Genomic DNA, 46,143 nt, shown 5'->3' with positions numbered 1-46,143 from the left:
TTATGCTGAACAATTTGTCCAAAAATTCGGATTAAATTTGCAATCTACCTTATCAATGTTTACATTTGTTTACGGCATAAATAAAAATAACTAACAAACCGAATAAAACCAAGCATATCAGCGTCTTGTTCACTTTTTTTCTTTCACAAAGTTCAGTTAGTTATGCCCCTTAACATTAAGCATGCCAAAAAGGTTTTAGGGAAGTAAACGAACCACGAGATATGATTTAACTTAACGGACAGTGCGCGTAAAATGGCCGTGATTTCAGAATCAGAAAGGTGGTACTGCCATGGGTGAAAAAAATGCACCAACCCGGAAGCATAAATTGATTGAATATGCCAACGGACCTTCGTTAGAAGAGATTAATGGTAAAATCGAAGTTCCCAAAGACATTGGTTTTTGGAAAACACTATTTGCATATTCTGGTCCGGGTGCGTTAGTCGCCGTCGGTTATATGGATCCTGGGAATTGGTCCACTTCAATTACCGGTGGGCAAAATTTCCAATATTTGTTAATGTCTGTCATCTTGATTTCAAGTTTGATTGCGATGTTGTTACAGTACATGGCGGCTAAACTTGGTATCGTGAGTCAGATGGACTTGGCGCAAGCCATCCGGGCGCGGACTAGTCGGGCGTTAGGCATCGTTTTATGGATTTTAACGGAATTTGCGATTATGGCGACCGATATTGCCGAAGTTATTGGCGCCGCGATTGCCTTATTTTTACTCTTCCACATTCCACTAATTATTGCGGTCTTTATTACCGTTTTTGACGTTTTGCTACTATTATTACTGACCAAGATTGGTTTTCGCAAAATTGAAGGTTTAGTCGTTTGTTTGATTTTAGTCATCCTGTTCGTATTTGCATATCAGGTCGCCTTGTCAGACCCTAACTGGGGCGCCGTCATCGCCGGCTTAGTTCCTAATGCCGAAACTTTTTCGAGCAGTAAGACCGTCGCTGGCATGACCCCCTTGACCGGGTCTTTAGGCATTATTGGTGCGACCGTCATGCCACATAACTTGTACTTACACTCGGCTATTTCACAAACGCGGAAAATTGATCATCACAACGCGGATGACGTGGCGCGGACCGTTAAGTTTGCTAGCTTGGACTCTAATATCCAATTGACCGCCGCCTTTTTTGTCAACGCGCTACTCTTAATTATGGGTGTGGCCGTTTTCAAAACTGGGGCCGTCAAAGATCCCTCATTTTTTGGGTTATTCCAAGCCTTATCAGATACTTCCACATTAAGTAACGGCGTTTTGATTGGCGTTGCTAAATCCGGCATCTTATCCGTCCTCTTCGCCGTGGCGTTGCTCGCTTCGGGGCAAAACTCGACTATTACCGGGACCTTGACTGGGCAAGTGATTATGGAAGGTTTCGTCCACATGCGCATGCCATTATGGCTACGGCGGTTAGTCACCCGGCTATTATCCGTCATTCCCGTTTTAATTTGTGTCATGTTAACGCGCGGTAAATCCGCTATTGCCGAACACGAAGCCCTCAACGACTTAATGAACAATTCGCAAGTCTTCTTAGCGTTCGCCTTACCATTTTCAATGTTGCCGTTACTCATGATGACCGACAGCGCCGCTGAAATGGGCCACCGCTTCAAAAATAGTTGGTGGGTCAAGGGTCTGGGCTGGTTATCCGTCATTGGTTTGACTGGTTTAAATCTCCTCGGACTTCCCGCCCAAGTGGAAGGCTTCTTCGGTGACAATCCGACCAAAGGCCAATTAAGCATCGCCGACAACATCGCCTGGGTCTTAATCGTCGCCATCTTAGCCTTGCTACTCTGGACGCTAGTCGAACTGTACCGCGGCAATAAACGCTATGCTGCCAAATTAAGTGCAGCTAAGTAACCTTCAAACGTTGTCCCCCAGCCAGTTAGCCAGTGTTCTCGTGCAGGGACCGGCTGGCGCCAAAGTATGGTCACCAGCCTCGCTTTTGTGCTTAGCCCAACCCGCTAATCTCAAAAGACGTCCTTGTTCTAAGCACGTTCACACTGGCTAACTGACTTCCGGGATGACATATTTAATTAGATGTTTTATCTGAATATCATGAAAAAATTGCCGCCACTTGCACAATTAGTGACGGCAATTTTATTCACGTTCAGTTGAGTAGTCTATTTTAACAATATTCCAATACCAATGAGGATCACGGTGTACGTAAGCACAATTTTGTAATTGCATCAATGCGACCAACATACACGAGTCGACATTCCCCCATAAACATTGCAATTATCATTACCAAATCAGCACGGATAGCCCAAATAACGCCACTACAATTATCGTAGTGACGTTATTTGGTATGATTAATCTATTTAGCTGCCAGCCGACCGTAATGGAAGCCGCCATGCGGGTGGCGTTAACGGGATTGATTTTTATCCCGTTTACACCACGGACGTCTTTTGAGACTTGATTTGTAGGCTCAAAAGCGAGGGCCAAGACCGCTTCTCAGGCTTGGACCGTCCCCATAGCGGCTGGAGTTACGGTCGGCTGACAGCGACAATCACATACAAGTTCGTTCAGAAATGTGAACTAACCAACATTGCCGCCGAGTAAGGTCCCCATGACGTAGGTGACGAGCGCCGTGACTAGGCCGACGAGGATGTTGCGGAGAATGACTTTGGCTAACGGTACTTCAGCATTGTGGGCGCTGACCGTCGCGTTAATGGTTAAGGCCGCCGCCATCGCTAATAGTGTGTTGGTTAACCGCCAAGCTGGAGCGGATAAACTAATCGCTAATAGCGGGATGACTGCCCCTAATAAAAAGGACAGAAACGACATGGTCGCCGCATGTAAGGGATTCAATAAATCAATTTCATGAATCCGGGTTTGATAAAAATCAGTCACGCGTTGATTGGGCGTCGTTTGCGCATTGAGCTTGGCCAGTTGAACATCTTTTTGAGCACTCACCGACACAAATTCTCCACCGGCCATCGAACAAGCGCCGGCCACCATGCCGGAAATCCCACTGATGAACAATGTTGTATTGCTCATATCGGCCCCGACTGCGCCTAGCACAATCCCTGATACTGAGATGATGCCATCGTTGGCGCCGAGAATACCGGCCCGTAAGACATTTAACCGGTCCCAAAAGTGAAAATATCGATCTTGCCACTGTTTCAATGTTGTTAACATTTCATACATCCCTTCAAAAAATGGGTAAAAAAATCGAGTCATGGCCAAACGCGCCAGACTCGATTTTTACTCGTGGTTGTTACTAGCGAACTAACTTATCCCAAATGACAACTTCGCCACTGGCTAACGACTTTGGGACGTCAATAATTCGTTGGTTAGAACTGCCGCGGAATTGTAACGTCAAGTCCATCTTATCTTCTAAGAAGCGCCCATCGACTAAAATGTCAATCAAGGATAACATTTTTAACTTATCATCGGAATCCTTTAATAATTCATCCCAAGTATAGCCAGACCATGACCAGATATCTTTCGTATGGCCAAATTCTTGGCGAATCCGTTCACAAATCCGAATACCCACTTGGGTGTTTAAAAAGGGTTCCCCACCAAGTAACGTCAACCCTTGGACGTAATCTTGGCTTAAATCTTCAATTATTTGATCTTCCAAATCTTGAGTATAAGGTTGCCCATAATGGAAGTTTTGCGCGGCCACATTATAGCAGCCGGGACAATGGAACGGGCAGCCGCTCAGATATAAACTGCAACGGACCCCTTCCCCATCAACAAAGTTGAACGCCTTATAATCAGCGACGTATTGTTCACTTAACTCCTCTGCCAGCCATTCTTTGGGCATCGGATTGTTTGGTCCTTTCATAGCGCGCGGCATTCTTAATCATCTCCGGAGACATATTTTTACGACGAGACGCGATTTCAACGTGGCGGCCATGCACCATCGGCCGTTGTTGCGGATTACCTAAGTAACCACACGTCCGCTTAACGACATCACAGAACTTCGGATCGTGGTTGCCACATTGTGGGCAAACGAAGCCGCGAGCAGTCGCTTTGAATTCACCTTTAAAGCCACACTTGAAACATTGGTCGATGGACGTGTTCGTCCCTAAATAACCAACGTGGTCGTATGCCCAATCCCAAACGGCTTCTAAAGCTTTCGGATTTTGCGTCAAATTAGGATATTCGCAATAGTGGATAAAACCACCCGAAGCATACTTTGGAAAACGTTCTTCCATCGATAATTTATCGAAGGGCGTCGGATGCTTGCGAACATCATAATGGAAGCTGTTCGTGTAATATTCTTTATCCGTCACATCGTCAATCTTGCCAAACTTTTCAATATCGTCACGGCAGAACGTATCCGTCAACGATTCGGCGGGGGTTGAATACAAGCTATAGTGGTAGCCCGATTCGGCCGCCCAAACCGCACATTGGTCCCGTAACGTTTTAACGACTTTTTCCGCAAAATCTAACGCTGTTTGGTCGTGTTCCCAGTTCGGACCGAAAAACGTCGTGCAGACTTCGTAAATCCCAATATAACCGAGTGAAATCGTAGCCCGTTGATTCTTGAATAATTCGTCCACGTTCCCACCGGCCGGCAACCGCTTGCCGAACGCCCCGTACATGTATAGTAATGGGGCATTTTCCGGCTTAGCTTGTTTGGTCCGTTCAATCCGGTAAGCTAACGCTTGATGACACGTTGCCATCCGTTCGTTGAAGATTTCCCAGAACAAATCCATGTCACCATGCGCGGATAAGGCAATCCGTGGTAAGTTGACGGTGACTACCCCTAAGTTCATCCGGCCAGAGTTAACTTCTTTACCATCTTCATCGCGCCAGCCTTGTAAGAAGGACCGACAGCCCATCGGTGTTTTAAAACTCCCCGTCAATTCTTTGATTTTATCGTACATTAAAAGATCGGGGTACATCCGCTTCGTAGAACACTCAATAGCGAGTTCTTTAATGTCATAGTTGGGATCAGTGGGTGCTAAATTCAAGCCCCGCTTAACCGTGAAAATTAATTTAGGGAAAATGGCCGTCCGGCGTTCTTTACCGAGACCCTTGATCCGAATTTGTAAAATTGCCCGTTGAATCTCTCGTTCAATCCAGCTCGTCCCCAGCCCAAAGTTAACCGTCGTAAATGGCGTTTGGCCTTGTGATGAATACAACGTGTTGATTTCGTATTCGAGGGCTTGCATGGCATCGTAAATGTCTTTTTTAGTTTTAGTTTTTGCGTAAGCTTCCTGCTTATCAGCCGCAACCCACTTCTTCGCATCCGTCAAATGTTTTTGATAGTTGATTTCAGCATAAGGGGCTAACAATTGGTCAACCCGGTTGGCAGAACAACCACCATATTGTAACGAAGCGACGTTGGCAATAATTTGCGCCATTTGGGCCGTCGCCGTTTGAATGGAACGTGGTGACGCCACTTCAGCATTCCCAATCTTGTAACCATTTTTAAACATGCCATCAAAATCAATTAAACAACAGTTGGTTTCTGGCGTTACCGGTGAATAGTCCAAGTCGTGCCAGTGAATATCACCACGTAAATGCGCTTTAGCCACAATATCTGGTAGCATCTTCAACCCTAACGCCCGACTAGCGGCCCCAGCTTCCAAATCCCGTTGAGTGTTAAAAACCGTACTATCTTTATTGGCATTTTCGTGCACAACATCGGCATCGCGGTTAAATAACTTTTCAATCCGGGCCTTAACGTTAGTGGCAGCTGAGAAGCGTTCTTGTTCGGCAATAAAGTAATCTTGGTACTGCTTAGCGGCTTCAGTTAACCCTAAGTCATTAAAGATTTGAATCAAAGCAGGCCGCAATTCGCGCGTTTCAATGGTCGTCGCGCCTTGATAATGGTCCACAATAGCTTGACGCACAGCGGCTTGTTGCGTAGCGTCGCTAACTAATTGGGACAACACAAAATCAATTTTATATGGATGGAATTTAGTTTGCGTTCCACCGCGCTTAACTACAGGTAAGTCCCGTAATTGGTCTAAAATATTCGTTGTCGTCGTTGTTAACATACGTATCCCCACTTTTCAAAATTATGTACAAATCACAATAGTACAGTGGTACAATCAATTGTGCTCTTATCTGTAACGAACACTATATATAGTAGCTCATTTTCGGTTAGTTGCCTATGCTGTTTTAGTCGTTGACCCCCACAATATTCGATGCAAAAGCGCCCATAACAACGTTTATCCGTAAAAAAGAATATTTGAAATTTTGTTTTATATATCTTGAATTATATATTTGGAATATTTAATCAAGCGTGTTAATGACCATGACAAAATGCGTCTTATCAAGCTTTATCACCGTCATTTTCAGACGAGTTGTTACGCATTAAATCGCACAAAATTTACCAATCAGCAACTTATCGGACCCCCAAGATATCGGGGTCGTTTTGATTTATCAAAAATAATTTAAATTTAACGATAAACTTAATCGTATCAGTTTAACTCTCTGAGTTATTCCTTTATAATGAGAAGTCGAGAGAAAGAAGTGTTGCTATGGTGGGAATTAGTAACGCTGGAGGAGATTGACATGCAAAGAATAAGGGGAATGATTGGATTAGTGGTAATCCTGTCATTAGCTTTGGCCGGCTGCGCGCTATTTCAAGACCACAGTGACCAAACATCAGAAAAAACCGTACAGACAGCCAAGACGGCTGTAACCGCTGTCAGTACCGTGCATACGACGGACTACTATGGCCGATGGGTCAGTGATTCACCACAAGTAGCACTTTATTTAAGCGCTAATCAAAAGATGGCGTACTTTCAGTCTGGTCAAAAAACGATTACCGGTAAATATTCACTAAAGACGAGTAAAAACGAAACAGCGACCCTCACCCAGATCAAATTCGGCAATGCCGAGCTGAGTCTCGCTAACGCCACGAGCATGACGCTAACGCACAACGATACCACCATTAAGCTGACAAAAGATACCAGTTGGAGCCCGCACAATGGTGAGATTTCAACGGATGCGAAGGTCGCACTCAAGTCATCGAGCCTAGCTCCCGCCTTTCGTGAAACGAACAACTAAACTTAATTATAATGAAGCGGACGCCCATCTAATTGGACGTCCGCTTGTTTGTTAAGTTAGCTTTTTGTTATTCTTGTCACCGATTAAAAACATCACGGTACAAAAATGGACCGTCAATTACGACAACCCATTGATTCACTTAGAACGATTGGGACACTACTTCAAATATTCAACAAACAACTTTTGATATAAATCGATGAAATCTAAGTACATCTGCTTATCAACATTTTCATTCACTTGATGGGGCGTTTCATTACCGGGGCCAAACATAATGAATGGAAAATCATGCGGCTTGTCCTTCAGTAAATTAGAAGCATCCGTCACCGCTGGAATGGCTAATTTAGGAATTACTTGGCCAGCATACGGTTCCCCGATTTTGGCAGCTAAATCACTGAGCTTAGTGTCTTTAGGTGATTCCACGGATGGTTGTGACATGAAGACGCTCATTTTAAGTTGAGCGCCCTTAGCATTCTGGTCATCGACTAGTTTTTGTAACGTCGCAATGGCTTCATCATTATCGAATTCAGGAATGGAGCGAATATTCATATCCGTTTCGGCATTCCCCGGAATCGAGTTGACTTGGTCGCCCCCGTTAACAATCGTCGCATTAAAGACTAACGGTCCCATCAAGGCATTGGTACGGTCAGTGTCGCGGAAAGCATGGTTGGCTTGGTATAAGACTTCGATTAACGGATCCAACGCATTGTAGCCTTGTTCGGGCATTGAACTGTGCGCCGTTTTCCCGGTCGACGTAATCTTAATATCAATCGAACCCTTATGGGCAAACGCAATATTGTAGCCGGATGGTTCACCAATCAATAAGGCATCGACGTCATCCATAGTATGGGCTTCGTAAAACTTCTGCGAGCCCGTCTCGCCCACTTCTTCAGCAATCGTCGCCATCAACCGGACCCGACCATGCGTTAACGTTTTGGCAGCGTGCAATTCAATCATTGCGATGACCATGGCCGCTAAGCCGGACTTCATATCCGTGGCGCCACGCCCATATAACTTGCCATCCCGTTCCGTTAACGTGAAGGGGTCACTATCCCAAGCGTTCAAGTCCCCGGGCGCTACCACGTCCATATGCCCAGAAATCCCGAGTACGGGGCCATCCGTCCCAATCTCCGCGACTAAGTTACTCCGCGTGGCACTCACTGGCATCAAGTCAGCTTTAATCCCATGATCCGCGAACAACCGTTGTAAGTATTGCGCCACTTCAACTTCATCGTCATTCACCGATTTTATTTTAACCAAATCACTTAAAATCTTAACTTTATCTGCTTCAGTAAATACTGCCATTACAATTCCTCCTTGTTATTATTATCTTAACTCACGTCATCAGTTTAGGGGCTGAAAATGCTTTATGTTAATTGTTCACATTAGTACTATCCAAAGAAACATGTAACAGAAACCCTTGGATGTGGACCACTCACTAATTAAGCCAGCATTTTTGAGCCAAGACTGACTGGTAAAGAAATATCTACATGACTTATTTGGCTGCTGTAATGACATAGTGGGCGCTAGCGGTAATGATTCTTAATCATTATTGAGCTAAGTTAACTTAATTACGGGCGCAATAAAACTCAATACCGTCGAACTGGAGGACCCACATTCGAAACGTCCATTACCACCCGGTTTCGAACAAACAGCGCAAAAAATACCACCACCCACTAGCGAGTGCTAATGGCTGATGATATTTTTACGCGTTATTCAGCGGCCGGTTTAAGTGCCGTTTTCTTGGTCAACATCTTATCTGAGAACCCGAATAGGTAAACTAAGACCGTCGAAATGAGTAACGTCCCATAATGTGAGATCAAGTAACCGTAGAAGTTGCTACCAATCCCGACGCCGGGGGTGATAAATGCTGGGAATCCTATTAAGGAACCAGATAAGGCATAATTATTAACACGCAGGAGGCCGGTGATTAACCCACCAAAAGCACTCCCGATGCTGGCGACTACGAAGACCCGTTTATATTTCAAATTGACCCCATACAGGGCGGGTTCGGTGACGCCGCAAAAAGCTGAAATTGCAGCAGCTAATGAAATTTCTTTCAACTTTTTGTCTTTCGATTTGAGGAAGACGGCTAACACTGCGCCGCCTTGCGCAACCATCGTAATGGACAAAATCGCATTCAAGTAACTGTGTCCATTGGTCGCAATGTCGTTAATGACAATGGGAATAATTCCCCAATGTAACCCGAAAATAACCATCGTTTGATACAAGCCACCAATCACAAACCCGGATAAGGCCGGACTGAAGTTATAAATTGTGACAATCGCATTGGCTAACCCTTTACTAATCATAGTGATTAGTGGGCCGACACCAACTAGAATAATCAAACTCAAAATCAAGGCTTCTAAAATCGGAATAAAGACACTCCGTAAATATAATGGAATAACTTTTTTCAACCACTTTTCAACATACTTACCGAGCCAGGCAGCCACGATAATTGGGAACACGGACGCCGAATAAGAAACCAAGTGCGTCGGTAATCCCATGAAGCTAATTTGTGCAGTCGTCGCCTTCCCCGCGGCAGTAATAATCGCCGGATAAATGAGAACGGCCCCGACAATCGCCAGCACAATCGGGTCAGAGCCCATCTTATTAGCTGCGGTGAAACCTAAAATAACCGGTAAGAAGTAGAACGTCGCATCGCCCACGGCATTGAGCACCATGTATGTGCCGCTCGTCGTCGTTAAGACGTTAAAGCCCGTTAACGCCGCGAGAATTCCTTTCAAAATCCCGGAACCCGCTAAAATCCCAATCACCGGAATCATTGAGGCGGTCATGACCCCAATAATATTGCCAAATCCATGTTGGACTTTTTCCCACCAACTCTCATTAGCAGCTGCGGTCGTTTCAGCCACCGCTTCTTGCGTCCCGGCATCGTCAGCATACTGCGGACCGAGCTGCGCAATTGTCGCGTCATACACATCATTAACCGCCGGACCAATGACGACTTGGTATTGACCGCCCGCTTGCGTCACATCAATGACACCATCTAACCCCGCAATCTTTTCGGTTTGTGCTTGATTAGTGTCCTTCAAATAAAAGCGCAGTCGCGTAATGCAATGAATCAAGCTCGTCACATTGCTAGCACCACCAACATTTTCGATAATGTCATGGGCTAATTGGTCATATTGGCCATCCCCAACTGGCACAGCGGGAGCCGGCGCGACCGCGGTATTTCCGGTAATTAAAGCCACTGTCGTTCCCGCTTTCACGGACCCGGTCACGGTATTTAAAAACAACTCCGCGTTTTGGGCCGCGGCGTTAGTCACTAAAGTCATGATGGTCGTCGCTTTACCAGCCTTTTTGACGGCGGCTAAATCCATCGTCGCCACGATTTGTCCGGCGGTGACCGAATCACCAACCGCCACGTTGATTTGATACGGCGCTCCTTTGAGTTCAACTGTATCAATCCCTAAATGTAACAATACTTCTAATCCCGTCGCCGTTTTAAAGCCTAGTGCATGCTTAGTCGCGGCGACCATCGTCACGGTCCCGGCAATGGGTGCTTGAATCGTCCCATCTGTCGGTTCAATCCCAAAACCAGGCCCCATCATCCCTTGTGCAAAGACTGGATCATCAATGGCGCTTAACGGTAATAATTCCCCGCTGACTGGTGCCTGTAACATGGTGGCGTCATTTTCTACTGTCATTCATGTAACCTCCCCATTGGTAAAATGATTTAATTCGTAATTATTTTCTATATTTATTCGAATAAATATCTTTAGCTGTATTTTACTAGATAGCGCTTTCAAGTTAAAGATAAAACCATTAATATTTTTCAACTGTCCCGCTCAAGCTTGTTCAATAAAACACGAACAGGCTACTTTAACTGCATTTTAGCGACTTTCCACAGTTGGTTTAACTAAAGTGACTTTAACCGAAAGAAACCTTACTAACCATTGACTTGCGCCCGGACTAAAAATGAATCTATAATTGAATTAAATTATTTGACGAGGAGTTTTGACATGATTAAACCCGTAGTTCACGATCCCGCTGCCTTGACGACCCCGGCCGCACCGGCGACCAAAACCGACACGACCATTATGACCGACTTACTAGATACCTTGGCGGCCCATCAAGATAGTTGCGTCGGCATGGCCGCTAATATGATTGGCGTCAATAAACATATTATTGTGGTCCAAATGGGCCCGTTTGCCATTCCGATGATGAATGCTAAAATCACTAAAAAAAGTGGCCGCTACGAAACTAAGGAAGGCTGCTTATCGTTAAGCGGTGAACGCCCTACCACCCGTTACCAACAAATTACCGTGCAATATTTAGGCCGTAATTTCAAGTCCCAACAACAAACATTTACTGACTTTACCGCGCAAATTATTCAACACGAACTCGACCACTGTGCCGGAATTTTAATCTAAGGAGGCGTTTTAATGCGTGACTTTAAGCAACAACCGGCTGTCGCTGACTTAGCGCAGCAACGCCGGCATACTAGCCATTATGCGTTAGGCACCGACATTGACCTAACCCTTTTTGGTAGCGATGCCGATACTTATCTCACCACGGCCAATCAACTCATTGACCGCTACGAAGACCGCCTGACAGTAAACCGTCAAAATTCAGAAGTGATGGCGATTAACCACGCGGCCGGTCAAGCCGCGGTTCAAGTTAGCGCCGCCACTTATACGCTCGTCAAACGAGCCATCCTGTTAAGTCAGCAGCAATTCGGCTTTAACGCCTTAATCGGTCCGTTAGTTAAACTTTGGCACATTGGTTTTCAGGATGCACAATTACCAAGCCAAACTGATATTAATGAACGGTTACAGCTTATTAATCCGGCCGATGTGGTTTGTGACGATGCTAACTTTAGTGTCTATTTAACTAAACCAGGCATGGAACTCGACTTGGGGGGAATTGCTAAAGGCTATATTGCTGACCGCATCCAAGACTACTTTGAAGCTTGGGGGCAACGGGCAGCGATGATTAATCTCGGCGGTAACTTACTCATGATGGGCTCGTCGCCGTTGCATGACGACGGCTTATGGCGCGTCGGGATTCAAGACCCCTTTACCAAACGCGGTAACGCCATCGCCAGCGTCACAATTGGGGCTTGCTCCGCGGTAACGAGTGGGATTTATGAACGCCATTTTGAACTTAATGGCCATTCATACCATCACATTTTAGATTCCAAAACTGGTTATCCACGCGAAAACGACTTATCGAGCGTCACGATTTTTTCCAAGGCCTCGATTGATGGCGAAATTGAAACCACGCGGCTCTTCTTTGCCGGACAACCAGTCGATAATTGGGCCCAGGACCGCCCCGACATTTATGGGGCCATCTTCGTGACCAAAGACCGCCATATTCAAATCGTCGGGCTTGACCGCTCCCAAGTCGCCTTGATTGATGATTCCTTTATCTTAGATTAGTGAAGTTTAAAAATCTCAAAATTAACTATCATGATAAAAACGGGCTTCCTTCTATATTCTTGGGATAAAATGGTGTACCTTATGAATAAGCATTTCGGCTGCGAACTTAATCACTTGAAAAATTGGGATAGTACTGACCGATTTTTAATACATTAAAGCACAGCATGCTAAATTCTAAGTTAACTCGTCAGCAACACGAGGAGGTATTTTTATGAACGAACCGCTAAGTTTATCAGATTTGAAAGCACTACGAGAAAAAGCCCTGCAAGTCATGGCCAAATATGATAACGATTTTGGTGAACTTCATACTGTCGGCACCAAAGAAGATGTTCATACGGTGATGATTTACCTTGTCAACGACGCGAACCATCAGCAACGGGTTGTGGCCGGTTTAGATAAGGAATGACGTCCTACCCAAGTCTTTACCTAGAATAGCCAACATTTTAAGCGTAAAAAGGGAAGTTCCAAAAAATCACTTACGATTTCTCGGAACTTCCCTTTTTTAATCATAAAGCTAACGTATGGGTTCAGACCCAACGATACCGATTTGAATAAAATAACCAGCGATAATAACTGTCGCCGTTTAAATAACCTGACAACCAGTCGTCGCACCATTATTATAAAAAAATCAAGCTAGCGGCTGGAATTACGGTCAGCCAGCCGCGGCAACTAGCTACTGCTATTTATTCAAACACCATCTGATTGCGATAAAGTTCAGCATAAAAGCCGTTTTCTTGTAATAACGCATCATGATTACCTTGTTCGATAATCGCACCATCTTTGAGCACAACAATCTTGTCGGCATTCAAAATCGTCTTTAAGCGATGGGCAATCACAAAGCTTGTCCGGCCTTGGATGACATTATCCATCGCCGCTTGAATCTTCGCTTCGGTGACCGTATCGACGTTGGACGTTGCTTCATCCAAAATCAGCAAGCGCGGATTGGTCAAAATCGTCCGGGCTATCGACATCAGCTGCTTTTGTCCCGCGGAAAAGACACTTTGTTCATCGGAAACCACCGTGTCATATTTGTCCGGTAAACTTTCAATAAAGTCGTGAATATTGGCTTGTTTAGCTGCATCGATGACCCGTTCCATGCTAGCACTCGGGTCCCCATAACGAATATTATCAGCAATCGTCCCGGTAAAGAGTTGCGGTTCTTGTAAAACAATCCCCACATTTTGCCGCAACGCCGTTAAGTCAAACGTGCGAATATCGGTGCCATCAAAGGTAATTTGACCACTATCAACATCGTAGAAGCGATTCAATAAGTTCATGACCGTCGTTTTTCCAGAACCCGTCGGCCCCACTAACGCGACCATCTCACCACGGTGGACGTCAATCGTCACACCATGCAAGATTTCTTTGCCTGGTACATAGCTGAAACGCACATCGTCAATTTTCAATTCATCATGAATCCCGTCTGGCAGGCCACCATCAGTTGGATTAACTTCATCCGGTTGGTTACGGACTTCATCGACCCGGCGCGCCCCGGTAATCGCTAATTGAATCATACTGTACAGACTCGTTAACGACATAATCGGTTGGTAATACTGTTGCGCATAGTTGACGAAAACCACGACGAGCGCCAAGGCCGCCCCTTTAGACATACTCCCATTTAAGGCGAACCAGGACCCAAAGAAGATGACAATGGCCGTATTTAGTAACGACATTCCTTGCATCAATGGGTTTAAAATCCCCGACCAGATTTGCCCCGTTAAAGCGGATTTCCGTACCTTGGCGTTATAGCCGGTAAAGCCGCGTAATGAATCTTGTTGCAGGCCGTTAGTGATTAATACCTTTTGACCAGTAATCTGTTCATTAATGTAGCCATTCAAGCGGCCAATATCATCTTGTTGCTGATTGACCGCGGCCCCCGCCTTGTGCATGACGAAGCCGGCAATAATTAACGCGACCGGCGTTGACGCCATTGTTACCCACGCCATAGTGGCATTTTGGTTGAACATCACGATCAACAAGCCGACAAACTGCGCGACGGCTAATAGAATTTCGAGCAACGCTTGATTCATCGCATTAAAAATATTATCTAAATCTGACGTGAACCGCGCTAAAATATCACCATCACTATGGGTGTCAAAATACTGAACTTTCATCCGTTGCATTTTCCGGAATAAGCCGACCCGCATCGTCCCAGTCGAATAGGCCGTGACCCGGGCTAAAATCAAGCTGGCGATAAAAATCGTCGACGCATCGCCAATATATAACAAAATATAAATCACTAACGTATGGTTAAACGCGCCCAGACTAGCTTGTGAGCGCGTGGCCGTATTCGTCCACTGCGCCAAGTAAGTCGTCAATTCTTCAACGGCCCGGCCTAAATAAGTCGGCGCCACCACGATACACCACGTCGAAAAGGCAATCAGGAGGGCGCTTAAAATAAAGCCGCGCCAATATTTTTTCAAATAGTGCCAGTAATACTTACCAGCATTGCGTAAGTCGCTCACGATAACCCCTCCTCACGTGCTTTTTGCGTTTGATAAATCGTTTGATAAATTGCATTGTTTTGTAACAATTCCTTATGCGTTCCACTGCCACTAATCTGACCATCATCTAAGACGAGAATCTGGTCCGCTCGAATAATCGAAGCAATTTTTTCCGCGATGACCACCGTCGTCGTAGACTTCAAATCCCGGTCCAACGCTTCTTGAACTAACTTTTCGGACCGCGCATCGAGTGCCGAAGTCGCATCGTCTAAAATCAGGATTTCGGGATTGGCAATGACGCCACGGGTAATCGCTAAGCGTTGCTTTTGCCCACCGGAGAAGTTTTGCGAGCGTTCTTCTACTGGCGCATCGTACGTCTGTGGCAACCGTTCAATAAATTCCGATGCTTGCGCGACATTTGCGGCCCAGCGCATATGACTGACTTCAGCATCCGGTCGGACCTGCTTTAAGTTGCCCGAAATCGTCCCGGAAAATAACGTCGAGCGTTGTAACACATACGCCACCGTTGCCCGCAATGCTTTTTCGGGAATCTGGCGGACATCGACGCCACCAATTTTAATCTGCCCCTGATCTGGGTCATAGAGCCGGGCAATCAATTGCGCCAGCGTCGTTTTCCCAGAACCAGTCGCACCGACGATGCCTAACATCGCCCCCGCTTTAATCGTGAAGCTGACCTCTTTTAACGTCGGCTGGTCGTCGCCGGGATACGTGAACGTGACGTGATCAAATTCAATATCGCCGGATAATGGTGCCGTCGCATCGTCATCAACGTACGTCATACTTGGCTCAGTTTCCATGACTTCGTTAATTCGGCCAATCGAAATGAACGCCCGGGAAGCAAAGGTCATTAAAAAGCCCCCGTTGATGACCGCATATAAAATTTGCATCAAATAAGAAATAAAACTCGTAATCGCGGCTAAATAACTTGGATGAGTGGTAATATTTTGCCCGACTAAATAAACCGCCACCCCGACAGCTAAGTTCGCCGTTAAAAAGAAGATGGGCATTAAGATTGAGAACCAATAGCCGATTTTAGCCGTGACCGCGGTTAACTCGTCAGACGCATTAGCAAACTTTTTGATTTCGTTTGGTTCTTGAACAAACGATTTAACCACGCGAATCCCCATCAAGTTTTCCCGCGCAACGGTATTCACATTTTCAATATCTTGTTGCGTTTGGGCAAAGTATTTAGTCATCCGTTTGACGGCGACCCATGATGCTAACAAGATGACCGCCATCATCACGATAATGACCCACCACTGTTCTGGCATCGTCACGACCGCCAAAATCAGGGCACCGATAAAGAGCAACGGAATCCTGGTAATCTGCTGGAACCCGGCCATCACGATTTGTTGGACTTGGTTAATGTCGTTAGTCATCCGCACCACTAAATTCGACGCGGAGAATTTCTCGACATCGGCATACGCAAACGACTGAATTTTCGCATACAAGTCCGCTCGCAAATCCGTGGCGACTCCGAGTGCGACACGCGCGGAATAAATCGTATTGACAATCCCGCCAACAATGCCCAGCGCCGCCAATCCGAGTAACATCATCCCCGTCGTTAACACGGTCTGCTGGTCATCTTTAATAATTGCTTCCATGACGACTTGCAATAGTCGTGGTTGCCATAAGGTTGCAAACACCAAGACAATCACCGATAACATCGCAATCCAAACGTCACGCTGATACCGTTTAAAATATGGCATCAATACTTTCATTCGCGCTTCCCCCTTAAAAACTCGTTTGTCCCCAGCGTACCTGAATTTAAGCCTTTTCACAATCAATATATATTCGTTTTAATTAATTAATATCGTCAAACTAATTAAAGACAATAAAAAATGGCCTGCGACTAGTGACACCTAGTCCACAAACCAGTTTTATTTGGTAGCTCGTTGTAAGTTCATGACAAAATAATTGACGTCGCCACGATACTTGGCGATTGAATATTCCACTGGCCGACTTTGCGGCGTGAACCCTTGCGTGTGAAAATAAAACAACGGGGCGCCTTGGTTGACGTTTAATAAATCGGCCGTCGTTTCATCCGCCACTAAGACGTCTAAGCGCCGCCGCACATGATCGACCGTTAGCCCCGCCGTCGCAAGCGTTTCATATAAGGCCGCCTGCGTAAAATCGACCGTCAATAAATCGACGGCGTCCAACACCGGTAAATAACTCGTAATCAACACGACTGGTTGCCCATTTGCATACCGCAACCGTACCAGCTTAATGACCGGCGCCCCCACGGCTAACTGTAAGTTTTGGGCGACGGTCGCCGTGGCAGTTTCGGCTTGTAACAATAAGACTTTCGTTTGTGGCACTAACCCGTTAGCGTGCATCTCATCATTATAGCCTTTGACCACTTGCGTAAAGGCTTGTTCAATCTTGGTCTGTTTCACCAAGGTACCACGGCGTTTCCGCTTTTCAAGTAACCCTTGATCAACCAAACTTTGAATGGCTTGGCGGACAGTCGGCCGGCTGACCCCATAAGTGGCCATCAAGTCGACTTCGCGTGGAATCAACGTCTGGGGTGGATACGTTCCGTCTTGAATTTTTTGGAGTAAATCAGTTGCGATTTGTTGATGCTTGGCTACCTTTGACATAAGCCACCATCCTTATTTGTCATGATATATTACTCTCATGATAGCATAAGTCAGGCTTCGGGCAAGTCGACGACATCGGTAAACATGGCCAATTCTTCAGTTTGCCCAGTCGCCTTTAAATGTGCTTGGTATTCGCGGGCAAGTTCAGGCTTAACCTCGTTAGTCCCGGGAACAAAGTGAATCGTCTCCGTATTCGCGGCGACGGCTGTTTCGTAATACCATTTCTTATATTGCAAATAGGCCAGCGTTTCTTGTAAATCCAAAATTTTGGCCTGCAAATTCTGCTCATGATCCGTCAACAATTGATAGCGTTCATTCAAGCTCGCATCGCCTTGTAGTCGTAACTGCACAAACGTGGCAATTTCATTGACCGGTACCCCGGCATTTTTCAAACACATTATTGTTTGCATCAAATGCACATCATTGTCAGTAAATACCCGGCGCCCAGCGGCATTGCGTTTAACAAACGGCAATAAGCCCGATTTATCGTAATACCGCAACGTGTCCACGGTCACCCCGAGCTTTTGCGCAACTTGTCCAATACTATAAGCCATGGTTTGGCCCCCTTTAATTGATTTCGTTAGTATCATACTACCTGGAGTGGACTCCAGGTCAACTAATAAGCGTAGGCCAAACGGCGGACAGTTTGCAAGCATTGACGTGACTGAGGCAATTATGGCCGGCAAGTGTCGTTAGTTCGCCGGGGTTACGCCATCAACATCGTGGGCCGTGCTTACTTAAAGTCGATTACCAACAGCTAGCTTTTAATTAGACCAACTGCTGTCGAAAATCTACAGCGACCATTTCAAATTCTTAACGCTATTTTGAAACTAAACTGAAATCAGCAGTTGGCCGACCGTAATGGAATCGTCCTGAAAGTGGTGTTAACGGGCGTTTTTGGGCCGTTTACACCACGGACGTCTTTTGAGACTTGGGTTGTAGGCTCAAAAGCGAGGTCCAAGACCGCTCCTCAGGCTTGGGCCGGTCCCAGGACGCTGGAATTACGGTCGGCCAACTGCGGCAATAAACAACTTCTTTGAAAAGACCACGTTTCGACAAAAAAATCAGCCTGATGAAATATTGCATTCCATCAAGCTGATTAAAAAACTATTCCATCGTAGTCGCGCGGGCTAGCCATTCCGCATCTTGAGGATCACTAGAGCCACGTTGATTTTTATCGAGCGTCGCGATGACACTCATTTCAGCCGGCGTTAAATCAAAATCAAACACCGCCATATTTTGTTGAATCCGTTCGGCGTGGACCGACTTAGGAATCACAATAATTCCGCGTTGTAAGTGCCAACGTAAGATGACTTGTGCCACTGACTTATGATGGGCCTTAGCAATTTGGACTAAGACCGGATTAGTGAGCACATCACTCTTACCTTGACCTAAAGGCCCCCACGCTTCGTGGCGAATATCCAACTTAGCCAACAAATCGTGCAATTCAGCTTGTTGGAAATAAGGATGCGTTTCAATTTGGTCAACTGCCGGCACAACTTTAGCCGTGGCCAACAACTTATCCAAATGCGGCTTTTCGAAGTTAGAAACGCCAATTGCCTTAATCAAGCCGGCCTCATATAAGTCTTCCAGTGCCCGCCATTTTTCAACGTACCCGGCACTCGGCCAATGAATCAAATACATGTCCAAGTAGTCAAGTTGGAGCCGTTTTAACGTTGCTTCAAACGCGCGCTTGGTGTCATTCATAAGTCGTGACGTTGCACCACAGTTTGGACGTGATGAATAAGTCTTCGCGCGGCACATCAGCTTGGGCTAACGCTGCGCCAACCCCGGTTTCATTATGATAAATCGCCGCCGTGTCAAAATGGCGATACCCCGCCGTTAACGCCGCTTGAATCGCTTCATTTAAAACCGCTTCGTCAGTAACTTTGAAGACCCCTAACCCTAGCTGGGGAATTTGAACTTGATTACTTAATTGCACGTTTTCCATATTAACAACCTCGTATTTTTAATTTGTCATTACATATTAAAGAATACGCGTTTTGTTACTGATCATCAAGTAATCGTTTTCAGCTACAGTTCCGTTTCCAATTGGTCGATAATTTTACGCACATCGTCAGTCGTCTTCGTTTGCATCAAGTCATTACGAATCTCAGCGGCGTGGCGCATGCCGCGCACATAAATCTTGAAGAACCGTTGTAATGGTGCAAAGTGCCCTTGCAGTCCTAATGCGACAAATTCGTCATACAAGTCTAATTGGTAACGTAAGAGTTCCAACAGTTCATGCGTCGAATGCGCTTGGGGCTGTTTTTCAAAGGCATAGGGATTCGTGAAAATACCGCGACCAATCATGATGCCGTCAACGCCGGGATGTTGTTTTGCCAAGTCACACCCCGCTTGATAGTCCGCGATGTCACCGTTAATTTGTAATAACGTGTCGGGCGCAAGCGTGTCGCGCATCTGAACTAAATTATCAATTAATTCATAATGGGCCGGCACCTTACTCATTTCTTCCCGCGTCCGCACATGCACTGTCAGAACGGGGACTTGTTGTTGTAACAAGAACGGAATCCACGTTTCATATTCGCTCACTTCACTGTAACCTAAGCGCGTTTTAACGCTGACAGGCAAGTCCGCTTGGCGCGCGCCTTCAATGACTTCCTTAGCGCGGTCAAAATGGCGAATCAAGTCGCTCCCGCTATGGTTTTTAATGACCGCCATATCAGGGCAGCCCATGTTAATATCAATCGCTTCATAGCCCTGTGCTTGAACTTCATGCGCCGCCTTAGCAAAGTCTTCGCCAGAATTGCCCCATAATTGGACAATTGGTTTCGGTTGTTCGCGCTCGTCGATATACAAACGCCCCCGCGTTGTAAACTTCGCTTTGGGGTGCGTAATACTCAACGCATTCGTAAATTCAGTATAAAAATTGTCGGGTGCGGCCGCCCGCATCACCACGCGCCGAAAAACGGAGCCGGTCACGGCTTCCATCGGGGCTAAACTAAAAAACGGCCGCTGTTCTGCTCGGGCCGTCTGGGCAATGCGATTCCAGTAAGCTGACTGGGTCACATCCATCATCTCCTCTCAAACTCATATACACATTTTATCAGACTTCATCAAAAAACTGACATTAGAAACATTACGGAACATATGAATCATCATATTAGCCATCACTACATTCTGCTGTCGCAAAATAATCGTCACAATAGTTGCTCATTCAACAGAATCGCCTATATTAATGTGTGGGAGGTGTTCCGCATGCAACTAGCCGAACATAAAAATCATATTATCGGTGAATTCACGGCTCGCCGAATTGATTCCGAATTAATGATTGCGATTCCCGCGATAGCTGCTGTTAGTGCCGGTGCTCGCTTTACCTTGTACCTAAAAAATGACGGTACCTTGCAATATCAGCCGGTCACATTTGATGACAATCCCTGCACAAATGGAACGTACGCCAACTTAGATTTTATAATGGACCTATCTGAATTGGGCAATTATGGTATTTCCAATTGAACAGGTATTCAAAAAGCGGCCATCGGATTGCGATGGTCGCTTTAAAAAACATAATAGCAATATATTAGTGAATTAAAATTAAGGCCCACATTAAGAGCGCAATCATTAATAAGACATTTAAACCTTCACTCCGAAAATCCGTCAGCTTGAGCGATCCGAATGACACCCCCGCGGTAACGTCCATATACCGGAAGAAAATCCCACTTAAAATAATTCCAATCATCAAGACAGCTAAAAATACAACACCGGTCATCATCATCACAACTCAACCCCTATCTATTATTTAATGGGCCATTTTTTGGCCACATTCATTATTAATCAACGCCCCTTTCCAAGCAAGCATTTTCCGCGTAAAACCGCCGTTTCTTAGCGTTTTTTTATTAAATAATATAAGCGTTTTCACCGCGAATCCAAGACGGATAGTTTTTAGGGTGTTAGAATGGGATAATACTAATTAACTAGCGAAAGTGGTGACTAAAATGACGATTAATGACATTCAGGCCTTTATTATGGTCTATGAGCTACGACATATTTCTAACGCCGCCGTTGAGCTGCATATGTCGCAATCGGAACTGTCCAAGCGCATGAGCGCCGTGGAAAATGAGTTAAACATCAAATTACTTGATACATATAATAAGCGGCGCTTGCAAATCACCCCCGCCGGCGAGACCTTTTATCATCATGCCATCAAAATGATTACCGATTACGAAGCAATGATGCACGACCTCGCGCCAAATCGCCCGACCACGACGCATCAGCTCAAAATCGGGTCGATTCCCGTTTCGGGCCAGTATAATTTAGCCCAGCGGATTGCTAGTTTTGGCGCTGAAAATCCTGACATCCAGCTCCAAATAGTGGAAGATGAAGGCAATCGCGTCTTAGAGCGGCTAGCGGACGGCGAGTTTCAAGCCGCCATTGTCCGGGATACCCAAACAAGTGGCTTACAGCCAACTGAATTTCAAAAGCAGCCGTTATTGGCCGATGAACTCAAAATCATCTTGCCAGTCGGTCATCGTTTGGCCAATCAAGACATGATTCGGATGCACGACTTAGCGCATGAACAAATCGCGACCTTGCCACCGGGTTCCGGCGTTTATGAACCCATCATGTCACTGTTTGCACGCCAAAACTTAGAACCGCATATCTTCTTTGAAAGTACGCATATCGAAACGTTACTCGGCATGCTCGCTGAAAATAACGTGACCTTCTTATTCAAACAATCAGTAACGCCTTTCATGACTAGCAACTTCGTCATGCGCTCGTTAGCGATTCCGTTTTTTAGTCAGTTACAATTCGTTTATCCCCAACGTGACGGTAATCAGTTGATGACCAACTTAATTGATTATTTGACCGTTTCCGCTAAAGCAAGCGTATGACAACAGACGGTTAGTTTGCGAGCATACAAAGTAACTCAAATTTATAAATCAGCGCAAAAAATCGGGGTTACAGTTGGCACACTGTAACCCCGATTTTCTTGTCGTTAAGCTTGATTAATTAATTTATATTAGGCTAAACCAACTAAATGGAACCAGAACATTTCAACTAACGCCACGATAAAGACGACGGCGGTCAAAGGAATCCCTAAGCGCATAACATCTTTTTGGGTGTAACCACCACCAGTATCGGGGTCGCTACCCACTAAAATTGCCAAGTTATGGAATGGCAAGATATAGTGCAAGTTAGTTACTGAGAAGACTAATAATGACACGGCTAATGGGCTGATTCCCATGTGGGCGGTGGCCGCCACGAACGCCGGAATCGTAATCCCCATAACGGCGATAACGGAACCCATGAACATGTGGATAATCATCGCAAAGATCGTGATGACAATCGCTAACAAGTAAATATTGGTTGGCAAGTTGCTTGGAATAATCGTCTTGGCAATCCAATTGTTCATCCCAGTAACGGCCCCAACATTCCCAATGGCAATCGCAGAAGTCAAGAACACGAGCACGTTAACCGGCACGCCTTCCCAGGACTTCGGCGTTAAAATACCACCAATGACTGGCAAACTCATCATCAAAGCGACGATTAACGTCAACCAACCAACATCTAAGCCAGTAATCCCACTCGTCAACCACAAGGCAATCGCGACGATTAACCAGAAGATGGTCCGGATTTCTTTACCGGTCATCTTACCTAATTGTGATTGTTGCACCTTCAAAGCTTCAACATCGATGTGGACTTCTTGGCTAGGTTTGAACAAGAATAAGAAACAAAACATCGTTAAGAGCGCGGCAATAATCATTGGCACACCCATGTAGACGAAGTATGAAACGAAGTTCACACTTTGACCGGAAGCTTGGACAGCTAAGGGGTTCAATGACGTGTCCCCGGTATAGAAGACCCCGGATAATGGACATGACGCCGCAAAGACGGCCAACCCTAATTTAGCCAAGTCCCGTTTAGGCATGTGCGCGGTTTCGGCCACGACGGTAATAACCGACATGATCATGAAAGCGCGTGGCCATGGATGGGGAATTAATAACGCTAAAATAAAGGTTAACGCGAAAATAGAGATAACAATCCCTTTCCAACTCCGGACAAACTTGATGATAAACGCGTAAGCAATCCGTTGGCCTAAACCAGATTCATTAACGGCCCCCGCAATCAGGTAAGCCCCGATAACGAGCCACATAATGGAACCGGTCCAGGCAGAAGAAAAGACTTGTTTGGCAGTAGCGGTATTCGTCAAAATCAGTGACATCAAATAAATACCACCGACGTAAGCGGGTTGCGCGATTTGCGTGGCCCACCAAACGACCGTCATTAAACTTAACGCTAAGTCCATTTGGCCCTTAGCAGAAAGGCCGGCTATTGGGAGTAGGTAAATAATTGCAAATACGATAATCCCGCTAAAAAAGCCGATCGATTTTTTATTCATGAGCAGTAGATGCTCCTTTCAATAATTCACAGAAAAGCCGCCTTGCCAGCAATAAAATCTTTAGTTGGTTTGGCGGTTGTTCTGGTTAATCCTCATAAGTTATATGGGTATTTAATTTGGATAATTAATTTACTAAGTTATCTGGCGGTATAACTTTTTTAATTCTTTATCCGCCGTAAGTCAGCCTTCGCTACATCCGACAAATTTCCGGTGACCGAATCTTTCTCGGACGTAGCGAAGCGCGGTGACCCGCGACCTCGTTACGGTTAGTGCTTTTGAAACACGTGTTCCGGTCGGCAGCGGCCTGCGCTTAGCGGGTATTGGCAACCATGCGGAAAACCACCGCATAATTCCCAACACCGGCTAATGCTCAGCAGCTACCCGCCGACCTCCACACTCTGTTATTTAAGATATTTTTCCCAGTCTTCAACTTCCATAAATTGGGCCCGTTCGAATTGGTCCTTCATGTCGAATGGAACAGTTCCATCGATAACCAACTTCGAGCTCATGCCACGGAAACGAATCGACTTAGGATCATATTGTGGGCGTTCGGATGGGTCCAATGGATGGTTCCGCATGCCGGATAAGACCATTAAGTCTTGGTCGGCTTGGAAACGGGTATTCATTGTCCAAATAACGTCGTTCATATCAAAGATATCCACGTCTTCATCCACTAAGATGACCGTCTTTAATTCTTTAAAGGCTGAGAAGGCCAATAAGGCGGCTTGACGTTGAATCCCTTCATCCGCTTCGTTATCCTTGTGGATTTGCATGATGGTCATTAACTTCCCACCACCAGCCGGCGGATTGTAAACGTTCGTAACTTTACCAGGGATGGCGCGGTTAACTAATTGTAAGATACTTGCTTCAGTTGGAATCCCAGCCATGCTGACATGTTCTTCGGAAGGTCCGATAACACTTTGCATGATGGCATCGTTACGATGGGTAACCGCCGTAACTTTGATGACTTGTAACGCCGGGTTAGCGTCACCATCATAACCAGGGAATTCAGGCATCGCCTTACCAGTATGGGTATTGATATCTTCTTGAATGCGTTCGTTAGGCATGATGTAGCCTTCCAACGTGTATTCCGAACGCGCAATCGCTTTTTCATCAACGGTAATCCCATCAACTAATTGCACGGCTTCATTCCGAATCGCACCGGCAACGCCTAATTCATTGTAACCAAATGGCGTGGTAGGTGGCTCGAAAGTGGCCCCAATCGTTACTGCTGGGTCCAAACCAATGTTAATCGTAATTGGCATTGGCTTATTTGCTTTTTCATATTCTTCGGCGAAAGCACCGATATGCCGACCACCAGGCATGATATAAATACCTAATTTGTCTTTATCTTCAAGGACCATCCGGTGAATGGTAACATCACTCTTAGATTTGTCCATGCTCGAACCAAAGACCACCCCAACGGTGATATAAGGACCAGCATCTTGTGGCGTGTTAGTTGGTGCGGCCACTAATTTACGGATATCAAACCCTTCATCCGTTGCTTTATAAACAACTTCATGAGCGGGCGCTTCGTTTTCCGGTACCGTCACTGGTGCGACTGGATTAGAAACGGAATCATTTAAAAATTGCCCTAATGTCTTGTAATCATGATGGAACATCTTACCAACGCGGCGACGACTAGCCATTAAACCAGTCAAAACACGCGTGTCCGGAAAGCCCTTCACATTATTAAACATCATTGCTGGGCCTTCTTGAGTTGGCCGTTGCACGGTACCACCGGCACCAATGTAACGATAAACGCCAGAAAGTTCCGCATTTGGATCGACTTCAACGTCGGTTTCATGATAGTTCTTTGGATCATCTTTAAGTTCATCAAGAACGCGACGTAAGTCCCATGGTTGTTCTGCCATAAATGTTCATCTCCTTAAAATTTACAAATACATCATACGGCCGCTAGGAAACGGTATCAATTCGAAATCGGCTGGTGTGTTATTCCATTAAAGAATAATAGTTATTTGCCGCTGCCGACTGACCGTAATTCCATCCGCCAAGGGGACCGGTCCAAGCCTGAGGAACGTCTTGAACCTCGCTTTTGAGCCTAAAATACCAGTCTCAAAAGTCGTCCGTGGTGTAAACGCGACAAAGCCCAGTCCCGTTAACGCCACCTGCATGGCGGATTCCATTACGGTCAGTCGACAGCTAAATTGATGCTCAATTATAAATAGCTGCCGCCAGATGCGTGAGTACGCTGTTGTAGCGGCAGCTATTTTGATATTAAGCTTAATTTCCAAAAGAATAACAGTGTGTGAGGCTTGCCACTTAGCTTCTGAGTATTGGCTGGTGTTGCCAATGACTCGTTGGGCTTCCGAGTTGTTAGCAATACCCGCTAAGCGGAAGACGCTGGCACACCGAACACGTTTCAAATAAGCAGGCTAAATTGATAGCGGTCACACACTTCTCCAAAAACAGTGGATAAATATCGCCCTTCGCACCGATTCTTCCCTTAAATAATCATAATCACTAAATTTAGTGGATAACCTATCCACTTATCCCCAACCAATTCACAGTTTTTGTGCATAACTTGCCGTTTTATCACCAAATATTGGTTGATAACTCGAATATACCTAAACTTATCCACAGGCAACTTTAAGTTATCTTGCTTTTTACTTGAAAAATTTATTTTTGTCCACACAAAAAAAACTGATGAAGAGAGGTCCGTAAAAACGCTTCATCAGCTTTAAAATACAGTTAAAACAAAGAATATCATTGAAACTATTCCGTCGATTGTGTCTCTCGGCGTGCTTGAAACGTGTTCAATAGTACGTTCCAAAATTAACGATAAAGATTAAATAACACCCTGACATACTCATCATCGCCATCAAAACACTTTAGCTAGCACCCGATGAAATAAAGATTTTCCAGACACCAGTGTCAGTTCTGCACGAAGATTTGTCTGCCAATAATCTCGTCTTCTAGTGGATTTCACCAGTTACCGACTATCCCATCTAGCTACTTCATCACGAACAAACTGGCTATCGGACCTATAACGCTAACTAATAACCCATGATTTTTGAAAGTATCACTACCAAGATTGAAAGGAACTGATCATAGAATACCGCTGTTATTAAAAAGAGACCTATCACGCATAACGTAATAAGGTAGATTGCAAATTAATACTATTATTCATCGTACAAAAAAGACGGTTAACTGACACTAAGTCCGTTAACCGTCTAAATTTTTATGCGTTACTCGCGACCGCGGCCCGCTTGGAAAGCTTCCCAGCCTTCGCTGGCGATAAAGTAGACTAGTACTAATGCGGCAACTGAATCCGCCCACCACCAGTTAAACAATGCGGTCAATACGGCCCCTACTAGCACCGTCCCGGCCATATAGGCACACGTAATATTGCACATACCATCTTCAATTAAAGCTGGTGAATGTAACGCTTGGCCTAAATGGCGTTTGCGTAAGGTCAGTAGCGGCATCAAGATTACTGAAGCCACTGCAATCGCCATCCCCATCGTACTTTCATCCGCCTGTTGATGGGTGGCCAAATTATACACCGATACGGCCGTCACATATACTGACAGGCCTAATAAGACCGTCCCAACAACTAATGATGAGCGGCGTTCGGCGCGTTCGATAACTTCCGTGGAGGCGCCATTGGCTTCTTTGCGTAATCGCCAAATTAACGTGCCCCCCGCAATAATTTCCAAAAAGCTATCCAAACCAAACGCAATCAATAAGATGGAACCAGCTTGTAAACCGGCCGTTAAACCGACTAAAAATTCAAACGCCATCCATCCCGTTGAAAAGTACTCCGTATGCATGCTGCGTTGCACTAATTTTGCTTTATTTTCCATGTGGCATCCCCCGTAAGACGTGGTCCGCATGGGCCAACGTTTCATTAATCACATCTAAAATATGTGGATCGTCCAGCCGGTAGTAACTGGCCTTACCGACCTTATGTACTCGGACTAGTTGGTATTGCCGCAACGCTGCCAGTTGATGCGATACGACGGATTGTTCGACTTGCAATAATTCGCTGAGTTCACTCACATTTAACTCTTGTTGTTCTAAAACATACAGCACTTGTAACCGCGTCGGATTGCTGAGGAGCTTAAAAATCCGCTGCATCTCTTGCGTGTGTTCGGTATCAATTAAGTTGATTGATGTCATTTTCATATGTTGCTCCTTTCATATGTTGATATTAACATATGTGGTGTTCAACGTAAACGACAACCTTAATGAACGTTTCAGTGTAAAAAAACGGAACCAGCATCGCTGCTGATTCCGTTTTTAATTACGCGTGTTTGATTCGTTTGGCAACTTGGTAGATGGTCCCCATGGCCGCCATGAGCGTGCCCGCAGTAACTAACGTCTTCATCAATGGTTTAGCTTTCATACAAATCACCTTCCTGATGATAATCATAACTACTGCCGGTCGCTAGCGCCATGATTTGAGTTCGGATATGTTGGCTTACTTACTAAAACCACGACTTATCGCCATAGTTACCTTGATATAACCCATTATCCGCCGCGCTCATCAGCTGACTGACTAACAAATTTTGCGTCTTAGTAAACCGAATCTTATTAGTAAATACGGTAAAGGCAATATACCCGGCTAACCGGTTAATAATTTTCACTTCGGACTGGTCGGGATCATTAAGCCGCTGCATGACTTTACCCAACACTTCCATAATGTCGGCAGTTCCCGCCACCGGTGCTTGTGACAAATCATCGTATAGTGCCCGCACAATTCCTTTAGCTTCACTTCGCATAAATATTACCCCCGCATACTGCGATGTCGCACTTATTCCCAGTATACCAAGCTTTAAAACAAAATGAAAACCTAAAAAAAGCGTTACGATTGACACTCGTAACGCTCATGGTCCTAAACGATTTCCAATTGAAGTTGTTGTGATTTAACCCAGTGTGCCGCTAACAAGACCCGATATAACACGAGTGAAATCGCCGCTGGCAACGCCACCCCGACCGCCATATAAACAAGGAAACTTTGCGGATTAGTCGTCGCTAACGTAATCGGCGCAATTAACGAATTTAAGCCTAACCCCGCGAGCTTGTATGTCGTGGAAAAGTTAAACACAATCGTCGCAATCGGGGCCGATACAATCGCCGCGACCATTGGTGGAATCGCCAATCGTGGATTGACTAATAAATTAGGAAATTGCACTTTCGGGGTAATAATTCCTTGGGCAATGTTAGCGCCAATATTATTTTGACGAAAGGACATTACCGTAAAGCCGACGAATTGAGCGGTGGTCCCGATTAACGCCGCCCCTGAAGATACCGGGTCAAGCATGACAGCCACGGCTAAAGCCGCTGAAGAGGCTGGCGTCATTAAGAACAAGGCCCACGCTAAGGAAACGGCCATCGAGCCTAATAATGGATTAACTTTCATCGAAGTCGCGATAAACTTGCTCAACCACACGAGTGCCGGCGTGGTCACTGCCGCTAATCCTAACCCGGCGACCGTACCAATGAACGTGGCCGCTAATGGCACTAACATCATATCAAGTGGCGTTTTGCCAGTTAAGTAATTGCCCACTAAGACGGCAACTAATCCCGCGGCGACGGCGGAGATTGGTTGGCCAGTGGTGAAGATGGTACTCGACGCCGCTTGGGCTAGCGTATGGCCAGTCGCCGTCACCCCACCGGTAGCTGATTGTGAAAAGTAAACGGCGTTCGCCCCAATCGTGGAGGAAATCATGGCACTAAAAGTTACTAAGGTATTGCTATGTAGCATGGTAGCAATCGCCACTCCGAACGCGGGTCCGAGTAAAACTTGTGCGATTGCCCCGACTTGATATAACGCTTGCCAATGTAAAAAATTAGCAAACGATTGTAACAACAATCCAATCCCTAAACAAACTAAAATAGCATTGGAGACGCCGGCGGATACTTGATAAACGTAATCTTTCGTCGTCATTTTATGTGTGGCCGTAGCCGAAGAAGTTGCTTCCATATGTATGCCTCCATTTTTAATTAATGAGAATTACATTAAAACTATGTGAGAATGTCTATTATTTAATCATGCTTCCCAGCAACTGTCAACGGGTATTGACCTTATTTTTTCATGGAAGCGATATCACTTCATTTAATTAAGTCCGGCCAACAAAAAAGGCTTACCTCGTAAGGTAAACCTTTCTAAACTAAAGCTTAATGTGATTGTTTAAAACCAGTGCCGAATTAACGCGCTACCACCTAAGGTCAACACGCCCACTAAAATCCCTACGGACACTAGAGCATGACTGTCACTTGCGGATTCATTGGTTTGTGGCAATTTCTTACTAGTTGTCCCGGCAACCGGCGTCGTGGCATCGGCTGATTCAGTCGTGGTCTTGGCGCTGGACTTCTTGGTGTCAGGTTGTGAACTAGTCGTGTTAGTCGTTGCCGCAGCACTAGAACTGCTGGTGTTCGATAACGCGGCCGTCACTGAGCTACTCAAGCTGCTAGAACTTGAACTAGTACTTGAGCTGGAATTGTTATTGTAGTTGTTGTCAAAACCACCATCAATATCAATTGTCCCAGTATCTTCATCAACATCTGGGTTTACCGAAGTATTGTCACCTGGGTCATCTGGTTCAGTAACGTCAGGTGTTTCCGGCGTAGTGCTGGATGAACTGGAGCTGTCAACACTGCTGCTAGAACTCGATGAACTGGAGCTATCAACACTGCTACTGGAGCTTGACGAACTAGAACTATCTACACTGCTGCTAGAACTCGATGAACTCGAACTGTCAACGCTGCTACTTGAACTTGATGAGCTGGAACTACTGCTGCTAGAACTTGAGCTCGACGAACTAGAAGAACTCGAACTGGATGAATCAACATCCCCGGTCCCAGAACCGCTATTACCAGTCGTTGAAGAAACTTTACCGTTGGCATTTTCTGAATTGCTACCACCACTACCATTACCGCCCCAAGTCATATTGGCTTTATTCCGGAAAATATAGCCACTATCAATCAGACTAGTATCAGTAATCTTCGTGTAGTAATCAATGACAATCATGTTACTGATTGAATCATTGAATTTCATATTAAAGCCATTTTCGTTATAAGTGATTTGATAGGCGTCATCACTAATTTTGTCCCGACGTTTGTATGTCGTTTTAGTCGACCATTCGCCGTTATAAACTTCAACGCCTTCAATCATTGATTGATAGTCACCAATCGTGTCGGTCACTTTGACATTTGACATAGTCAGTTCGTTTCGGTTAACCAAAATTGTCCACTTAATCGTGCCGTCGTTTTGCAACGTGCCTTTTTTAGACAAGTTAGCTTCGTTAGCCACGATGTTGATTTGCAAAGTACTCGTTTCACCGTTTTGTAAATTGAAAACGACATCTTTTTCGCCAGTATCCTCATAACGATACTTGGCCGTTAAGTTGACCATCAATTTGTCATTAGTTTTACCTTCCAAAGCATCGTTCATCGTAATGACAACTTGACTGTCAGACGTCACCACGGCTTCACCAATCTTAACCTCATTTTCGTCTAAGACATCAAATTTATCGCCGACCGTCTTAGCCTTTAAGTTTTCTGGTAAGTCGATAGTTATCGTATCACCGTCATGTAACGCGGTACTCCCAAAATCCATTTCATATTGAATATTGATTGTATCCGCATGCTTAAAATCGGGACCGTTTAGCACGGATGCCGAAGTTGTAAACTCGCTGGCATTATGGTTAGTCGCCGCCTGGGCAGGCGTGGTCCAACTGAAAAATAGTACCGCCACTAAACTAACTAAGCCAAGCAACCACAACCTAATTTGCTTGTCATGTTTCAAAAATACCCCTCCTATCACATATCCAAGCAAAGTATACACTACACCCTACTTTTCAATGGATTTTGTGAAAGAAACGACTTATTTCGCCATTAAAAAAACAGCAACCTAATTGGCTGCTGCTACGATTATTAAGGTTGACACAATTGATCAATCCAAGTAAAAAGTTCGCCTAAATCATAGTCGCCACTGTGCGGCGTGTCCCATGGCAAGGTAAAATCAACATCTAATCCCCGATTTTGCAACAACGTCACTAAAATTAGTGGAATCGCAAAACTAGTGTCCCGGTCGGCAGCTCCATGGCGGACCCGCCAATGTTTGGCGCGCGTGCTCTGATCATGTAATAAGTACGTGACCGGATTCACATTGGTTACTAGCTCGTAACTAGCCAGTTTGGCTGGAACGGTTGAATGTTCCGACGCAAAGGTCGTGAAGTGCTTCGCCGGTGTTTGCGCATCGCCAAATAGTTTTGTTTCCGGACTGCTGAGGTCCAATTCATCAAAGGCGGGCACAGCTTTCATCCGGGTAATTGATACAAAATACGCGGTTAAATCCAAGTCGGTCACCCGGCCCGCGTTAACCTCAAAACCAGCGTACTTATGAATATCCACGCCCTGATCTAACGCTGTTTGCGCCGAGGCCATCACCGTTTGTCGAACTAATTCGCGAAACGACCCGTTACCATCCGCATCCAAGGTCAATTGCGCTCCGGCAGTATCCGTCAATTGTAGACTATTCAAGTAAGTGGCAAATTGCGCTTTGAGTACCGCTGACTGGGCTTGTTGGGCCGCCGTTAACGTCCCGGCCCACGGCGTAAACTTCGGCTGAGCACCACTGAAATCCATCTTATAGCGATGCCAATCATTGATGCCGTTGAATTCCCATTCGTAAGCCATATCCGCATGTTCCAAATTATGGATGGGACAGTACGCAGAAACGGCAAAAATATCATCAGTCGCTTGGGCGGCCCCGAGTTTTGCAAGTGCCGGTTCAAAGAATTTGGCGTTACCGCTAGCACCGACTAACGCGGAAGTGGCGCCACCTGCACTCGTCCCATTAGTAATAATCCGGTCAGTATTTCCCGGGAAACGTCCTTGATTAGCTTTGACATAGCGAATGGCCGCCTTCATATCAACAATGAACGCTGGGGCTTTACCAATAAAGTCCCCCGCGGCATTTTGTTGGGACCAACCGCGCAAGCCCGCCGAAACGACCACGTAACCGCGCCGTAGCGCTTGAATTAATGTTTTGCTATTCGTTGGCTGCTGTTGATTACCCGGATAATCGCGCGGTCCCGGCATGTACCCGCCCACGGTATTAGGCATAAAGATTGGGGCGGTAGCAGCGGTATAGCCATTAAGCGTGCCACCTTCAAAATAAGCTGCCGGTACAAATATATTCAGTTGTTGGATATCATCCACCGGCTGTGCAACATACGGAATATCGCAGGCGGCTTGGTAACGCACCGTTTGTCCGTCCAAAGTCACCAATTGCGGTTGAAATTGGGCTGTATCGAATTCGAGTTGGGTCATAAAGGTCCCTCCAATTTTCTTTATCTTAACTGTAAATGGATTCCCACGGCGTATCAAATCTTATTTGGCACGCTATTATTCATTTTTGTCATAATGAAGTGCTTGGGCCCTCAAAAAAATGGGCGCCTGATAAAGGTAAATTTTATCAGGGCCCATTCAGTTTTCACTATTTTCATGGCCGAAACGTGGTCTACCAGGCAATTTGTGCCGCAAATTAACCGCCTGGTAGACCACGCTTGTTTTTATGATTGTTCAAAACTAGCACTCTTAGCGCCAATAAATTGCAGAATCGTGACGCCGACAATCATGACGGCCCCTAAAATCCCATAAAAATTAAAGCTAACATTTAAAAATAGCACACTCAAAATCGTCGCCGACAACGGTTCCACCGCACCTAAGACACTGGCCGTTGTTGGTAAGATATGTTCCAAGCTTTGTAGAAAGAATAAGTAAGCTAACATCGTCCCGAAGACCACCACAAAAGCAACTTCAAGCCAAGCGCCGCCAGTCAAGTGTGGAAAATGCCGCCACGCCTGCGTAAAGATGGCGACTAATACCCCACCAATCAACATCGACCACCCTACGATGGCAATCGACCCATATGTGCGTAAGAGTTTGGGTGGCATCAAGGTATAGACGGTCGCTCCCACGGCCGCTAACAAGCCCCAAATGATGGCCGCTACCGGTAACGCTAACGTATTCAAATGGCCTTGCATCACGATGAGGACCGTCCCAATCACCGCTGAAACCACCGAGATGACATCCAGTTTACTTGGCCAACTAAAATGTAATAGGGATAAATAAATAATAATGATCACTGGTGATAAGAATTGCAAGATGGCGGCCGTGGCCGCATTCCCCGCACTAATGGCCATAAAGTAAGTCAGTTGGACGGAGGCCATTCCTAAAATACTAAACGCGACTAATTTGATAGTTGCCCGTGGTTGATGGAAGACTGTAAAAACTGGTGTCCCCCGTAACAACCCGTACATAATCAGTAAAGCGCCTGAAACTAACATCCGCAACGATACTAGCCAGAGCGGTGAAATCGTCGTCGTATCGAATAAATGTTGGGCCACCGTCCCCGAAGTTCCCCATAATAATGGTCCGGCACTTGCCAAAATTAGTCCCAAGGTCTTTTTCGACATGTCAACGCCCCCTTTTCGTCCAGTCTAACAAGTCTAATTCCGCTTGCCAATGGGGATTATTAATTCAAATTACAAAAAGCGTTTTCATTCTCCAACCACGTTTCTACCCAACTCATGCGCGACGGCAATTGACAGGTTCAGTCGACTAAGCTAATCTTATACCCATACGGGGAGGGAAACGTTCTATGCGTCATCAAAAATTAGTTTACTGGCTCCTCGGGATTTTCGCCGTCGTCTTCATTGGCGGCGCGCTATTAATTCCGACACCGACATTAAAAAAACAAGCAACAACGATTACCGAAATGTTTACCGGTCATGCCCAAACTAAGGGGGCAACGCGCAACGTCGCTAACACTGATTTGGGACAAAAGTATCAACTATCCAAGACTGAAATCAAGGCACTAAGCAAGTTAAAAGTTACCGGCGTGGGCGATTCCATCATGGTCCGGACGACCACGGACTTAAAACAAGTTTTTGGCAGTTTTAACGTCAACGCCAAAGTTGGCCGCCAAGTTTCAGCCGCACCCGCAATCATTAGCCAATTAAAGGCTGATAACGCCATTCAAAAAAACGTCTTAATTAACTTGGGGACGAACGGTCCGACTGATGCCGCAACCATTGATGGCATCATCGACCAAATCGGGAGTAATCATGAAATCTTCTGGGTCAACACCCGCGTACCCGACAAGGACTGGCAAGACAGCAACAATAAATTGATTGCCGCCGCTGCCAAAAAGTACAGCAATGTTCATTTAGTGGACTGGCTATACGTCAGCCAAGATAATAACGATTGGTTTGTGAGTGATAACCTACATCCCAACAGTTTAGGCGAACGCGAATATACGTCGACAGTCGGCCAAGTCATGGCTAAGTACGGCGAATAAAAAAAGAAGTTGGGTAGTTTTTCATTCAAAACTACCCAACTTCTTTTTTATTGCATCTCCGTAATCACTTGATTACCCCAAGCTTCCAAATTAGCCAAGCCCGTTTGGAGCTTCAACCCTTCAGCGGTTAAGCCGTATTCGTATTCATCCGTCGAAATGACCAGATCTAACTGGGTCAATTTTGCCAAAACAGTCAACAATCGCAACGTTGAAATGCCGCGAACTTGTCGCCGTAACGTCATGAAACCAGTCGGGGTGGCGGTTAAGTGGCTCAGCGTTAATGCGTTCCACTTATCAGTCACTAATTCCAACCCTACTTTAGTGCCCATACTAATGTCGCGTACTGCCATAATGAAGTTCCCTTTCACGCTAAAATCGTAACTCCAATTTTAAGTGGTTGGCGTAAAAATTGCGACTGATAAGTTCGCGATTAAGCTAAAGCGGGCTTTTCCGTTAATTCGGCCGCAATGGGATCTTGGACCGTTAGCCCGGCCGCGTTCAATTCTTTAATCTTCGTCGCAAATTGTGGCAAGTATTTTTGATGGGCCACGAGCATTTCATCTAAGACATGCTTCGCGGTCGCACCTGCTGGAATCAAGGGATTCATCGTGAATGCTTGTAACGCCAAGCCATAATTACCCGTAGCCGCGGCTTCTACAATCACTAATTCCATGTTCTTCATCAATTGAATCCAGCCCCGTTCAGCCGGTTGGAAGTGACCAAAAGCCATTGGTACGGCGCCGGCCGCCCCAACTTGCGCCGATACTTCGACGACATGGTCACTAGGCAAGTCTGGCACACTGCCTTGATTTAGCGTTGAAACGACCATATGCGTCTTTTTATCTTGATAGATGGACGCAATCGCTTCACAAGCCGCATCCGAATAATGCGCCCCGCCCCGTTCAGCCAGTTGTTTTGGTTTATAGTCCAGATTAGGATCCTTATACAAATCAAATAGTTCTTCTTCAATCCGCGTCACTTGTTGTGCCCGCGTCCCTTCAGGATTAGCGTATTCTTCAAGGCCGTGTTTCAACATTTCTTCTTGCCGGTAATAGTAACGGTGATAGCCACACGGAATCATTTTCATATTGGCCAATTGGTCTTTGAAGAATGGCACATCAAAAATGTTGGTCGGCAAGCCCGCATCGTCATCGCCAAATAATTTATCAATAATTTGCATCGTGACTTCTTGCCCGGTATTATCCCAAACGCGGTGCCAGTGAAAATGGTCAATCCCGGCGAATTTATAAGTTAAATCATCTAAAGTCTTCCCAATTAATTCCGGTTCACTCAACATCGCCATCACGGGAACATTGCACAAACCAATCACTTTATCCCAATGCCCATAAGTCTTAATGGCTTCAGTGATCATGCCACTCGGATTAGTGAAATTAATCAGCCACGCGTTCGGACACAGCGTCTGCATATCATGCACAATATCCAAAATGACTGGCACCGTCCGAAAGGCTTTAAAAATCCCGCCGGCGCCATTCGTTTCTTGCCCAATCAGACCGTAGTAGTTCGGAATCCGTTCATCCTTAATGCGTGCGGGCAAGCGGCCCACCCGAAATTGCGTTGAAACAAAGTCCGCGTCTTTTAACGCCGCTTGCCGGTCTAACGTTAAGTGAATCTGCCAATCGAGTCCGGCCGCTTTGACCATCCGTTTAGCCATCGCCCCCACAATATTGAGCTTTTCTTCACCTGCCGGAATATCCACCAGCCAAATTTCTTTAATTGGCAGTTGGTCGCGCCGTTTGATATAACCTTCAATTAATTCCGGCGTATAGCTCGAACCGCCACCAATTGTTACTAATTTCAACGCTTCACGAGTCATGATGAATCCCTCCATGTATTTTTATCTTTATCAACATGGTTAGGATAAACTGTGGGAATGTTCCCATGTCAAGCGCTTACTTAACAAGTTTCGCGAAAAATCAATTTAGGGGTTAATTCTTGATATGGTTCAGTCGTCTGATTAATCGTGTTATATAAGGACGTAAAGGCATTGTGGGCTTGTTTGGGTAACTGCGCATCCACCGTCGAAATTGCCATCAGTTGGCTAAAGACACTATTATCAAAGCCAAACACGCGGCAGTCTTCCGGCACGCGTTTGCCATGGGCGCGCAAGGTGGCAATAAATTCGGCCGCCACAAAGTCCGCATAGATAACCACGGCTGACGGGGGCTGCGGGGTGGTCAACCACGTTTCGGCGGCTTGTTGACCAGCTTGGGCTTGGAACTGGTAAAAGTATTGCCACGAATTATCAATCTGCGGCGCCGCCTGTTGAAATTCCACCAGCGCTTGTAAGCGTGCTTGCGTGTTGACGGCCTTGGGATCATTAAAAACATGCCCAATTTTCGTCACACCTTGAGTCGCCAAATAATCTAAAATTTGCCGATATAACGGATAATGGTCCAAATATGACGAATAAATTTTGTCGGAATCAATCCGTTGCCACGTCGCAATCGGTCCAAAACGAGTATACGGAATAATTTTGTCCCACGGATTACAACGCGTCAAAATAAACACTGCATCGATTTCATGCGTCATTAGCCGATTCAATACCGCCAACTCATCAGTCGCGGTGGCGGTTTGATAAATATTCACCCGATACTGTTTGGCCTGCGCCGCTTGGGTAAAGTAATTAACGAAGTCCCCCACCACTGGCGCATATTCATGCATCAAAAAACCTATCGTTTGAGTGCGTTGCGCTTTCAATTGGCGCGCTAGCTGATTCGGCACGTAATCTAAAGTCTTCATCGCCGCTAAAACCCGTTTACGCGTATCGCTACTTACATAGCCATGCCCACTAATCACGCGGGAAACCGTCGACTTCGACGTGTCTGCTAACGCCGCAATATCAAAAATCGTCGCCATTTGATCCGCCCCCTTTTACTCCATTATACGAAAAAGCGCCCCGCACAGCTAAATTAAAACTATCATTCAGATACGACTAAGGTCTGAAATCAAACTATCGACTACTTACTTATATTTGCCGCTTTCGGTCAGCAGTAACTCCAGCTAAACTGAATAATTTTAATTTTAAACACAACAAGTCCCGGCCACCATTAATGACCGGGACTTGTTGTGTTTTAGACGAGCCGTACAATTGAGTGATAGTATCACGGAAACCGGCTAGCAAGTGTGAACGTGCTAGCCGGCTGGAGACCAACGTTCGCAGCCTTTTTATGCTTATTTGGTTCCATTGACCGATATTGTCCTGAAAACTCGCTTAGCAAGTTACTATTCTTTAAACTGAATCTTCACATAATCACGATACAACGGTAATTGGTCCATGAGTTCTTGATGGGTGCCGTGCCCACTGACACTCCCATGTTCGATGAAATAAATGTCATCGGCATCCACAATCGTACTCAAGCGATGGGCAATCACTAAAGTGGTCCGCCCTTTCATTAATTCACCTAAGGCTTGTTGCACCATCGCTTCGGATTCGGAATCCAAACTAGCGGTTGCTTCGTCTAACATCAAAATCTTTGGATCACGCAAGAATGCCCGGGCAATCGCCAACCGTTGGCGTTGACCACCACTGACTTTAACACCGCGTTCGCCGACTTGGGTATCTAGGCCATTCGGCATATCGCGGACGAATTTGTTAGCCGAAGCAAGTTGTAAGACGTGCCACAAGTCGTCATCCGTGAACGTCCCCGCTAAACCATACGTTAAGTTGTCGCGAATCGTCCCAGCCATGATGGCGGAATCTTGGCTGACATAGCCAATTTGTGAGCGCCAGTCGGCTAAACTCAAATCGGCGACATTTTGCCCACCAATCGTTACTTGGCCACTTTGCGGTTGATAATAGCGTTCCAATAACCCAAACACGGTTGATTTACCACCACCGGAAGGACCCGCGAAGGCCACGACCGTATTTGGTTTGGCTTCAAAGTTCACATCGTGTAAGATTGGTTGGCCGTCTTCATAGGCGAAGTCCACATGTTCCATCGCCAAAGTCTGGTCGGCAACCGATTGCGTCGCGCCGGCTTCCAATTGTTCTTCAGGTTCCGCTAATAAATCACGCACGCGTTCAGTTGACCCATTGGCTTTAGACAACGTGGTGAAGAATTGACCAAGCGTCCCGGCTGGTCCAATGATTTGGAACAAGTACATCAGGAATGAAACGAGCATCCCCATGGACATCGTCCCACTAGCCACTCGGGCGGCGGCGTAAACTAAGACGCCAACAAACAAGGCCATCATACTGGCGGTCATTACGGGACCCGCAATCGAATCATACAGCGCTTCTTTGACCCCGATTTTATACAACTTTTGAATTTGGTCGCCACCGTTAGCCGTTTCAAAGTTTTCGGCATTGGAGGACTTCACTAACCGAATCTCGGTCAAAGTTTCATCCGCGGTACCACTGAACTTCGCTAAGGCATCTTGGCGTTGATGACCGACGCCGCGCGTCCAGCGCATGATTGGAAACATGACTAACATCATCAGTGGGACGGCTAAGAACATAATCGCCGTCATCTTCCAATCCATGAACGCCATAATCACCAGCGCCCCAATGAGTTGCATCAGTGAGGTTACCATTTGTGGAAACGAGTTCGCTAATAAATCTTTGATTTGCGTCGTGTCATTGACGAGCCGTGACGTCATTTCACCGGTTTTAACATCATCAAAATAGCTGACGCGTAACCGGACTAATTTGTGCCATAACGTGGTCCGCAAATTAGCGACCACATTTTCACCAAAGATTCCGAGTAAACTACCCGAGACGGCACTGATTACTGCACTCAGTAAAAATAACCCAATCACGCCACCAAGTAATGCCGTGTTAACGCCATGGCTAAACCCATTGATCAACGTTTGCGCAAACTTGGGTACGACTAATTGCGCGCCCGTTGCTAATAGGCCTAATAATAAGCCGACCCATAACTGCCAATATTTTGGCTTCGTTTGTCGAATCAAGTTCAAAAATCCTTGCAGGTCAAACTTGCCCGGTTTGGCTTGCTTATTAGTTGGTGCTTCAATTCTCCGTTCCATACCCTAACGCCTCTAATCTAATTTAATTAAAACCAGCGACCGCCAAAACCACCATGATGGTTAGGCCAGCCACTTTCATGCCCCATCTTTCGCATTGCTTGCCAATCAATATCACTGGCATTTTCACTTAACTTATCTAATAATCGTTGTAATTCCGCCTGTTCATCGGCCGTTAAACAACCAAACAGCTTATCGGTCAACATGTCGATACCTTGGTCACGGGAATCGGTCATTTGCCGTCCTTTGTCACTCAAGCGCACGATGACAGCGCGTTTGTCCGTCTCACTTGGAATCCGTTCCACTAACCCGGCTTCTTCCAAGCGGTTAATGGTGGCACTGACGGAGCTTGGCCGGATATCTAAAATCTCGGCAATTTCGGCGTTAGTTAAGCCAGCGGGTGAATCCATCAACAATTGTAGTAACCGCAGTTGACCGCGGCTACCACTGGGACCGCCATGCCCCATAAAATCATGTTGATGCACCACGGCCATCATGAAATACCGGTTTTGCATCAATTTGCCAAACGCTTGATATAAATCGCGACTATTAGTTGTCATAATCATTACCTCGTTTTATTTAGAATATTGTTAGCTTTTGAAATTAAAAGCTAACTATTGGATAAATGTCGCTATTTGAATTCGGAATAACGACGACTTGTTCGGAACGTCAATTATATTAGCACGATAGTTAGCTTAATACAACAAAAACTAACCATTTTTCTAACTATTGGCCAACAAAAAAGTACGGAATACTGATAAACCGCACTTTCAAACCAATTATTTTGGCAATAAAAATTCAGATGGTATCGCCACATTTTGAGTTTGACCGGTAATTGCTAGTTTAAATGCCCGGGCCCCCACTTCCTCAAAATGGTGATCAATCGTGGGTAAATTCAACGCTTCTCCAGCCAGTTGGTGCTCTTGGCCAATCAAGTACGGCGGTTTAACGCCGGCGCGACGATATGCGCGTAACATGCCCACCGCAATATCGTCGCCGTTCGTCAAGACGGCATCCACGGTGGGTATCTGCGTCAAGAAATACTGCCCGGCGCGGTCGCCATCCGCCGGGGTCGCCACCCCGGTAAAAATCGCCGCCGCCGCTAATGGCTGGCCGAACACCGTTTGATACGCTTGCACCATCGCTTGCGTCGTGGCACTAATCGCGACGTCACGACTAGCTAAAATCCCGATATGGTTGGCGCCACGTTGTTTCAAATGGTTAAAGGCTGCTTCATAGGTCGCCTGCCGTTCCGCATAAGCAGCGGGGATCGGACATCTTTGTGGATTTTCACAAACGACAATCGACCCGTAACGCCGATAGTGATTCAATTCCGTTAATGGCAAGCCATGCGACGTGAATATCAACGCATCATAAGCTTTCTGACGTAAATCTTCTAAATATTGTAATTCCAAGGCCGCATCGTACTTGGATGGCAACAAAACGACATGATAGTTCGCTTCAAAGGCGGCGCGCATGATGCCATGCACGAGTTGGGTAAAATACGGGTGGTCGGAGTGTGGCAATACGACCCCCACATTTTGCGTCCGGCCCCGACTTAAATCACGGGCCACCGCATTCGGCACATAATCCAATTCATCGACGACTTTTTGAATCGCCGTGCGCGTCGCCTCAGAAACGTAATTTTGACGGTTAATGACCCGTGACACGGTCGACACGGAGTACCCCGACAAGCGCGCGATATCACGAATATTCGTCATCGTTACCCCTCCGTTACATAATTTTGAATGGCATACGCCACCCCATCGTCCGCATTGGATTTAGTGACCCAGTGACCGACTTGTTGAATATCTGGCGTCGCATTAGCCATGACAATGGCAGTGCCGACAGATTTGAACATCGGCAAATCATTTTCACCGTCACCAAAGGCCGCCGTTTCGGCCGTTTGCAAGTGGTAATAATCTTTGATAAACGCAATTCCACTCGACTTTTGCGCTAAGTCACTCGTGATTTCCAAGTACGTTTGCCCCGATAATTTCACACTAATGTCAGCGTAGTTCAATGCCTTCAAGTCCGCCGCCAATTTTTGAATCATGACCGTATCGAGCGTCATAATCATGATTTTGAAGCAACGATTCGTTTCATCAGCCAACAGCGTCTCATAATTAGCAATGGTTGGTTGTTGACCGGTCAACTGTTGTTCGGCCAAGACGCCGCGGTCGACGTGTTCGGTATACCAGTGGTCCTGCGTGTAACAACTCAAGCTGACCTTGGGAAAACTCGTTTGAATAAACTCCAGCAACATCCGCGCCCGATTTTGTTCTAGTGGATGCATTTGTAATGGCGTAATCTGTTCATTTTCATAAGTGAACACTAAGCCACCATTAAAGGCAATCTGTGGGCCATTCAAATGTAACGCCTGAATTGGTGCCAACATTTCAATCGGCGCCCGGGCCGACACTAAGGTCATCGGCAAGTCACTGGCCGTAATCGCGGCCACATTCGTCGCACTCACAACGCCTTCTGGATTTAATAAAGTCCCGTCTAAGTCTGAAAAAAGGTATTTAATCATAATAAATTTCGCTCCCGTTTGATGTTAATCCCAGTATACCTGTTCGAACGCGTTCGAGGGCAAGCATTAGTTTTTAATCGCTGTTATTCGACGAACTGACTTGGCCTTGCCGCTGTCGGCTGACCGTAATTCCATCCGCCATGGGGACCAGTCCAAGCCTGAGAAGCGGTCTTGAAATTCGCTTTTGAGCCTATACACCAAGTCTCAAAAGTCGTCCGTGGTGTAAACGGGATACAGCCCAATCCCGTTAACGCCACCTGCATGGCCGATTCCATTACGGCCAGCCGACAGCTAAATTGAGGTTAAACACAGATAGACTCCGCTACTTACATTGATACGTTGTAGCGGAGTCTATTGTTTGATTTTAAGCACATTTTAGTTGGGTGTCAGCGATAATGGAAGTCGCCGTGAACGTGGCGTTAGCTCGGCATTTTTTGGGCCGAGCTTACGGCACCGACATCTTTGGAGATTGACGGGTTGGGTCAAGCTTCAAAGTGAGGTTCGAGACCGCTTTTTGGCTCGAACCGGTCGCCACGGCGCCTGGAATTATCGCTGACACCCAACGGCAATTCCAGTCTTTTAATCATCATTTTTAGATAAAGTCAGTCAAAGTTTTGGCATCGTAACGCGTCGTTACTAAGGGTTCCTCGATGCCTTTCCCAATCGCTAAGGCGACGACTGGGACGAAACGTTCAGCATCTAACCCAAAGGTCGTCGCAACTTTGTCAGCGGCGTAACCGGCAATCGGATTCGTATCATAGCCGTGGGCCCGCGCAATTAACATGAGTTGCATGGCGACCATACTACTGTCAATGGTGGCATCGCCAATTAAAAATTCACGACTCGCTTTTTCGTATAACGGTAAGAACGTTTGGAAAATCTCATCGCGCTTTTCAGGGGTAATGCGGCCATCTTCACAAGCTTGATTCCAAACGTCGCGATAAACTTCATGCGACTTCGTATCACCGAGCACGAAAATCATTGCGGAACATGAATCCAATTGTGGATAGTTGAATGGCATCAAAACTTCTTTGGCTTTGGCCTTACCGGCATCACTGTTAACGACCACAAAGTGCCACGATTGCAAGTTGCAAGCGGAGGGCGCGTTAGTCGCTTCACTGATCATCGTTTGTAATTCTTCCGGATCAATGGTGACACTCGGGTCGAATTTACGCACCGATTGCCGTTTGAAAACGACATCGGTGAAATCATTATTAACCATTGGCTTTGCTAAGTTAGTTTGTACCATACGAAAAACTTCCCTTCATGTTACTAAGTTAACTTTATTATACACGAATTTGTATACGCTTTCACATTTAGTCCTCGAAACTATTGATCAACAAAAAAAAGACGTTCTACCAGCTTTTCACTGGATAAACGTCTCAATTTTTACTAATCAAGCTTGGGCCACCACAAAGTAATGGCCTTCCGGGTCAGCAAAGTTAAACGTTAACGTGCCTTGCTGGTCGCTGATATCACCAGCATTAGGAATCTTTGCATGTAAATCCCGAAAACGGTCGGTGAAAAACATCAATGATGGGACATTTTCAGCCACTTCTGGCGAGAAGGTTTTAATGAATTCCTTGCTAAAAAAGGAAAGTTCAACTTCAGGTGCAACAGTCAAAACCACATTCTGCGACCCATCTGGTAAAGTACTCGTGGCCGCAATTTTAGCATCTACATAGTCCAACCAAAACTGAACACACTGATCGACATCTTCCACATATAACATGACACGGACACTTTTCATCGGCAATACTCCTTAAATGCTTTTGTGCTGATTATACTTGTTTTGCAAGTATTTGACTGCTTAGAAGTCTTGTAAAAAAAGGCCGGTTGCCACAATTAATTTACTGGTTATAATTGCACCATCGCTGCTTGAACTTTGCGCGCATCCGCCATCAAATAAGTGACGACTTCAGCGGCTGGTAAAGAGGCTTTAATCAAACCAGCAATTTGGCCACTGTACATCACGCCATTTTCAGCATCATCTTCACGAACGGCTTTATTCAGAGCCGTATCTAAACGTTGATTGAAAGCGGCCCGGTCAGCTTGGTCCGCCTCAACTTGTAGCAACGCCGTAGTTTCCGCATTTTTCAACGCCCGACTCGCCACGCGCACATTTTGACCTACTACGACGGTACTCGTGTCATCGGCGTTAATCACCGCTTGGCGCCAGTTATCACCAACAGGACTTTCTTTAGCAATTGAGAAAATCGTGCCACATTGGACCGCTTCGGCCCCTAAGGCTAAAGCACTAACGACACCGCGACCATCCGCAATACCCCCAGCGGCAATCAACGGCACGTCAATGGCATCAGCGATTTGTGGCCAAACGGCTTGCGACGTCAAGGTCCCAATATGGCCGCCACCTTCCATGCCTTCTGCAATGACCGCATCAGCACCAATTGCGACCATCTTCTTAGCAATTTTGACGTTTGGCACTACCGGAATCACTTTAATCCCCGCGGCGTGGAGATCATCAATGAACAACTTCGGCGTCCCCGCCCCGGTCGTCACGACAGGTACTTTTTCAGCTAAAATTACCTGTAATAATTCCGGGATATTAGTCGCCATCAACATCAAATTAACGGCGACCGGCTTATCGGTTAAGTCACGCGATTCGTGAATTTGTTCACGAAGTTTATCAGCGCTTAAGCCCCCCGCCGCAATCACGCCTAAGCCCCCACCATTAGAAACCGCCGCAGCTAATTTAGCGGTGGCCACACTTTGCATGGCGCCTTGGATGATTGGATATTGAATGCCTAATAATTGGGTGACACGATTACTCATATAAATCACTCCCGTTCTATTTTCGTTACTTTAAAATTACGCTTTCATTCCTACTTTGACAAGCTTTATCTTGCATATCATTTAACAAATTTGACGGTAGCGACTACCATTAATAATTGGAAGGAGTGGTCAAAAATGACCCCAAATGAAATGTTGTCAGATTTACAGAAACTCAAGTTATTACCAGCACAACCACTACATTGGCAAACCTTCAGTCCCACTAGTTTATGCGTCGAATTGCACCACCAACGCTACGTCTACCAACTCGGCGTCCCGCAACACGAAGTCAGCATCTTCGCTGAAGACAACCAAACAGAGCAATCCGGCGATTTCAAGCCTTATAAAACCATCCAACTCAACCGTAAGCAACAACACTTACTGGCCAGTTAATCAAAAGTCGTTTCCAAGCGTTAAACTTGGAAACGACTTTTTTAATTGCGACAGTGCCGCTCCGCCAGTCCGGGACAGCGGTCGTGGAGAACGGCACCAGCCAAACCGCGGTCTGCCGCCACGTTTGCAAACCGTCCCGAACTGGCTCCGCTGAAATTATTTCCTGTTTACGGACAAGTGCATATTCGACAATTGCTCAACAAATCCATCACCTTAAAGTTGTATGGTAGATTGCAAATTTAATCCGAATTTTTGGACAAATTGTTCAGCATAACCTG

At 45.9% G+C, this 46,143-nt stretch carries 40 protein-coding genes and 1 pseudogene; 9 read left to right on the top strand and 32 right to left on the bottom strand.

Features of this window, described 5'->3' with window-relative positions; all coding sequences use genetic code 11:
• Positions 1-289 precede the first annotated feature (289 nt).
• A complete protein-coding gene (locus tag DY78_RS03820; RefSeq protein WP_056993497.1) occupies positions 290-1,861 on the top strand; it encodes an Nramp family divalent metal transporter in 1,572 nt (523 codons plus the stop codon).
• Positions 1,862-2,539: 678 nt separating this feature from the next.
• Here the strand turns inward: DY78_RS03820 and DY78_RS03815 are convergent.
• From DY78_RS03815 to nrdD, 3 genes are all read right to left on the bottom strand, one after another.
• Entirely contained in the window at positions 2,540-3,142 is a 603-nt protein-coding gene (locus DY78_RS03815) for a VIT1/CCC1 transporter family protein (RefSeq protein ID WP_156093482.1), read from the bottom strand.
• A gap of 82 nt (positions 3,143-3,224) precedes the next feature.
• On the bottom strand, positions 3,225-3,806 hold the full coding sequence (nrdG, locus tag DY78_RS03810; RefSeq protein ID WP_029778994.1) for an anaerobic ribonucleoside-triphosphate reductase activating protein: 582 nt from the start codon (positions 3,804-3,806) through the stop codon (positions 3,225-3,227).
• Positions 3,739-5,961: an anaerobic ribonucleoside-triphosphate reductase gene (gene nrdD / locus DY78_RS03805; protein ID WP_024624938.1), complete on the bottom strand. Its 2,223-nt coding sequence runs from the start codon at positions 5,959-5,961 to the stop codon at positions 3,739-3,741. Before nrdD ends, nrdG begins: the two co-directional genes overlap by 68 nt.
• 520 nt (positions 5,962-6,481) lie before the next feature.
• Here nrdD and DY78_RS03800 point away from each other — a divergent pair.
• The gene (locus DY78_RS03800) at positions 6,482-6,979 is read left to right on the top strand and encodes a hypothetical protein (RefSeq protein ID WP_156404100.1); all 498 of its coding nucleotides are present in this window, start codon (positions 6,482-6,484) and stop codon (positions 6,977-6,979) included.
• Between the two features lie 156 nt (positions 6,980-7,135).
• Here the strand turns inward: DY78_RS03800 and DY78_RS03795 are convergent, their stop codons facing one another.
• Complete coding sequence (locus DY78_RS03795; protein ID WP_024624940.1) at positions 7,136-8,281, bottom strand: ArgE/DapE family deacylase; 1,146 nt, start codon at positions 8,279-8,281, stop codon at positions 7,136-7,138.
• Between the two features lie 407 nt (positions 8,282-8,688).
• Positions 8,689-10,647, bottom strand: coding sequence for a PTS sugar transporter subunit IIABC (locus DY78_RS03790; protein ID WP_024624941.1), 1,959 nt, complete (start codon positions 10,645-10,647; stop codon positions 8,689-8,691).
• Between the two features lie 315 nt (positions 10,648-10,962).
• Between DY78_RS03790 and DY78_RS03785 the strand changes: the two genes are divergently transcribed.
• The 3 genes from DY78_RS03785 (at position 10,963) to DY78_RS03775 (ending at position 12,787) form a co-directional block, all read left to right on the top strand.
• Entirely contained in the window at positions 10,963-11,373 is a 411-nt protein-coding gene (locus DY78_RS03785; RefSeq protein WP_024624942.1) for a peptide deformylase, read from the top strand.
• Between the two features lie 12 nt (positions 11,374-11,385).
• A complete protein-coding gene (locus tag DY78_RS03780) occupies positions 11,386-12,381 on the top strand; it encodes an FAD:protein FMN transferase (protein ID WP_024624943.1) in 996 nt (331 codons plus the stop codon).
• Positions 12,382-12,592: 211 nt separating this feature from the next.
• A complete protein-coding gene (locus tag DY78_RS03775; protein WP_024624944.1) occupies positions 12,593-12,787 on the top strand; it encodes a hypothetical protein in 195 nt (64 codons plus the stop codon).
• Between the two features lie 277 nt (positions 12,788-13,064).
• On the opposite strand, the gene DY78_RS03770 is transcribed toward DY78_RS03775, so the two are convergent.
• From DY78_RS03770 to DY78_RS03745, 6 genes and pseudogenes are all read right to left on the bottom strand, one after another.
• Positions 13,065-14,846, bottom strand: coding sequence for an ABC transporter ATP-binding protein (locus DY78_RS03770; protein ID WP_024624945.1), 1,782 nt, complete (start codon positions 14,844-14,846; stop codon positions 13,065-13,067).
• A complete protein-coding gene (locus DY78_RS03765; RefSeq protein WP_024624946.1) occupies positions 14,843-16,567 on the bottom strand; it encodes an ABC transporter ATP-binding protein in 1,725 nt (574 codons plus the stop codon). Before DY78_RS03765 ends, DY78_RS03770 begins: the two co-directional genes overlap by 4 nt.
• A 159-nt stretch (positions 16,568-16,726) precedes the next feature.
• The gene (locus tag DY78_RS03760) at positions 16,727-17,449 is read right to left on the bottom strand and encodes a GntR family transcriptional regulator (RefSeq protein ID WP_024624947.1); all 723 of its coding nucleotides are present in this window, start codon (positions 17,447-17,449) and stop codon (positions 16,727-16,729) included.
• Positions 17,450-17,499: 50 nt separating this feature from the next.
• The gene (locus DY78_RS03755; RefSeq protein ID WP_024624948.1) at positions 17,500-18,003 is read right to left on the bottom strand and encodes a MerR family transcriptional regulator; all 504 of its coding nucleotides are present in this window, start codon (positions 18,001-18,003) and stop codon (positions 17,500-17,502) included.
• Between the two features lie 553 nt (positions 18,004-18,556).
• A pseudogene (locus DY78_RS03750) lies at positions 18,557-19,400 on the bottom strand (aldo/keto reductase).
• 83 nt (positions 19,401-19,483) lie between these two features.
• Positions 19,484-20,479, bottom strand: coding sequence for a tRNA dihydrouridine synthase (locus DY78_RS03745; protein ID WP_024624949.1), 996 nt, complete (start codon positions 20,477-20,479; stop codon positions 19,484-19,486).
• Positions 20,480-20,668: 189 nt separating this feature from the next.
• On the opposite strand from DY78_RS03745, the gene DY78_RS03740 reads away from it, so the two are divergent.
• The gene (locus DY78_RS03740; RefSeq protein WP_024624950.1) at positions 20,669-20,926 is read left to right on the top strand and encodes a hypothetical protein; all 258 of its coding nucleotides are present in this window, start codon (positions 20,669-20,671) and stop codon (positions 20,924-20,926) included.
• Between the two features lie 64 nt (positions 20,927-20,990).
• On the opposite strand, the gene DY78_RS03735 is transcribed toward DY78_RS03740, so the two are convergent.
• Positions 20,991-21,185 carry a hypothetical protein gene (locus DY78_RS03735; protein WP_024624951.1) on the bottom strand — a complete coding sequence of 65 codons (195 nt, stop codon included), beginning with the start codon at positions 21,183-21,185 and terminating at the stop codon, positions 20,991-20,993.
• Positions 21,186-21,405: 220 nt separating this feature from the next.
• On the opposite strand from DY78_RS03735, the gene DY78_RS03730 reads away from it, so the two are divergent.
• Complete coding sequence (locus DY78_RS03730) at positions 21,406-22,302, top strand: LysR family transcriptional regulator (protein WP_024624952.1); 897 nt, start codon at positions 21,406-21,408, stop codon at positions 22,300-22,302.
• A 128-nt stretch (positions 22,303-22,430) separates the two neighbouring features.
• On the opposite strand, the gene DY78_RS03725 is transcribed toward DY78_RS03730, so the two are convergent.
• From DY78_RS03725 to DY78_RS03680, 10 genes are all read right to left on the bottom strand, one after another.
• Positions 22,431-23,810, bottom strand: a complete 1,380-nt coding sequence (locus tag DY78_RS03725; RefSeq protein WP_024624953.1) for an SLC13 family permease — start codon at positions 23,808-23,810, stop codon at positions 22,431-22,433.
• A gap of 401 nt (positions 23,811-24,211) precedes the next feature.
• Positions 24,212-25,684, bottom strand: coding sequence for a UbiD family decarboxylase (locus DY78_RS03720; RefSeq protein ID WP_033614436.1), 1,473 nt, complete (start codon positions 25,682-25,684; stop codon positions 24,212-24,214).
• 87 nt (positions 25,685-25,771) lie between these two features.
• Positions 25,772-25,957, bottom strand: a complete 186-nt coding sequence (locus DY78_RS16590; protein ID WP_156404099.1) for a hypothetical protein — start codon at positions 25,955-25,957, stop codon at positions 25,772-25,774.
• Positions 25,958-27,019: 1,062 nt separating this feature from the next.
• Positions 27,020-27,637, bottom strand: a complete 618-nt coding sequence (locus tag DY78_RS03710; protein WP_024624955.1) for a cation efflux transmembrane domain-containing protein — start codon at positions 27,635-27,637, stop codon at positions 27,020-27,022.
• A complete protein-coding gene (locus DY78_RS03705; protein WP_420805680.1) occupies positions 27,627-27,953 on the bottom strand; it encodes an ArsR/SmtB family transcription factor in 327 nt (108 codons plus the stop codon). Before DY78_RS03705 ends, DY78_RS03710 begins: the two co-directional genes overlap by 11 nt.
• 308 nt (positions 27,954-28,261) lie before the next feature.
• Positions 28,262-28,555 carry a bacteriocin immunity protein gene (locus DY78_RS03700; protein WP_024624957.1) on the bottom strand — a complete coding sequence of 98 codons (294 nt, stop codon included), beginning with the start codon at positions 28,553-28,555 and terminating at the stop codon, positions 28,262-28,264.
• 113 nt (positions 28,556-28,668) lie between these two features.
• Positions 28,669-29,760, bottom strand: coding sequence for a PTS sugar transporter subunit IIC (locus DY78_RS03695; RefSeq protein WP_024624958.1), 1,092 nt, complete (start codon positions 29,758-29,760; stop codon positions 28,669-28,671).
• A 207-nt stretch (positions 29,761-29,967) separates the two neighbouring features.
• Positions 29,968-31,584, bottom strand: coding sequence for a collagen binding domain-containing protein (locus DY78_RS03690; protein ID WP_024624959.1), 1,617 nt, complete (start codon positions 31,582-31,584; stop codon positions 29,968-29,970).
• Positions 31,585-31,712: 128 nt separating this feature from the next.
• Entirely contained in the window at positions 31,713-33,113 is a 1,401-nt protein-coding gene (locus DY78_RS03685) for a subtype B tannase (protein ID WP_081754430.1), read from the bottom strand.
• Between the two features lie 242 nt (positions 33,114-33,355).
• Positions 33,356-34,261, bottom strand: coding sequence for a DMT family transporter (locus tag DY78_RS03680; protein WP_024624961.1), 906 nt, complete (start codon positions 34,259-34,261; stop codon positions 33,356-33,358).
• A gap of 185 nt (positions 34,262-34,446) precedes the next feature.
• Between DY78_RS03680 and DY78_RS03675 the strand changes: the two genes are divergently transcribed.
• Positions 34,447-35,145 (top strand): SGNH/GDSL hydrolase family protein, encoded by a 699-nt coding sequence (locus DY78_RS03675; protein ID WP_024624962.1) that lies wholly within the window; start codon positions 34,447-34,449, stop codon positions 35,143-35,145.
• A 47-nt stretch (positions 35,146-35,192) separates the two neighbouring features.
• On the opposite strand, the gene DY78_RS03670 is transcribed toward DY78_RS03675, so the two are convergent.
• The 10 genes from DY78_RS03670 to DY78_RS03625 form a co-directional block, all read right to left on the bottom strand.
• A complete protein-coding gene (locus tag DY78_RS03670; RefSeq protein WP_024624963.1) occupies positions 35,193-35,495 on the bottom strand; it encodes a winged helix-turn-helix transcriptional regulator in 303 nt (100 codons plus the stop codon).
• A gap of 80 nt (positions 35,496-35,575) precedes the next feature.
• Positions 35,576-36,979: a 6-phospho-beta-glucosidase gene (locus DY78_RS03665; protein ID WP_024624964.1), complete on the bottom strand. Its 1,404-nt coding sequence runs from the start codon at positions 36,977-36,979 to the stop codon at positions 35,576-35,578.
• Positions 36,980-37,059: 80 nt separating this feature from the next.
• Positions 37,060-38,022, bottom strand: a complete 963-nt coding sequence (locus DY78_RS03660) for a LacI family DNA-binding transcriptional regulator (RefSeq protein WP_024624965.1) — start codon at positions 38,020-38,022, stop codon at positions 37,060-37,062.
• A 366-nt stretch (positions 38,023-38,388) separates the two neighbouring features.
• Positions 38,389-40,152 (bottom strand): ABC transporter ATP-binding protein, encoded by a 1,764-nt coding sequence (locus DY78_RS03655; RefSeq protein WP_024624966.1) that lies wholly within the window; start codon positions 40,150-40,152, stop codon positions 38,389-38,391.
• A gap of 26 nt (positions 40,153-40,178) precedes the next feature.
• Entirely contained in the window at positions 40,179-40,709 is a 531-nt protein-coding gene (locus DY78_RS03650; RefSeq protein WP_024624967.1) for a MarR family winged helix-turn-helix transcriptional regulator, read from the bottom strand.
• 219 nt (positions 40,710-40,928) lie between these two features.
• Positions 40,929-41,870: a LacI family DNA-binding transcriptional regulator gene (locus DY78_RS03645; protein WP_024624968.1), complete on the bottom strand. Its 942-nt coding sequence runs from the start codon at positions 41,868-41,870 to the stop codon at positions 40,929-40,931.
• Positions 41,871-41,872: 2 nt separating this feature from the next.
• Entirely contained in the window at positions 41,873-42,682 is an 810-nt protein-coding gene (locus tag DY78_RS03640; RefSeq protein WP_024624969.1) for an HAD family hydrolase, read from the bottom strand.
• A 592-nt stretch (positions 42,683-43,274) separates the two neighbouring features.
• Positions 43,275-43,931, bottom strand: a complete 657-nt coding sequence (locus DY78_RS03635) for a nitroreductase family protein (protein WP_024624970.1) — start codon at positions 43,929-43,931, stop codon at positions 43,275-43,277.
• A 147-nt stretch (positions 43,932-44,078) separates the two neighbouring features.
• Complete coding sequence (locus DY78_RS03630; protein ID WP_029778997.1) at positions 44,079-44,432, bottom strand: VOC family protein; 354 nt, start codon at positions 44,430-44,432, stop codon at positions 44,079-44,081.
• A 107-nt stretch (positions 44,433-44,539) separates the two neighbouring features.
• Positions 44,540-45,475 carry a nitronate monooxygenase gene (locus tag DY78_RS03625; RefSeq protein ID WP_024624972.1) on the bottom strand — a complete coding sequence of 312 codons (936 nt, stop codon included), beginning with the start codon at positions 45,473-45,475 and terminating at the stop codon, positions 44,540-44,542.
• A 135-nt stretch (positions 45,476-45,610) separates the two neighbouring features.
• On the opposite strand from DY78_RS03625, the gene DY78_RS03620 reads away from it, so the two are divergent.
• Positions 45,611-45,865, top strand: coding sequence for a hypothetical protein (locus DY78_RS03620; RefSeq protein WP_024624973.1), 255 nt, complete (start codon positions 45,611-45,613; stop codon positions 45,863-45,865).
• Positions 45,866-46,143 lie beyond the last annotated feature (278 nt).

Source organism: Lactiplantibacillus fabifermentans DSM 21115 (genome assembly GCF_000498955.2).
Lineage (GTDB): Bacteria > Bacillota > Bacilli > Lactobacillales > Lactobacillaceae > Lactiplantibacillus > Lactiplantibacillus fabifermentans.
The sequence above is the reverse complement of the archived record's forward strand: the minus strand, read 5'-3'. Positions and strand labels throughout refer to the sequence as shown.

What these genes read in the sequence shown, in the direction of transcription:
- DY78_RS03820 (WP_056993497.1), top strand. Translation starts at nt 290, where the DNA reads ATGGGTGAAAAAAATGCACCAACCCGGAAGCATAAATTGATTGAATAT.
- DY78_RS03815 (WP_156093482.1), bottom strand. Translation starts at nt 3,142, where the DNA reads ATGTTAACAACATTGAAACAGTGGCAAGATCGATATTTTCACTTTTGG.
- nrdG (WP_029778994.1), bottom strand. Translation starts at nt 3,806, where the DNA reads ATGCCGCGCGCTATGAAAGGACCAAACAATCCGATGCCCAAAGAATGG.
- nrdD (WP_024624938.1), bottom strand. Translation starts at nt 5,961, where the DNA reads ATGTTAACAACGACGACAACGAATATTTTAGACCAATTACGGGACTTA.
- DY78_RS03800 (WP_156404100.1), top strand. Translation starts at nt 6,482, where the DNA reads ATGCAAAGAATAAGGGGAATGATTGGATTAGTGGTAATCCTGTCATTA.
- DY78_RS03795 (WP_024624940.1), bottom strand. Translation starts at nt 8,281, where the DNA reads ATGGCAGTATTTACTGAAGCAGATAAAGTTAAGATTTTAAGTGATTTG.
- DY78_RS03790 (WP_024624941.1), bottom strand. Translation starts at nt 10,647, where the DNA reads ATGACAGTAGAAAATGACGCCACCATGTTACAGGCACCAGTCAGCGGG.
- DY78_RS03785 (WP_024624942.1), top strand. Translation starts at nt 10,963, where the DNA reads ATGATTAAACCCGTAGTTCACGATCCCGCTGCCTTGACGACCCCGGCC.
- DY78_RS03780 (WP_024624943.1), top strand. Translation starts at nt 11,386, where the DNA reads ATGCGTGACTTTAAGCAACAACCGGCTGTCGCTGACTTAGCGCAGCAA.
- DY78_RS03775 (WP_024624944.1), top strand. Translation starts at nt 12,593, where the DNA reads ATGAACGAACCGCTAAGTTTATCAGATTTGAAAGCACTACGAGAAAAA.
- DY78_RS03765 (WP_024624946.1), bottom strand. Translation starts at nt 16,567, where the DNA reads ATGAAAGTATTGATGCCATATTTTAAACGGTATCAGCGTGACGTTTGG.
- DY78_RS03760 (WP_024624947.1), bottom strand. Translation starts at nt 17,449, where the DNA reads ATGTCAAAGGTAGCCAAGCATCAACAAATCGCAACTGATTTACTCCAA.
- DY78_RS03755 (WP_024624948.1), bottom strand. Translation starts at nt 18,003, where the DNA reads ATGGCTTATAGTATTGGACAAGTTGCGCAAAAGCTCGGGGTGACCGTG.
- DY78_RS03740 (WP_024624950.1), top strand. Translation starts at nt 20,669, where the DNA reads ATGCAACTAGCCGAACATAAAAATCATATTATCGGTGAATTCACGGCT.
- DY78_RS03735 (WP_024624951.1), bottom strand. Translation starts at nt 21,185, where the DNA reads ATGATGATGACCGGTGTTGTATTTTTAGCTGTCTTGATGATTGGAATT.
- DY78_RS03730 (WP_024624952.1), top strand. Translation starts at nt 21,406, where the DNA reads ATGACGATTAATGACATTCAGGCCTTTATTATGGTCTATGAGCTACGA.
- DY78_RS03725 (WP_024624953.1), bottom strand. Translation starts at nt 23,810, where the DNA reads ATGAATAAAAAATCGATCGGCTTTTTTAGCGGGATTATCGTATTTGCA.
- DY78_RS03720 (WP_033614436.1), bottom strand. Translation starts at nt 25,684, where the DNA reads ATGGCAGAACAACCATGGGACTTACGTCGCGTTCTTGATGAACTTAAA.
- DY78_RS16590 (WP_156404099.1), bottom strand. Translation starts at nt 25,957, where the DNA reads ATGGAATCCGCCATGCAGGTGGCGTTAACGGGACTGGGCTTTGTCGCG.
- DY78_RS03710 (WP_024624955.1), bottom strand. Translation starts at nt 27,637, where the DNA reads ATGGAAAATAAAGCAAAATTAGTGCAACGCAGCATGCATACGGAGTAC.
- DY78_RS03705 (WP_420805680.1), bottom strand. Translation starts at nt 27,953, where the DNA reads ATGACATCAATCAACTTAATTGATACCGAACACACGCAAGAGATGCAG.
- DY78_RS03700 (WP_024624957.1), bottom strand. Translation starts at nt 28,555, where the DNA reads ATGCGAAGTGAAGCTAAAGGAATTGTGCGGGCACTATACGATGATTTG.
- DY78_RS03695 (WP_024624958.1), bottom strand. Translation starts at nt 29,760, where the DNA reads ATGGAAGCAACTTCTTCGGCTACGGCCACACATAAAATGACGACGAAA.
- DY78_RS03685 (WP_081754430.1), bottom strand. Translation starts at nt 33,113, where the DNA reads ATGACCCAACTCGAATTCGATACAGCCCAATTTCAACCGCAATTGGTG.
- DY78_RS03680 (WP_024624961.1), bottom strand. Translation starts at nt 34,261, where the DNA reads ATGTCGAAAAAGACCTTGGGACTAATTTTGGCAAGTGCCGGACCATTA.
- DY78_RS03675 (WP_024624962.1), top strand. Translation starts at nt 34,447, where the DNA reads ATGCGTCATCAAAAATTAGTTTACTGGCTCCTCGGGATTTTCGCCGTC.
- DY78_RS03670 (WP_024624963.1), bottom strand. Translation starts at nt 35,495, where the DNA reads ATGGCAGTACGCGACATTAGTATGGGCACTAAAGTAGGGTTGGAATTA.
- DY78_RS03665 (WP_024624964.1), bottom strand. Translation starts at nt 36,979, where the DNA reads ATGACTCGTGAAGCGTTGAAATTAGTAACAATTGGTGGCGGTTCGAGC.
- DY78_RS03660 (WP_024624965.1), bottom strand. Translation starts at nt 38,022, where the DNA reads ATGGCGACGATTTTTGATATTGCGGCGTTAGCAGACACGTCGAAGTCG.
- DY78_RS03655 (WP_024624966.1), bottom strand. Translation starts at nt 40,152, where the DNA reads ATGGAACGGAGAATTGAAGCACCAACTAATAAGCAAGCCAAACCGGGC.
- DY78_RS03650 (WP_024624967.1), bottom strand. Translation starts at nt 40,709, where the DNA reads ATGACAACTAATAGTCGCGATTTATATCAAGCGTTTGGCAAATTGATG.
- DY78_RS03645 (WP_024624968.1), bottom strand. Translation starts at nt 41,870, where the DNA reads ATGACGAATATTCGTGATATCGCGCGCTTGTCGGGGTACTCCGTGTCG.
- DY78_RS03640 (WP_024624969.1), bottom strand. Translation starts at nt 42,682, where the DNA reads ATGATTAAATACCTTTTTTCAGACTTAGACGGGACTTTATTAAATCCA.
- DY78_RS03635 (WP_024624970.1), bottom strand. Translation starts at nt 43,931, where the DNA reads ATGGTACAAACTAACTTAGCAAAGCCAATGGTTAATAATGATTTCACC.
- DY78_RS03630 (WP_029778997.1), bottom strand. Translation starts at nt 44,432, where the DNA reads ATGAAAAGTGTCCGTGTCATGTTATATGTGGAAGATGTCGATCAGTGT.
- DY78_RS03625 (WP_024624972.1), bottom strand. Translation starts at nt 45,475, where the DNA reads ATGAGTAATCGTGTCACCCAATTATTAGGCATTCAATATCCAATCATC.
- DY78_RS03620 (WP_024624973.1), top strand. Translation starts at nt 45,611, where the DNA reads ATGACCCCAAATGAAATGTTGTCAGATTTACAGAAACTCAAGTTATTA.